The following is a 57,671-nucleotide window of genomic DNA, read 5'->3' as shown; positions in this document are numbered from 1 at the left end:
CGCGGGCGTCAGCTTAAATGGTGTTCATCGTTTACCTTTCGATGGTTATTTAGGTGAAAACATCGATACCACCGAATACTTAGATAAAGTGTTATCAGATTCAAGCAGTGGTATTGACTCTGTTGCCGGCGTTTTAGTTGAAACCGTGCAAGGTGAAGGTGGTGTTAACGCAGCAAGTGTTGACTGGCTTAAAAAGCTAGAAGCAGTATGTAGAAAGCACGATATCTTATTAATTGTTGATGATATTCAAGCTGGCTGTGGTCGTACTGGTGATTACTTTAGTTTCGAAAGCGCCGGATTATCGCCAGACATCGTTACCTTATCTAAGTCTCTTGGTGGTTACGGCTTACCTTTCGCTGTTGTATTAATGAAGCCTGAATTAGATCAGTGGAAGCCAGGTGAGCATAACGGTACGTTTAGAGGTAATAACTTAGCGTTCGTTACCGCTAAAGCAGCCTTAGAACATTACTGGGCAGACTCAACTTTTTCAAATGAAATTAAACGCAAAAGTGACTATATCACTAAGCGATTAAATAGCATTGTTGAAAATTACGGCGAAGGTAACTTCACCGCTAAAGGCCGAGGCATGTTCCAAGGGATTAATTGTGTTGATGGCGAAATCGCTGGACGCATCACTAAACTTGCCTTTCAAAAAGGCTTGTTAATTGAAACAAGTGGTGCTGAAGATCATGTTATTAAGTTATTTTGTCCTTTAATTATTAGCGATGAAAACTTAAAACAAGGTATTGATATCATCGAAGAGTCAGTCAAAGAAATCTGTTCAAAAGTCGATGACATGCCAGAAGCAATGTTGTATTTCGCTTAATAATACTTATTGAATAAAAATTATAGGAAAAATAATGATTGTACGTAATTTATCAAAAGCCAACGAATCAAATCGTCGTATCGTATCTCCAGATGGTAATTGGGAAAGTACGCGACTTCTTTTAAAAGAAGACAATATGGGTTTTTCTTTCCATATTACCACCATTTATGAAGGTTCAGATTTTCTATTGCATTACCAAAAGCACTTAGAGTCTGTGTACTGTATCTCTGGTGAAGGTGAGATTGAGTCATTGGAAGATGGCAGTAAACACTCAATAACACCTGGCACAATTTATATTCTAGATAAGCATGACAAACATATGCTTAGAGCTTTCAAAGAAATACAATTTGCTTGCGTATTTAACCCACCGTTAAACGGCAAAGAAGTTCATAACTCTGAAGGTTCATACGAATTAGAAGCTGAGACAATTTAGTTTAATATGATCAAATACTGAAACCCGAGGTGCGGTTAGTTGAATAATCGCATCGTTCAATATCAGCATTTCATAGCAAGAACGGAAGTCATCAAAACGTTAAATCATTCTCGATTTATTTTGCTTGAAATATTGATTGTTGAAACGGGTTTCTTCATTTGCTCAAAGAGAAATAAAACCTAGATCAATTGATGACTTGCTGATCAAGTTTTTATTTTTCAGCCTGAAACATGAATGTTTATTTTGTTTTATAAATTAGCACACTGAACTTAAACAACTTTCAGGCGAATTATATTAAGGCGACTCACCTAATAACGTTACTTAACATTAAACATTAACGTAATTGAGATTAACATGCATACAGTTGAAAAAATCGGCGGAACGTCGATGAGTGACTACAAGTCAGTAAGAGATAATATTTTCTTAAATCCAAATCTTTCAACACCTTATAATCGTATTTTTGTCGTATCTGCATACGCAGGTGTAACAAATAAGCTTTTAGAGCACAAAAAAAGTGCTCAGCCGGGCGTATATTCATTGTTTGCCGACAGTATGGTCGATTCAAACTGGCAAGAACACTTCAAGCAATTATCTGTCAGCCTTCAAAAGATTAATGAAAATTTATTTACTGATCCAGAGCAATTGATTAGCGCGAACAATTTTATTGAAGAACGCTTAGAAGACGCACGCAATTGCTTATTAAACTTACAAAAGCTTTGTCAACATGGGCACTTTTCATTAACGTCGCATTTAGAAACCGTTAAAGAAATGCTGGCAAGTATTGGTGAAGCACATAGTGCCTGGAACACTGCCTTACTACTTAAAAATAGTGGTATCAACGCCTGCTTTGTAGATTTAACCGGCTGGCGTTCTGCTTCACATATGTCTTTAGATGAACGTGTTAACCTTGCCTTTAAAGATCTCGACTTAGCGAGCTGCTTGCCCATTACTACCGGTTATGCACACAGTGAAACAGGCTTGATGTCAACGTTTGATAGAGGTTATAGCGAGATGACATTTAGTCGAATCGCAGTGCTTACTGATGCCACCGAAGCAATCATTCATAAAGAATTTCATTTAAGTAGCGCAGACCCAAATTTAGTTGGCGAAGAATCTGCCGTTCCTATTGGTAGAACTAATTATGATGTTGCCGACCAACTTGCTAATTTAGGTATGGAAGCAATACATCCAAAGGCAGCAAAAGGCTTACGTCAAAGTCAAATTCCATTACGCGTTAAAAACACCTTTGAGCCTAAACATTTGGGCACATTAATTACTGGCAGCTATGTGAGTAAATCACCGTGTGTAGAAATTATAGCTGGCTGCAAAGGTATTTATGCTCTAGAAGTATTTGATCAAGCAATGGCTGGAAATATACATAACTATGACCAAGTTATTTTAAAGACAGTGCAGCGCTTTAAAGGCTACATTGTATCAAAAGACGTCAATGCAAATACTATCACGCATTACTTGAAGGCAAGTTTAAAAACAATTAAGCGAATATGTGAAGCCATTCAAGATGACTTCCCTGAAGCTGAAATAAACCAGAAAAAAGTGGCTATTATTTCTGCCATCGGTAGTGATATGCAAATTCCAGGTTTATTATCAAAAGCGGTAAACGCTTTAGCAAAACAACAAATTAGTGTACTGTCAATTCATCAAGCCATGCGCCAAGTGGATATTCAATTCTTCATTGAAGAAGATGATTACGACGATGCAGTAAGAGCATTACATGCTGAATTAATTGAAGTACATGATCACGGTGATGCTATTTGTTTAGCCTCATAAGTGCAGTTTTTAAGGTAAAATAATGACATTATCATTTATTTGTTTTCTTACATTGTTTGCCTTAATAGGCCTATCTTCAGCCTTCCAAAGCAAAGGAAATAAATCAGATTACTATCTGGCAAGTGAATCTGTATCGCCTTGGTTGGTGGGCTTATCTGCCGTAGCAACCAATAACAGCGGTTATATGTTTATCGGTGTTATTGGTTATACCTATGTTACTGGCCTAGCCTCGATTTGGTTAATGGCCGGCTGGATACTTGGCGATTTTCTTGCCTCTCTTTATGTCCATAAACAATTAAAAGAAGCGACGGCTAAGACCAAAGAAGTCTCGTTTGCTGGGGTGTTAAGTAATTGGCATGGTAAATCTGGCAATGGGTTACAGCGAATAATAGGGTTAATTTCACTCGCATTTTTAATTACTTACGCGGCAGCTCAACTATTAGCCGGAAGTAAAGCCTTACACGTGCTGCTTGATTGGCCACTATGGTACGGTGCTGTGATTGGCGCGGTATTAGTCTGCTTATATTGCTTTTTTGGTGGTATTAGAGCATCTATCTGGACCGATGCAGCTCAATCAATCGTCATGATAGTAGCAATGTCAATTTTACTTGTTACTGCCGTAAACAGTGTAGGCGGCCTCGAACAAGCATATAGTAGTTTAGCTACTATCGACGGATACATGGACTGGACTCCTGAAAAGCTCTTACTACCTGGGGTATTTGGTCTTGCATTGTTTATTATTAGCTGGATATTCGCCGGCCTTTCGGTCATAGGTCAGCCCCACGTGATGGTGCGTTTTATGACCCTAAACAATGCTGATAATATGTTTAAAGCTAAGCTCTGGTACTATTTATGGTTTACAAGCTTTTATTGCATGGCTACAGCTGTTGGTATGTTATCTAGGCTCTTTATTGCTGATACGGGTAGTTTCGATGCTGAACTTGCATTACCCACTCTTGCACAACATTTGCTTCCTGAAGTATTAGTAGGGCTAATTCTAGCCGGTATTTTTGCCGCAACTATGTCAACAACAGACTCTTTAGTGTTAAGTTGTTCTTCGGCAGTAACACATGATATATCGTCTAAAAAAATCGAAAAAACATGGGTATTAAAAGCTACAACGACTGTAGTCACTTTTATAGCCTTGCTGTTAGCATTAACCAGTAAACAAAGTGTTTTTAATATGGTTATTATGGCGTGGTCAGGTTTAGCAAGCGCGTTTGCCCCGTTATTAATAACCCAAAGCCTAGGTGGAAGACCAAACCAACTGTTAAGTATAACCGCAATATTTGTTGGTTTTGCCGTCGCTTTATTATGGAGAATGGCAGGGTTGACCGAATTTATCTATGAAGGTTTACCCGGTATTATTATCGGTCTGCTGATATTTTATATTGGCCTTTCACATTTCAAACTTACGCTACCAGCGCAACAACAGAAAGTATAAGTACTGTGTTTTTTCTTGAAGACGAGCTAGCAGAGAAAATCGTAAACAAGTCCGCTGTTAATGTTGATAAAAACACATTATCAGCATTAAAAAAAGCGAGTTATGACGATTTAACTCGCTTAATCTATCAAACACCGCCATTACTTACGCTGGTAAATACTGCTAGTCAAGAGATCCAACAAGTAACATCAGCAAACAACGACACAAAAAGTGCTGTTAATACCCTTGGAAGACCCGCTCTCTTGAAATTAGCGCGATTTGCCTTAGCTAAATAATCATAGTTCATGTTAATCAATGACGTATTACCTAACGTTATTGATTAACAACGTTTGCAATATCCCCATTCTAGACAGATAATTATCTTTGAATTGTTTTTCGTTCATCATTGGTGGTTATTATTAACATTTTTGCAAAAATAAGCACTACACTACTTTTTCTATTGTCGTTTTCTGCGTCAACCTGTAATAACAAACCTATTTCTATTGCCGTAAACCTTGGGGCACCATGGGCTTATTATGATGAAGAAAAGGGAATTACAGGCATTGATGTGGAAATAATTGAACGCATTATGACTGATCTTGGATTTCAAACTGAATTTCATTTGTTGGCATACAACCGTCTAATGGAGCAGTTCAATCACGGCAAATATGATATGGCAAGTCCAGCAGCATTTAAGTTTAAAAACGGAACGCTTAGCGAAGAATATTTACCTTTTGAAGACGTGGCAGTTTCGTTAACTAAACAAAGTTTTAAAATCAACAAAATTGATGACCTAATAGGTAAAAGGGTTATTGCCTATCAACATGCTACATCTGTTTTAGGCAATAAATTTGCACAGATCGCAAGTCAGATAAGCTATGAAGAAATGGGACTTCGAGAGGTACAAGTAAAGCTTCTGGTAAATAATAGAGTAGACGTTGTCATTGGTGAGCGAAGAGTACTTCAATTTATCATCAACAAGCTTTTCCCTAACGAAGACATCACCATTCACCGGATATTTCCAGTAGTCAATTATGCGAATGTTTTTAGAGAACCCGAATTAGCAACACGATTTAATAAAGCGCTAAGAAAGCTCAAAAACTCAGGTGAATATGAAAAAATATTACAATCTTGGTAACGCCAAACGAGTGATCTAAAGTGCGTTAACCTTCGTTATTTTTCTCTTCCACATTAAGCTTGCCGGTGTTTTCTGTTTTGTTAATAACAGATGAAATAATTAAAATTCGCTAAATTGATTGAAATTGTTTTCAAACCGAACCGTTCTTTATTAATACATTTTTCAATATTCATTTAAAGAGTTACATGAAAACATTACTTACTGCTATTACATTTGTCTTTTTTAGCTTATCAGCCAATGCTGAAAAACAACCATTTACAGAAACGCTTTACCAACAATACCAAAATAATAACGAAACTTTTCTCATCGATGTGTTCGCAACTTGGTGCCCAACCTGTAAAAAGCAATCACAAATTCTTAATCAATACTTTAAAGAACACCCAGAAAGTAGCATTAAAGTGCTCGTAGTTGATTATGACGATCAAAAAGAGTGGGTTACTCATTTCAGGGCGCCAAGACAATCAACGTTATTGATTTACAAAGGCACAGAACAACTATGGTTCTCAGTCGCCGAAACGAATAAAGAAAAAATCTTCTCTGCGCTTAACCAAGCACAGGAATAGTAACAATGGAATTTACCGCAATACCGCTTGCTTTTTTGGCGGGCATTCTAAGCTTAGTTTCACCTTGTGTTCTGCCCATGATACCGGCGGTAGCAGCTTCTGCAATGCAGTCTTCCAAGTGGGGGCTTGTAACCTTAGCATTAGGTATAAGCCTAGCATTTGCATTAGCGGGCACTGTGCTAACTTTTATCCTGTTAAATTTGGGCATATCAACAGAATGGCTGCGTTACTTTTCAGTTGGCATGTTGCTTTTTATGGGGGCAACCCTCTTAATACCTCAACTTTCAGATAGATTAGCATTGATACTCTCTCGATTAACTAATAGAGCTGCGAGCGTTCAAATTCAAGGTAGTTCACCGTCAATGCAATTTGTGATTGGCGCATCATTAGGTCTCGTTTGGTTACCGTGTGTTGGCCCTACGCTAGGTACCGCTATTGCTCTTGCCTCAACAGGTCAAAGCATGCCAATGGCATTTATTGTAATGCTTTCGTTTGGTATTGGTACCGCTGTTCCGTTGGTGGCATTAGGCTACTTTTCGGGTAAAAAATTATCAGCAATTAAAACATCAGGAAAGTTTGGTAAATACTTTTTAGGTGTTACGTTAATTTTTCTAGCACTTATTATCCTTACAGGAGTAGATAGAATATTAGAGACATGGGCTTTAGATATTCTGCCTGACTGGGTCACCTCCATTTAATACTTATAGCAGGGCTTACCATAAAAATAAGCCCTGTTTAATTGGTTTATTGGGCTGCCAAAATTTCAACCATTTTTTGTGCAACAAGTGTTGATGATAAATGGTTTTGTCCCGTGACAATTCGGCCGTCAACTTCCACATGAGCTACATTCCTATCACTGTGAAAAAACGAACCTCCTCTCTCTTCTATGGTTTTTTGAATCAAAAAGGGGAACTCTTTAAAATACGCTTTACTTTGATTTTCAAACGATTCTGGATAACCACTTATTCTTCGCCCTTTTACTAAATACTCTCCATTTTCAGTCATCAAATTAACAATGCCCGCGGTACCATGACAGACTGACGATACGATACCATTATGTTTTTCATAAACCTCCATAGCAATCTTCTGTATTGCTTTATTCTCGGCTACTTGATACATAGCATTGCTTCCTCCTACATAGTGAACAGCTCGATAATCAGCAGCATTTACCTCGTTTGGCGATTTAGTGTGGCCAATGGCATACATAAAATCACGGTCGTACAAGTATTTTTTGTGTATTGGATCTGAGGTATTAATGTAAGACAGAGGAATGGCACCTCCTTTCGGGCTTAGGAAGTCAACGGTATAACCTGCTTGTTTAAACGTTTCAAATGCTTTGACGATTTCAGAAAAGCTTACTCCAGCAGGTAAACGAGAATCACCATGGAAATGAGCGTTAGAGACAATAAATAGTATTCTTTTTCCATGAAGTACTGTTTTCTCACTCACCGCCATTTTGCTGATTATTTTCCAGTCAGAATCAAGTTTTTTTAATAGGAACAGGTCAACATAGCGTTTAGATGTTTTAGGAATTAATATTTCTACTTTCGCCGTTGCGGCAACACCCACTAAATCAATTGATAATATTTCACCAATTCGCCCATTAAATTTTCCACTTTTGTTAAACCATGAAATATACTCGCTAGCGGGAACAGGCCATATCTCTTGATCTTGTTTTTCTAATAGTAGAGTTGCATCACGATAAAACGCTTGCTCAATTTTCTCTTTGTTATTAAAAGCAGTACCTTCAATATAATGTTTTAACGTTCGTTCTATTTGCTTTATGTCGTTTGAATCTTTCTGTAAAACGTTAGCGCTTGCAATATTACTCACTAATATAAGTAATATACTCAAAAAAAATAACCTAAATGAATTCATATCATCCTCCTCTTAATGGTCGCATCAACATTAAGAGAAAAAATCAATTCACACACTCATGTAATATAAAATCGAACTACGGAATTATAAATTAAGAGTTATTTAACATTGAATGGCGGTATTTCGCAGGCGTTAACTGTTCGAATTGCTTAAACGCACTGTAAAAGGTAGATTGTGCATTATATCCTGATAATTCAGCTATAACTTCCATGGTCATATTCGGCTCTGTAATAAGTAGCTGTTTTGCTTCTTTAATTCGCCACTCATTTATATAACTTGAAAACGACTTACCCATATTATCATTCAAAAATTGTGAAAGTTGTGGTACTGACACCTGCATTTTTCTCGCTAGTTGACCAAGCGTTAAATTAGCATTTTTATATAGTTTTTCTGTTTCCATCAATACATTTAATTGCGTTAAAAGCTCATTTGCAGCTAGCTCTTCAATTTTTTTATTTGCATATCGCACCTCTTTTTTATAATGAGTTTTTAACATCACTGTTGATACACTCATGTATAAAATAAAAGAGAATGTTAATGCTCCAACAATGTAAGATGTATACGAAGCTGTAAAATAGGCCAACCAAATAATACTAACCCCAAAGAACACATTAACACTGACGAGTTCACTTTTAGCTAATGCGCTCTTATTCGTGATTAAAAGTGATAGGGTAGGAAAAAGTAACATGCAAGATGCCACCAAATAAGCAAACCAACTCCAGTTAATAAACTTGTAGAAAACGCCCCATAAGTCGACATTACTTTGATAAGGGTATAGCGTACCTACGACAATAATAATGACAAAAAGTAAACTAATATGAGTTTTCCAATGCAGGGTAAGTCGTTCTAATTGCTTTGTTACACATGCAATGTAAAAGTACAAGAAAGGACCAATCAAAAAGCAAGCCGATAGCCCTATTTGCAAGAATTGCTTACCGATGGTTGGATCAAAATAAAACCAAATAGACTTCGAAATCCGTAAACTAATCGCCAGTAATAACGCGGCTAAAAACTTTTTTTCTGTGGTAAAGGGTTTAGAAAACCATAAATACAGTGCCAAAAATAAACCATTAAATGCACCAAGAGCGCTAAAAAAGAATAATAATTGACTTGAGAGTGCCATTGCCAAAACCTGCTAAAATCGACGCATTAAATGAAGACATTATTCATTTACCAAGAAATGCTAATTATAATCAATTGATAAAAACATAATACAGCTATCTTTCACACTAACAAAAAGAAAGCTTATTTCTTAACAAGGTTAAGTTATACCAATTCGCATAAAGATTAAGTCAGTTCAGAGCGATGTCAGAGGTGGGAGAATAAGCGAAACGTGTGCGGGTATAGTTGTTCTACATCAAACACGTTTTGCGCAATTATCGCGCCTCTAACACGCTCCCAAAGGGCGAGTTTAAGCGCTTCATAGCCTGTGTTGTTGATTTTGAAAAGGGAATAACCATTCTCTGCAATCAACGCCGTGCCTCTAAAGCGTTTAATTCTCGCTGAATGACCGAATATTTATACGAATTGGTATTAACCCTCGTTTTACAAATATTAGCATGCTCAACATGACTAAATGCTCAGTGCCAATTTCAATCATTCTGCACTTTTTGATAATTTTTCACTTTTGAGCCACAGCGATAATTAACGTACCGGTATTATTCAATTTGATTACGCGACATGAGGTGATGCAGCTTCAAAGATTGTAGGTTGTCTATCTCTAACATTTCTTGGCCGAATAGCTTCGATATTGAATTTAGGAAATGTAATTGACTAGGCTAACACTCTTAATCACAACTCTCCCTTTAGGGGCTTTGGTTAAAACAGTACAAGCTTTCCTAACCCCCTAACGTTAATTTTCTTGATACAAAATCACCTAACAATAGTAAAACCACTCATTTTTACATAGATCTACTGTTTACTTAAGAGATGTTATATCATAACATTTATTAAAGATGATGTTATATCATAACATTTACATAGGTAATATCACTCTATTGGAGATCTAATGTTCAAAATATCAAAGGTAGCCGTTCTTGTAGGCAGCTTATTGCCTGCTAGTTTGTTCGCACAAACGATTGAAGGAACTGTTATTAATAGTAAAGGTGAAAAGGTAGTTGGTGCCAAAATAGAAGTTGAAGGAACAGCAATTACAACAACAACTGATAAGAATGGCCGTTTTGTTGTCACAGACTTAACATCAGGTAAACGAGAATTACACATTACTGCTGCTGGATTTGCCCACCTAATTAAAGGCATAACAATTTCCGAAAATACCAGTAATCTTACGTTCACGTTAAATCGTTCACCTATTGAAGTCGTTGATGTTGTTGCATCACCTGTGCATATGTCTGTAATGGAATCTGCAACTCCCGTTACTGTATTAGCGGGTGAAACATTACGCCGCCAACAAGCTTCAACACTCGGAGACAGCTTAGAGAAAACAGTCGGTGTACACACTAACTTTCATGCGAATGTCGCCAGTACTCCTATCATCCGAGGTTTAAGTGGCCCACGTGTAATGATCAGTCAAAACGGGCTAGATGTTAGTGATGTTTCTCGAGTAGGGCCTGATCATGCGGTAGCAGCTGAAGCATCAACAGCCACACAAATTGAAGTATTACGCGGGCCTGCAACCTTATTCTACGGTAGCGGCGCCGTTGGTGGTGTAGTAAATGTTGTTGACGGTCGTGTGCCAACTGACAGCACAACAAGAGGCGAATGGTCACTTGAAACGAATTCTGCTGACAATAAAAAGCTCGCATCATTCAATGCGACAACAGGTACAGATTCCTTTGCTTTTTATGCCGATGGATACTGGCGAGAATCAAGTGATTATGAAGTACCCGTTGCTCCAGAAGCAGATCATGATGAGCACGGAGATAACTTCAAGGTAGAAAACAGTGCTGAAGAATCTGATGGTTTTACTATAGGTGCAAGTTACCTTTTTAACGACGGCTATTTGGGTATTTCTGTAGAAAAATTTAACCGTGAATATGGTATTCCAGGCCATAGCCATGGTGATGAAGGCGATACTGATGACCATGATCATGATCTCGAAGAGAGTCACAGTGAAAATGAGGATGTTTTTGCAGATTTAGAACAAACACGAGTGCAATTACAGGGTGAAATTAATTTTGATGGCCAATGGTTGCGCCAAGTTAACTTACGCTCTGGCTTTACTGATTATCAACATTCAGAAATTGAACATGGTGAAGTGGGTACTGTATTTGAAAACGACAGTCATGAGGTAAAAGTAGACTTGCTACATCACCCTCTCTCTGGCTGGAAAGGTGGACTGAGTTTACACTATAAAAACAGTGAAGTTGCTGCTCAAGGGGCCGAAGCGTTTACACCTCCATCAGACAGCGAGACTTTTGCGTTAGCTGTAATGGAAGAAAGACACCTTAATGACGATTTGCTACTTCAAGTAGGTGCCCGTGTTGAACAAGTAACATTGAAAGCCAATGAAGTATTATTACCAGAGCTAGCCGCACACTCTCACGATGATGATCATGAACATGATGAACACGATGAACATGATACAGATCACATTCGTGTTTTCGATGTAGATCACGAATTTACACCTGTTACGCTTTCTACTGGTTTAGTTTGGAATTTTACACCAGGCTATAATATTGGTATTTCACTTTCTCGTTCAGAACGTGCCCCTTCGGCTACAGAGTTGCTTTCTTTTGGTCCACATATTGGCACCGGAAGTTATGAAATAGGTGCATTATTTGCGTTACACCAAGAAAATGATCACCGTGATATTGGCTTAACTGACGAAGCCATTGATCTAGAAACTGCTAATAATATTGATCTCACTTTCCGCAAAACTCAAGGTGAAGTCGCTTATATATTTAATGCCTTTTATAACAAAATTGATAACTACTATTATCAGATAAATACTGGGCTATTTGCAGAGAGTGGTCACGATCATAGTGATGATTCACATGATCATGATGAACATACAGATGAACTTCCTGTTTATATCTTTCAAACTGATGACGTTATTCTCAAAGGGTTTGAAGCACAAATAGCTTGGCAAGCAACAGACGAAATTAAAGCCACGGTTTTTTCTGATTATGTCAGAGTTAAATTGCAAGATGGTGGCGATCTACCTCGAACACCTCCACTAAGGTTTGGTACTAACTTAAGTTATATCAATGAAAATATTAGTGCACATTTAGATATTACCCGTTATCAATCGCAAGATAAAATAACGGCCTTCGAAACTGAAACTGATGGCTACACGTTAGTTGACGCTAGTGTTTCATATGATTTACCAATGCTAAATCACGATATTTCTCTCTATGTAAAAGGCAGCAATTTAACTGATACAGAAGCTAGGGTACATAGCTCGTTTCTTAAAGATATTGCACCACGCCCAGGACGAAGTTTTTCTGTTGGCATTCGAGGCTACTTCTAACTTTTCTATTAAATAATAATTTTCAAGGAATTACGCATGACAAATTTATTCAAACTTAATGTGCTTGCCGGGTTGATCGGCAGCTTAATACTAACGGGTTGTGGCGATGCCGAAACCACAATTGTTGAACAAGACCCCATCGTAGTAGATGATGGCCACGACCATGGTGATGATCATGACCATGATGATGGTTATACAATAGAGTCTCTAGGTCGTTTGGCAGTACTTTCTGCAGAGACTGCCGAAGCAGCAATTTTTGATCTAGATGATAATGAGCTACTTGATACCTTCTCATTAACCTATGATTCAAACTCATTAACCACTTCACCAGGCTTTCGTTATGCTGCAATAGTAAATCGAAGTGATGACAATATCAGCTTTATTGATAGTGGCTTATGGCGAGAAGACCATGGCGAACATCTACATGACTATGAACAATCGCCTGCGTTAAGTGATTATACGTTAATGGGAAGCCGTCCTACTCATGTCATCAATCATGATGGCCAAATGGCGGTCTTTTATGATGGAGATGCCAATACTGGCACCAGTGCATCTGTTCAAGTGCTTACAGATAGTGATATTAGTAGCGAAACTTCGGAATTAGCAGGGATTGAATATTCAGTGAACATGCACGGTGTTGCTAAACCTAGAGGCGAACACCTACTCTCAACCCTGCGCCGCGACGATGCAGACAGCACGTCAAACGCTAAAGTTCTCCCAGATCAAGTAGGTGTTTATCATTTTCACGATGGCGAATATGAACTTGAACAGACGTTAGATATTACTTGTCCTGACTTGCATGGCGCAGCACAAAACCATGAGTTTGTTGCATTCGGCTGTGGAGATGGCGTTTTAATTGCCCACCAACATAATGACGAATACGAAGCAGAGAAAGTCGCTAACATCAGTGAACTAAATGGCTTACGTATTGGAACTATTTACGGTCATGAAGGTAGTGAATCTTTCATTGGTATAGCCTCTGGACACGGCGGTGGTCAAGCGATACTCGTTACGCTTAATCCAGAAGAAAATGAAATGGAAACTATTGACTGGCAACCCATGGCTGATGCATCCCCTGTTTCTTATGCATTTGCGTTTGGAGGTGAGCACTTCTTAATTTTAGATAATCAAGGCTACCTTACTGTATTAAGCCAACATTCACATGATGGTCACATGGAGTGGGAATTTGAAGGGCGTATTGATATCTCAGAAGAAGATGTATCAACCATGCCGGATAATATGTCTTTTACGCTAACAGTCGCTCAAAATGATCATTTTGCCTATGTTGGTGACCCTATAGCTAAGCATATTCTTCAAGTGCATATTGAAGACATGGAGATTGAAGGAGATATCGAATTAAACTTTGCACCTGCCAATATATCTTGGTTAGGCATTGTTGAAGAAGGCGAAGAACACGATCACGACCATTAATCGAGTCTTAAGTCAGGTGCCATTGATTTCAGTGACACCTGACTTGTTAACGGCAAAATAGTGTTATCACAGGTACTTAAATAAAAAAGCTGTTTTGTGACATAACAATAACCCAGAAAAATCAGCAGGCTCTATTAATTCATTATGACCCAATGCACCTTTGCTCATAAAGTAAAAACCTCAGAAGAGCAACTGAGGATAGCTGAAGCTCACTGTGAACGGCACGGAAGTAAACTTACACCGATAAGACAACAAGTGCTATCACTTCTACTTAATACAGAAAGAGCACAATCAGCCTACGAATTAATTGAATTATTTGAAAATACATACAGTGAAAAAATGGCGCCGATGTCTATTTATCGAACATTAGATTATCTGGTAAAAGTCCACTTAGTACATAAAATAAACGTTGCGAATAAGTTTGTTGCCTGTGCTTTTATAAATAATCAAAAAGAACATGATGTAACACAACTTTTATTTTGTCAGCAGTGCCAACAAGTACAAGAGTTGCCAATTAATCATGCTATAGAAGAATGCCTCACAGACGAGGTAACAAGATTCGGTTATCAATTATGTTCCCATCAAATAGAATTAACCTGCATATGCGCTAAATGCATAACCACCTGATTAATTAATAAAATAAGCCCATCGTTAGTGATATTCACTTTATAAAATATTGTGGCCTTCCTCTGGATCTCTTGAATTTACCGCTTGCTCTCTAATATCGTCATGATCACTGCTAGTATCATCATCGTGATAATTATTTTGCGAATTATTAGCGGTAGAAAGGTTCGGCGCTTCTTGCTTAATTTGAGATGTAGTGCCACTGTTTTCTGGAGCTAACATAATTCTTTCTCTTGCATCATCAGGCATAGAAATACCTTCTTGCATAAAGACTTCAACAACACTTTTCATTAATACTGAAGCTACTTTCTGTTTGCTGTTAACTTCGCTATTTATCCAAAAGTACAGTCGTAAATTACACGTTGATGAACCCAAAGAGTTTACAAGTACTTGAGGTACAGGCTCGTTCAAAACAGCTTGTTGTTTTCGCATAATCTTAGCCACTAAAGATTGTGCATAATCAACATTTGCATCATATCCTATACCAACATCAACAGTGCAGCGTATATTTGGATTTGCAGTAAGGTTACGTATCGCATTCTTATAAATAGTCGAATTTGGTAGTTGAATATGGTCACCGTTAAGGTCAACTAGCGTGGTAGCCCGAGAAGTCATTTTATTAACAACTCCTAAATATCCTTCAACTTCTATAATATCGCCTAGCTTAAAGGGGCGTTGAACACTTAAAAGCAAACTTGATAAAAAGTTTTCAGCAATATCTTTAAAGGCAAAACCAATAATGAGTCCAAGCACACCTGTACCACTTAGTATTGCAACTGCAAACTGTGTTAACCCGACTAAATGTAAAAATATATACAACCCAACCAGAACAATTAAAATACTGGTTGTTCTTCGGATCACTAATTGTACTAATTGACTGATGTTTGGCTTAATAAATGGTTTAGTGATAAAACCAGCAATAGGCTTTGATAACAGCCAAAATATAAGAAATATTAAAATTCCTGCAAAAAAAGCAGGCAACTTATCAACCACAACTTGAACAAACTGCGCTAAATTATCTAATACAAATTGGGTTTGCATGTTATCGACCTTTTATTTTTTTGAAGATATTTCTTTAGTTCTTTACATAAGACTTTAGTAACAAAGCAAATCTAACGCCACAAAGTTAATCAGATTGGAAACGTTAGGAGGTTAATCCGAAATTATTTAATCGCTCTAACTTATTACCGCCCCTTAAACAAAAACGAATCTTTTAAATGTTTACAATAATATCAATAAAAACAATAGCTAAATTATTTTAAAGCCGTTTTTTTCCACCAAAATTCTCATTTTTTAATCATTGAATACACAATCAAGAGATTAAAAGTAGGTGCGATCACTTTACTACGCTAAAGATCTCAATCGCTGATGCGAACTTAAAGACTTGTCGCAAAATGAAAACCTGACACATTTGTCTATAATAATTACACAATTAACACAGAGAGTTTTTACAGAAATAATTTTTATCATTAAAAATCAACAAACTAAATAATGGCATGACACTTGATAGCCTAACAAAGTGAATGTTGTTCAGCTTCAAGGTGAAGTTAAACACAGAATATGAAATAGCGACATTTTATAAAGGTTTACCATCGCATAAATTAATAAATATCCGTTGGACATAACAAAGACACATAACTAAGGATCTTAAAATGAAACCAAATAAAATATTTAAAAAAATACAATCAATATTACTACTCACTATCTTTGCAATTACAGTAAGTGCATGTGCAACGATAGAAGGGGCTGGAAAAGATATAGAATCCGCTGGTGAAGCCGTTCAAGATGCGGCAGATAATTAGGCTTATTCAGCAACATTATTAGGGTTCGTAGAGGTTATCAATTATAAACTCTACGAACCCACGAACAAAACCATTTCACCTAATATGTGTTTGCTTTTTCTACTAAAACGCCAATCATGTCCGCGTCAAACGAGTAAATGTGTTCAAAAAGCGCGCTTTTATTAAAGACTTATACTGGTTCGATATTCAAACGTTTTGAGTTTAAATAAAACAAGGCCCCCTGTATGACATCAGAACACTCGGTTACACATCCACAAAGTTTTTCAGTTAAAAGTTGGTGGTATATAACTAAGCGGGTTTTCCGCAAAGTGCAACGAGACAATATGCCCCTTATTGCTGCAGGAGTTGCTTTTTACTTTTTGTTAGCAGTATTTCCCCTTCTTGCAGCACTCGTATCGATGTATGGCCTTTTTGTTGACCAAGTCACACTCTCTCAGCATATCAATATGCTGGTAGGTGTTATTCCTGAGCAAAGCAGATCCATTTTAGAAGGACACGTTGAGCGCTTAGTGACAACAGATGATCGTACATTGAATCTGAGTTTTTTGATTAGCTTTATATTGGCCCTTTGGAGTGGTGGTAAAGGCTCTGTAGCCTTAATAACAGCTTGCAATATCACTTACCAAGAGAATAAAAGCCGTTCATTTTTTAAAAAGATAATAGCTCGTGTATTACTGACGCTAGCAACTGTATTAATTATGCTTCTGATGCTGGTACTGTTAGTCGGCATTCCATTAGTATTTAGTGATGTAAATGAATCAATTCAAAAAATATTAACCCTTATGACATGGCCATTATTGTTAACAATATTTTATTTATCGCTCGCTAACCTATACAAATATGCACCACATCGAGCTTCAGCTAAATGGCGCTGGGTTACACCTGGCGCGCTAATGGCTACCTTGCTTTGGCTAGCAGGTTCTTACCTTTTTAACCTTTATATTACAAAATTCGCTGGCTACAACGAAACATATGGCTCAATGGGAGGAGTCATAATTCTGTTAATGTGGTTTTATGTTACCACTTACACTATTTTACTCGGTGCTGAGATAAATGCAGCAGCAGAACTACAAACACTTAAAGACACTACTACCGGAGAAGATAAACCCCGAGGTGAGAGAGGAGCATACGTGGCTAATAATGGCCCTGAGGACAATAACCTTTCAGATAAATAAAATAGGAAAAATCTAAATAAAGCGTGTAGATGCGCGCTTTCGTTTATCTTACAACGTGATCACTACATCTACACACTAACACTTATGCCGAATTTAAATAAACATCAAACAGGGCAAAAAGATTTATAAGCAGTATTTATTATCATAAACTGACAAATACACTACTACTGTTGCATTTCTTTAAGGTACTTATCTGCTAACTCATTCTTTTGGTTATCATTTAATACCTTATTTGCATGCTCAAAAAAATCTTTTTCTTCTTCGTCTAAGTGATGAAGCACTCGCTCTTGTAGTGTTTTCATGGTCTGTAACCAAGCAGGGGAGCTCATGTCTGTTTCTGCTATTTTATCAACTAATTCTTCAATTTCATGATGCTCAGCAATGCCGTGCCTAGCATCATCGATAGTTTTATCAGACTTTATCAGGGGGGCATAAAAATACCGCTCTTCTGCAACTGCGTGCTGATCCAGTTGCTCCTTTAATTCTTCAAACGTTTTTTTACGGTGCTCTGAATCACCAGATGTTTCAATCAGACTTTCCATCAAAGCGCGCTGTTTTTCGTGATCTTTTCGAATAGCTTGGAAGATCTCCATACATACTCCATTGGTCAAATTTACACTAAAAGACTAAGTTAAAAGCACATGTTGTATCGTACTCATTATTCGTCAAAAATTTACATGAATAATACTATCAGCGTACAAATAAATAGTACTTTATGTTGATATCATCATCACCTTCTCACTTTCTAATGCAGTAGATTCGCATTAACCGTGTTACAAGAGCAATCTATATGCCAGCAATAGAAACTTAACTAAATCTTTAAATATTAATAAGTTAAACCAACAAAAAAGACTCAGGATTTATTTTGTATAAATTACTATGTAAATAATTCCTACTCATTTGCAAAAGCTCGCCATTACACGTATTTTGAAATGATCAAACAACATTTTAACAATTGCATATACAGATTTCGTAACGCTTATAAAATGAACATTACCATTTGGTGTAAATATTGCTTTTCCCTAATTAACATATTTTAGCACCTGTTTGACGGTTAAAAATCTGCCCTGATCTATGATGACTGCTTCGGTTTTAAATTAAATAAAGAGGATATATGAGGATTGTTCACTATTACATTGCTGGCGCTTGCCTCACATTTTTAGCTGGTTTTTACAGTGTAAATCACTTTTATAGCCTGTTATGGTATTGGACCAGTCTCTCATTAGCTGCAGTTTCAACTGCGTATATTTTTAAACGCCCAAGCATCTTCAGAAAAAAAGAAGACGGTTCTATTCCTTATTATATTCGTTGGTTATTCATACCTTTTTTACTTGGAGCACAATTATACAATGTGTGGGCTCGTAAGAATGACTCTGTGCCTGCGATACAGAAAATAGACAATAATGTATTTCTTGCTTGTCGGTTATTTCATTCTGACATGATAGAACTTAAAGCTAATGGCATACGAGCAATATTAGACGTAACGGCTGAATTTGACGGGTTAGATTGGTCAGCCAACGATGAAAACCTAGATTATTTAAACCTGCCAGTATTAGATCATCAAAGCCCAACTAATGAACAATTAATACAAGCAATTAATTGGATTAATAAACACATTGAGCAACACAGTGTAGTAGTGCATTGCGCTTTAGGTCGTGGGCGTTCGGTTTTTATTGTCGCTGCTTATTTATTAAGTAAAAATACAGACTCCTCAATTACACAAGCACTTGAAGCAATTCAAGGTGTTAGAAAAACCGCAGGGTTAAACCGTCATCAACTTAAAGCACTAAAAAAAGCCCATGAATCTGGAGTACTAAACATAAATAACGCGTAGCCATAAATGCTAAACGGTTGCTGTATAAAGAAAATGTAAATTTATACAACGTTTATAACCGCTAATAAACACATGAAAATCATAGGTAGTAAATAAGGAAACTAATGTTTAAAAAAATTACCGTATTAATTATGCAGGGGCTTTTAGCGTTACTCCCTATATCATTAACCTTTTACTTTCTCGTTTGGCTTGTAACGGCTATTGAATCAAGTTTGACACCCTTTATTCCAGAAGAATTTTATTATCCAGGTTTAGGGCTTTTCTTGGGTCTGATCATCCTATTATTCGTTGGCTTAGCCGTAAACGCTTATATAGTAAAATCATTTATTCGATTGGGCGGCGAGTTATTAGAAAAGATCCCCGTTGTAAAAACTATTTATGGTGCAATACAAGATGCTGTGAATTTAATAAATATCAACAAACAACAAAAAATGAAAAGCGTTGTATCTGTAAAAATTAATGACAGCATACATTTAATTGGCTTTGTTACGAGTCACGAAAGCGCTAAAGAACTATTTAACAACGATAATAAATTAGGTGTATACATCCCTTTGAGTTATCAAATAGGAGGCTATACTTTGTATATTGATAAAAGCCAACTAACGCCTCTGGATATAAGTGTTGAAACAGCGATGAGAATAGCGCTTACTGGTGGTAGTGTTTCAACATCGCATAAAAAAGATAGTTAGCTTTTTAAGGGCAACTATAAATCATCATTGAAATACCGCATCGGTTTTCTAAGTGTATTTCTTCTTTTCTTTTGTTATTTAATTCTATTAATTTCCACGTGTAACTATTACTGAGTATTACGTAATAGTTACACGCCATTCTTATTTTCATTCTAAAAAATCAATTTAAAGTCTTTATTTTTCAACAGGTTAATATTGGCACTAAAATAGCAATATTGATATAGACTTAACAGGAGAAAAGTTATGAAAAAATCAACTATTTCAATTATTGTTGCAGCCGTTATTAGTACCACTTCTTTAAATGTAAGTGCAGAAAACACTTGGAAAGATGGCGCTAAAGACGCATGGATTGATGGCAAAGCCGAATCAACATTGCTTTTTAATGGGAATTTGAATTCTTTCGATATAAATACTGATGTAAAAAACGGAACAGTTATTTTAACGGGTAAGGTTAATAATTCTGTCGATAAAGCGTTAGCAGAAGAACTTGTAGCTTCGCTTGAAGGTGTTGAGAAAGTAGACAACAAACTAACCGTTATTGATAGTAAGTCAGAGAAAGACACTAAAATGATGCAAAGTCTGAAAGACTCTAAAATAGAAACCGTGGTCAAAACCAGATTATTGTTTGAATCACAAGTAAGCGGATTAGATATTGAAGTAGAAGTTAAAAACGGAGAAGTAACACTGTCAGGTAAAGTAGAGTCAGACTCAGAACGAGATCTTGCTGTTGCAATTGCTAAGAATACTGATGATGTAACAAATGTTGTTGATAAACTTAAATCATAAGACTTAGTAACCAGTAATTCATTACTTTTTACGTTCCTCCGCGCCAAATTAGGCGCGGTTTTTTCTCAGTTTTTGAAGATAGGATCATAATCTACATGAAAGGTTTTAATTTTAAACTTTCAAGACTTTTACGCACTAAAAAATTTGCTAATAAAAATAGGCCTGTTGTTCGTCAATTTAACTGGTTTACTCGTAGTAACGAGCCTAACAATTTAAATGAAAATCAACGATATTCTAGCGCTAGGGCTTCAAGATAACGCTTTACTTTCTTACAGGATGAGAATAAAAAGATGCTACACACCTCGAGTTTATTAAAGGCCGCAGATACAACACCTTTGGGTGAGCACTTAAACGATTTACAACAAACTATTCTCGTTGTAGGAGTAAATCAATCATTTCGACATTTATCGGTAACCTTTGGCAAAACTTACCATGTCATTAATGTCGATTATCAGCAGGAAATAGATGAGTCAGTTAGGAAAAAAGGGATAGACCTAATAATTTTGCACGCTGATGATGATAAAGAACTATGGATAAAATCTCTTCGTAATATTCGTTCTAGTCCGTTCCTAAGTTTTATTCCTATTATCATCATAAGCAACAAAAACTCGGTAAATGAACAGCTTACTGCTTTAGAGTTTGGTGCCTTAGATTGCATGGTTCAACCGTTTAACCCTTTTATTCTGACCGCTAAAGTTTCTAATTATATGAAATTAATGGAGAACGTACGAAAACTTGAATTAGCTTCGAGTATCGACGGTTTAACCGGTTTAGCGAACAGAATGGCATTAGATTCGACTTTATTTACTGAATGGCACCGAATGAAAAGAAGCAAACAGCCACTTTCAGCTTTAATGATTGATGTTGATCATTTTAAATTATTCAATGACAAGTATGGCCACTTAGAGGGCGATAGATGTTTGAAAATCATTGCCGATGCATTAACTAATGTCACCGGACGAAATTCTGATTTTGCCGCTCGATTTGGCGGAGAAGAGTTTGCCGTTTTACTTCCAGGCACCGATAGCTTTGGCGCAGAAAAAGTTGCTCAATTAATTCTTGAGAAAATAGCAGACTTATCCTTACCTAGCGCCAGTGAAAGTACTAACTTTTTAACTGTTAGCATTGGAATTGGTAGCTGCTTGCCTAGTGACCTTGATGTTCAAGAAATAAAACCAAGCTGGCTTTTGCAAGAAGCTGATAAACATTTATACATGGCTAAAAATAATGGACGCAACCAGTACAGTATGTAAAACCTATGAATAAAAGCCAAAACAAAGAGATTGATAAACATTATTAATATTCATGAAATAGTCTTCAAACTTGGCTAATAACACCGACTACAGCTACTATTATTTTATCTATTCTGTAGTAAAAAAATAAAGGCTTGAACAGAAACATAATACACAGTAATTAATTCGCAAAATGCGCTGTTAACGACAAAAAGGAGAGGGAAATGACATCACCGAATCAACATTTATCGACATTGACAGTGCGAGGTAAAAATTATCATTACTTCGACCTAACTAAATTACCGTTTGATACTAAACGGTTGCCGCTTACCGCCAAAATTTTATTAGAAAACTTGTTACGTCACAGCGATAAGCAGTATGTTCAGCCAGAAGATATTCAAACCTTAGCCAAGTGGGATACAACAACGTTTGCTGACACTGAAATAGCATTTGTTCCCTCCAGAGTACTATTACAAGATTTCACCGGCGTGCCTGCCGTCGTCGATTTAGCGGCTATGCGCGATGCAATGTTAGCTTTAGGCGGCGATCCTAATAAAATTAACCCTCTCAAACCAGTCGATCTAGTCATTGATCATTCAATAATGGTCGACGAATTCGGTAATACAGATTCATTTGCTCGTAACACTGAAATTGAGGTTGCGCGAAATAAAGAACGCTATCAGTTTTTAAAATGGGGACAAAGCGCATTTAATAACTTCAAAGTAGTACCGCCAGGAAAAGGCATTGTTCACCAAATAAATTTGGAATATTTAGCGAGCGTGACTTTTGTTGAAGAGCAGCAAGATACACCACTACTTTACCCAGATACGTTAGTTGGTACTGACTCTCATACAACCATGATAAATGGCTTAGGTGTGCTTGGTTGGGGCGTAGGTGGCATAGAAGCAGAAGCCGCCATGTTAGGTCAACCGGTTACTATGCTTATACCCGAAGTTGTGGGTGTAGAACTAACAGGTCAATTACCTCCTGGAACAACAGCTACCGATTTGGTATTAGCCTTAACACAACAGTTACGTGCCTTTGGTGTTGTTGGTAAATATGTGGAATTTTTTGGTACTGGTGTACAACATTTAACCGTAGCCGATCGTGCAACACTTGCCAATATGGCACCTGAATATGGTGCAACATGTGGTTTGTTTCCAATTGATGAGCAAACCACAAATTACCTTGCATTAACGGGCCGAAGTGAACAGCAAATAGACATTATTAAAGCGTACTCTAAAGCTCAGGGAATGTGGGGGAGTGAAGCTCAAGAACATGCTGAATATCACGCAACATTGCAGTTAGATTTACACTCTATTGTTCCTGCCATTGCTGGACCAAAACGTCCTCAAGATCGAGTTGATTTGGATCAAGCCAAAGTCGCATTTAACGATTGGCTCTCAGAGCAAAAAGAACTAACTATTGTTTCTGACGATAGACAAAAAGCACGCTTTGACAGTGAAGGTGGTGTTGAACATATTGGGACAAAAACATTCGTTTCATACAGTCACAACGAGCAAAATATTGATTTACACGAAGGCGCAGTAGTAATCGCAGCTATAACTAGTTGTACTAACACCTCAAATCCATCGGTGTTAGTTGCAGCAGCACTTTTAGCACAAAAAGCCAACGAATTAGGATTAACCGTTAAGCCTTGGGTTAAAACAAGCTTTGCTCCTGGTTCTCAAGTTGTCACTGAATACCTTAATAAAGCAGGTTTATCTGAAGCTCTTGATACTATGGGGTTCAACCTAGTCGGCTATGGGTGTACAACGTGTATTGGTAATTCTGGCCCATTGCCGAAAGCTATTTCAGAAGCCATCAAAGAAGGCGACTTAACGGTAGCGTCTGTTCTATCAGGTAACCGTAATTTTGAAGGAAGAATACATCCTGATATTAAAGCAAATTACTTGGCATCACCGCCACTAGTCGTAGCGTATGCATTAGCGGGTAATATGAAAGTAGATATTACTAAAGAGCCTCTTGGTATTAGTAATACTGGCAAACCCGTATTTTTGAAAGACTTATGGCCAAGCCAACAAGATATTCAAGAAGTCATCACTCGTGTCGTTAACAAGTCGATGTTTTCAGAAAAGTATGGCTCGGTTTATGATGGCGGAGAAATTTGGAATAACTTAAAAACAGTTAACGCTGAAATTTATAATTGGCCAGAAAGTACCTATGTAAAAAAACCCAGTTTTTTTGAAAATATGCCTAGACAGCCTGAGCCAATTAAAGCGATTAAAAATGCACGTTGTTTGCTAAAACTATCGGACAGTGTCACCACGGATCACATCTCTCCAGCCGGTTCTATTGGCAATAATACTCCTGCAGCTGACTACTTACGTGACAATAACGTAAAACTAGAAGACTTCAACTCTTACGGCTCTAGACGTGGTAATCATGAAATTATGATGCGCGGTACTTTTGCTAACGTTCGATTGAGAAATCAGCTTGCCCCCGGTACTGAGGGTGGTTTTACACGTAAGCAACCTACTGGTGAATCAATGACAGTATTCGAGGCTGCACAACAATATATCGCTAACGATATACCCACCATAGTTATAGCTGGCAAAGAATATGGTACAGGCAGTTCACGTGACTGGGCTGCTAAAGGACCATTATTGTTAGGCGTTAAAGCGGTTATTGCTGAATCGTATGAGCGAATTCATCGTTCTAATCTCATTGGAATGGGGATTTTACCTTTGCAATTTAAGCAAGAAGAAGGGGCACATACCTATCATTTAGATGGTACAGAACAGTTTTCAATTCAAGCGATTGAAGCAGGCCAAAAACAAGTGAAAGTAAACGTTTTAAGGCAAGATCAGGATAGTTTAAGTTTTGAAGCTGATATTCGTATCGATACGCCAAATGAATTTGAATACTTTCGCCATGGCGGCATTCTTCAATATGTGCTCAGAAGCTTAGTGTAAGCAACAAACGTTGCTTCACATACTTGAACAGCTCTAAGCGCACTATGAAGAGATTGGTATATTCTTTACAAAAGGTTAAGGCTAAAATCACGGATGAAAGTGTTTGTTAAATGATTAAACGACATAATTTTTCCTTTATTTAAGTCACGCAACCTTTTGTATAGTTATTAAACAAAGTTTCGCTGCCCTTTGGGTTCAACTAAACGCTATTGCACTCAGTCATTAAATAAAAAGGAAGTGCCATGTCTGCTCATGATTTCCATATTTGCTCTACTTCCGACGTATTATTATTATCCTTTGATGAAGACTGGGCAGTTGATGGCTACAAAAATCGATTTGGCGAGTCTTTGCTGGAACATGCAAAAGAATTTAACGATAAAAAATGGGCGGTAATCGATGATATAAGCAATTGGCCCATCAAAATACCTGAAGAAATGGAAATGTGTAACGAACTAGCCACTCGTTTTGTAGAGAAAGGATTTCGTCATTGTGCTGTGTGTGGTCAGGAATATGCGATTTCAAAATGGATGATGAATAAAGTCATCCCAAATAAAGTTGAAATCGCTTATTTTGACAGTCTAAGTGAAGCTAAAAACTGGCTGAGTTCCCTTGGTTACAATACTAATTTCCAATAAAAACATTATGACTTACCCCGCCTGTTAGCTTGGCGCTATAAATCTCAATTGATGAGTATTTCCAATGTACTAATTTAATACCAATTGATGTGAGCTAACCTTAGCCCTATCATTATTAACATAACAACATTAGCGGCTAACCCAATTAAGAAGAAGTAACTTCGCAGACTCGGATTTTTTTCCGTTGCAATACCATAATATAAAGCCATATGCACAATACGCGCTGCAAGGTAAACCCACACACAAATTGCAAAGATAGAGCTTTGATAGTTAAGTGAGAAGGCGAAAAGAACCGTACCAACAAAAAGGGCACTGTTTTCTAAGGTGTTATGAAAAGTACGATGTGCCCTAAACACAAAACTATTATGAGACAACTCACTGTTAATTTTACCTGGAATGGCATTGGGTTGTTTGGCCTTTGTAAAGGTTGCTACCATCCATTGAATGAGTAGCATCACTAAATACAAATAAAACGCCAAGTAAGCAGAGTACGCAACTTCGTTCATGATCACTTCCTTTATTATAAATTTTGAATGCTTTATAGCTTCAAAGTAGCCATTATTATACCTAAGGTAACATTTTGATATTTTATGGAACATTACCATCAAGTAGCTAAGCTACATAATTTATAGACGCTAATGCTGAATAATCATAGTAAATGACTGAATTTTAGTATGTAAAAGCTTCACAACCGTTGTAAACCGTTCATATTAATTAAACATTTAAATAATCTTGATAAACAATTCACGTAGGCAGTCAAACGAAATACATTAATTTGATATCACTTAATTATGGCTACGCAGTCGTATTTTGTTGATGCTATGTTATTAAATTGCCAATAAAAACTAACAACATTGCGCTGGCTTATTATTTGCTAATCAATCTACACACATGATTATTTAATCCAATATGAGCGAATGCAAATTTGTTAATTTCATTGCTCGTTAATTAACGGAACTCGCAAAATGACAAGCTATAAACCTACACGTTATAACGCATTACTACGCACAAATGCTCTCTCTTCGTTTTTGCTGTTAATTGCTATATTAACAGTGAGCATGAAAACTACGGCAACTCAACTCCCCGACAGAAACAAACAAGCCTTCAGTGTTGAATACATGACAGGGGCAAGCGATATGCATGGCATGCGATTAGCTTACCGGCCAGATTTTAACTATGATTTGAACATTCCTTTAATTGGCAATACTCGTTTATCATGGGAAACAAGCCTCAATCTATTTGATTTACATGGCAGCGCTAAAAATGAAGCAACATATGGTGTCTCTCTTTCGCCTGTTTTTTCAAAAGCCTTACCTAACCTCTCTAAACATTATCCACTTACGTTAGAATTCGGTATTGGTGTAGCTTACGTACATAATGAAAAATTTGGCGGTGTTGATATTGGCAGTTACTACCAGTTTGAAGATCGTTTGGGCTTGCTAATTGGTTTGGATAAAAACCAAAACTCTGAAATTGCCATTCGTTATATTCATTACTCAAATGGTGGGTTCAATACTAAGAACCCAGGATTAGATTTCTTGAGTGTAGCTTATATCTATCGTTTTTAAACAAACACAAATAATCAACAGCCCCTAAATTTATCGTTGCGAGTTGTCGAAAAATGACAGAATGATAGTAACAGTGAACAGCTCGCTTCTATTACGTTGATGCTCATATTACAAGGTGTCTGAACTATGAGTTAAAACGTTCCACAAAGTCTGTAATTTTTTCATAGTGCATTATAAAAATCTCATGAAATGCTGTGAATCGCCTACTTATCAAACAAAAACATAGCATTTTATTGCTTTTAGGGTTGGCACGACGCTTGAATATAATGAGTTATCTGAATAACAGCATTCAGTGTAAATAATGACAAACAACAATGGAGAATGTAATGAAAAAATCAATATTGTTAGGATCACTTATTACCGCTGGTTTATTAAGTACTAACGTTCAAGCTCAAACATATAATGACGAAACTGATGCCGAAGGCGTTTATATTGGAGCGGGCTATGGTTATTTACGAGCAGACGGCGACGATAATTTTGATGATAACAAAGATGCATATCAAGCATTCTTAGGCTATGGGTTTAATAAACACTTTGCAATTGAAGGTGGTTTTATTGATTTTGGTAACTACGGTAATGATTTAACTAATGCTGATACTGATGGGTATACCTTAGGCATCAAATTAGGGTTGCCAGTATCAGACAATGTGAGCGTTTATGTTCGCGGTGGACAACTGTGGTACGAAACCGATTATTCGGTGTTTGGCGTCAAAAACGATTATGACGATGAAGGTTTGTTTGCTGGTCTTGGTGTGAGTTACCATATTAATGAAGACTGGAGCGTTAAAATTGATTATACCCTATATGACAATGACTTAGATGTAGATAGCGCAACAGACGATATTGATGATGCAAATTTTTCAACGGATTTAAAACATGCATCATTAGGATTTGAATATAGGTTTTAATTATTGATTTTAAATGTGTTACCCCTGCATGCCCAGGTTAATCATTACCGCAAAAGGATTAGTATCTTGATAGAAACCTGTAACTAAGCACCTTTTATTAATAATTACCTTTTACGTAAAGCCTGATGCTTAAGATGCATCGGGCTTTATACTGTTTCACCTTATAAATTTTAACGGCAATATATTCACATTGGATATCAACAGCTTTATTTTTAGATAAAAATGATTTTAAGCTAGTTAATTGTTTCGTAATAAGAATAAAGTTTGTAATTAGCAATTAAAACGCTTGAAATAACCCACCAATCACCACACATATAAGGTACACTTATAAACACAAGAGTAAAGACTCAATTGTTGCAACCATGTAACAAGAGATATTTTAAGAACCCAAGGGATTAAAGTGTTAAAAATATTATTAGTCGATGATGACGCTGAATTTACCGAAGTTGCTTGCCATATTATTGAGTTTTTAGGTCATGATATTTGTACTGCCGGCTCTTTAAAAGAAGCATATGAGTGGTTAGAAAATACTACCTTTGATCATATTTTTCTAGATTTTATGCTCCCAGACGGTAGTGGCTTACATTTAATAGATCACCTCAAAAATTCTAACCATGAGTCCTACATCACATTAATTACAGGTCACCCGTTAGTTAAAGGTATACTGGCCGGTTTATGTGGCCCTAAAGTTAATTATATCGCCAAACCCTTGCAGCGTGAAGATTTAGAGCAAGCATTATCACGACAAGAAAAGCCAATTAATGCTCCACATAAAAATAAGACAAACAGCAGGTTGCCTCAAAAGCATTTTGATTGTCTGATTGGTGAGTCTGAAGCAATGCAAGAATTATATACGATAATATCTCGTATTGCGCTAACCAAAGCTAACGTGATGTTATTAGGTGAAAGTGGTGTAGGTAAAGAACTCGTCGCTCAAGCCATACACAACGCAACCAATGTTGCGGCAAATGGCGAAGCTGAAATGGTTGCAACTAACTGTGGGGCGTTAGCCAAAGATTTAATTGCCAGCGAACTATTTGGCCATGAAAAGGGTGCCTTTACCGGTGCCATTGGTAAAAAAGATGGCGTATTTTTACGCGCCAGCAGCGGCACATTATTTCTAGATGAAATAACAGAAATGCCAATCGATATGCAACCAAATTTATTACGTGTGCTAGAAAGTAATAAAGTAACCCCTCTTGGTGGCACAAAAGAAATAGACGTAAACTGTCGAGTAATCTCAGCAACTAATCGCTCTGTAGAAGAAATAGCGGAAAGCAAAGTATTAAGAGAAGATATTTATTTTAGACTTGCTGTGTTTCCCGTTAGCATTCCACCCTTACGAAAACGAAAAGAAGACATTCCGTTATTAGCAGCTGCATTTCTTGAAGAATTAAATAAAGAATATAATCGCACATATCAATGGCGCGCAGAGCAAATACAACGCCTGACCGATTACGACTGGCCAGGTAATATAAGAGAGTTACGCCATGCGATTCATCGAGCTTTCATTATGTCTGATGTTGACGCAACAAACTTAACTTTACCAAAAGACTTCCGTTCACCTTTCTCTTCTGTCTCAGAGAATCAACATAGTTTAAGTGCTGGTCGCACGATTGAAGATGTAGAGAAAGAATTAATTCGCGTTACCCTTGACGATGTAGATGGCAATAAATCATTAGCTGCAAAAATGTTAGGTATCAGTACTAAAACGTTATACAACCGCCTACATTCCTACGGAGAATTAGAAGATTAACAACAATTAATAACCAATGCATGGAGAAATCAACATGAATGATCATCAAACTAATGAGCAGTCAGAAGAGCGTGACTTAAACCAACTGATTCATGATGCTCGTGGTCCTCTCAATCGAATATCTATGCAAGCAGAACTTATTAAACTAGTACTCGAAAATGATATGCCCACTGATAAAGCGCTTGACGCTGTAAACAAAATATTAGTGTCATGCCAAACATGTAGCCACACACTTGAGCAATTATCAAAATCAGCTAAAAGCTAAGGTAACCAACTGATAATGTTATATATAAAAAGGTTATTAGATAATAAAAAGATATCATGGGCCATCATTTTTATTATTGTGATAAGTGTCATTTCTATTAATGTACTCTTGGCGGTAAAAACCATTGATGACTTATCCGTTGTACAAAGAAAAATGACTAATACTGGCGAAATTATTCTTAATTTAGACGAACTTCACAATTTAGTATTATCAGCGGAAACGGGTCAACGTGGTTATTTACTCACTGAAGAAGAAATATATTTAAAACCTTACAAAGACGCCATAGCGCAAGTTTTTAAACAAATAGAATTAGTACGATTGTTAGAATCGGACATCAAAAACCAAACGAAGAAAATAGTTGAACTATCTGACTTAGTTGAAATAAAAATAATAGAGCTGAGCACAACCGTTGAACTTGCCTTGGATAATAAAGAAAAGCGCGCTATTGCGATGTTGTTGACTGGACGAGGAAGAAACTTATACAAAGAAATGGAAACAATCTTTAATGAGATAAAAGATAGTGAAGTTGATTACCGTAATAGCTTGTATGAAAAATTAGCACTAACCAAAAAAGAAGCAAAATTCACCTTTAGTATTTCTGCATTCACAAGTTTATTACTCCTTGTGGGCCTTGGTGTACTTGTTCGACTCAATAATCGAAATGAATTACTGTACCGCCAGTCTTTAGAAGATAAAAATAAAGAATTAATTGAAAAGGTAAACTTACGTACCAAAGAATTAACCATTTATTCTGAAGAGTTAACAAGAAGTAACCGTGAGTTAGAAGACTTCGCCTTTGTTGCTTCACATGACTTACAAGAACCCTTACGTAAAATAAGAGCGTTTGGTGACAGACTCGCAACAAATTATAGCGATGTAATAGATGAACGAGGTGTAGATTTCATCAGCCGTATGAATAATGCCGCTTCGCGTATGTCTAACTTAATCAATGATCTATTAGAATATTCACGAATTAATACCCGCGGAAAAGAATTAGTAACCGTATCACTTGAACAAGTACTCTCCGATGTTATTGAAGATTTAGAAATCGCCATTCAAGAAAGTTCAGCAACTATCAAATATCAAAACTTACCTGAGATTAACGGGGATATCACTCAACTTAATCAGCTATTTTTAAATTTACTTAGTAATGCAATTAAGTTTAGACATAAAGATATTGCACCTCAAATTAGTATTAGCCATCATCAAGAAACAGTAATTGATCCCATTTTACGTAACGAAACGATATGGCATGAAATCACGGTAAGCGATAATGGCATTGGCTTTGAACAAGAATTTGAAGATAAAGTGTTTATTCCTTTTCAACGTCTGCATGCTAGAACGACTTATAAAGGAACAGGCATAGGTTTGGCGGTTTGTCGACGAATTATAGAGCGACATGGCGGTACAATTACGGTAAAAAGCCAAATTAATAAAGGTAGCGAATTTACAATACGAGTACCACATAACTATATTGCACCAACAACTGACGCCTAATTAAAGGTAAAAGGAATCTATTACATGAGAAAAAGCACACCAATTGTAATTTTAATGGCGGATGACGACGAAGATGATCGTTTACTTGCTCAAGATGCGCTAATTGAGAGCAAAGTATTAAACGAACTTCATTTTGTTGAAGACGGCGTTGAGCTCATCGAATATTTAACGCATGAGGGTAAATTTCAAGATTCAGAAAACGCACCTAGACCAGGCTTAATATTGCTTGATTTAAATATGCCCCGTAAAGACGGACGGGAAGCCTTAAAGGAAATAAAAGCAAATCCGGCACTTAGAAGTATACCCGTGGTTATTTTAACGACGTCAAAACAAGAAGAAGACATGGTTAAAGGTTATGACCTTGGCGCGGCATCGTATATCACTAAACCCGTAAATTTTGAAGGGTTAGTAGAGTTAATGAAAACGTTAGGTAAATATTGGGTGGAGTTTGTTGAGCTTCCTCCATCTGATAATGCTTAACAAGCAAAGCCATCAAAAGCCTTACAACACATAAGTAAATAAAATTAAACTATGTCTAAGCAAATTACACGTATACTTTTAGTTGAAGATGACGAAGATGATTACATTCTCACGTGTGACTATCTCGAACAGATGAAAAATCATCACTTCGACATCGACTGGGTTGATAATTCTAGTGAGGCTTTAGCGCTGCTGAAAAAAAATAATCACGATATTTGCTTATTAGACTATCAACTCGGTGGGTTAAATGGGTTATCTGTGCTTAAACAGTCCAACGAAGAAGGCTGCACAGTACCCATTATTATGCTTACTGGGCAAGTAGATACTGAATTAGACAATAATGCATTGGATGCTGGCGCAGTTGACTACCTTGTAAAGTCAGATCTCAATAGAGCAAGGTTTAACCGTGCAATACGCTATGCTTTAGCTAGAAAAGACATTGAAAATGAACGTCTTGAACGTATAAAAGCTGAAACTAAGAACCGCTCAAAAGATAGATTTTTAGCGCATCTAAGCCATGAACTTCGCACTCCATTGACCTCAATACTTGGTTATACAGAGTTACTGCTAAATGATGAAAACAATAAAGTAATACAGCCAGAATTAGCCACTATATTGAATAATGGTAAACATTTGCTCGGACTATTAAATAATGTGCTCGACCTGTCAAAAATTGCTGCAGGTAAGTTTGAGTTAAACCGGTCTCCTATTTCCTTTGATAGCTTTATCGCTGATGTATATACGCTAATGTCAATGTCAGCAAAAGATAAAGGGATAGATTTAGACATATCAACTAAGTCGGTGTTACCTGTAGAAATTAATACAGACTCACTTAGGTTACGTCAGATACTGATCAATATTATTCATAACGCCATCAAATTTACTAACCAGGGTTCGGTAAAAATTGATATATGGCTAGAGGAAGCCCGCGAAAATACTCGTTTATATTTTTCAGTTACCGATACTGGTGTTGGCATCCCTGAAAATTTATTATCAACAATTTTTAAACCGTTTGAACAAGTGCAAGATATAGTGTCACGCAACGAAGAAGGTACTGGGCTTGGCTTGTCTATTTGCAGTGAAATATTAAAGTACATGAACGGAAATATTTCAGTAGAATCAACATTGGCAGTTGGAAGCAAATTTACCTTTTATATCGATCCTGGAATTAATACAACTTCTGTACGAAAAAAATTATCCTTTAAGCGTAGTGACTATCAATCAAATACTAAATCACTAAGCAAACTGTCAGGCAATATTTTAATAGTTGATGACATTAATGACGTTAGACGATTAATCGGCTATGCCTGCCAATCTTTTGATCTTAATGTAGATTATGCTAATAATGGTCAGCAAGCTATTACAAAAATAGTTTCAGCACAAAATATTAAAAGCCCCTATGATTTAGTGCTTATGGATATTCATATGCCGGTTTTGGACGGTAAGCGAGCAATAGCACAACTAAGAGAGATGGGTATAAACACTCCAATTGTTGCGATAACCGCAGCAACCATGAGAGGAGTACGTAAAGAACTCTACGACTTAGGATTTAATGACGTCATTCCCAAACCTATTGATAAATACGAGTTACACCAAAAAATTAAACAGCAGCTAAGTTCTCTTACTCAGAAGCCAAAAACAAACAAGATTACGAACACAACAACAGAACATAACGATATCGATGATGAAAATACGAATCAACGAGTTTTGCTTATCGAAGATGATGCTGACTCTGCTGAAATTACGGCGTTATTACTTGGTAGAATGGGTAATCAAGTTAAAATTGCATACAACATCAAACAAGCAAACGAGATACTAAAAACAGATATTAATTGGCAATATATACTAATAGATATGAATTTACCCGATGGTAACGGTTTAAAATTAAGTTCAACGTTAAAAACACAAGTCCCTAACGCAATTATAACCATCGTAAGTGGGAATGATATTTCACAACAAGAACTCAGCCAATATGGTGCTGACAATGCACTTCTTAAACCCGTTAACTTAGCTATGCTGCAACAACATTTTAATGAAAGTTGATCACACTCACGTTTAGCATCATCTAATCTTTTTAATCCCTTTACTGTGCAAGTACTACACTATTCCTCTGTAATTTTTACCTTTCGTTTATTCTTTTATTTCTAATTTTAAAAATAAATACTTAAATAACAACAACATAATTTTGGCATAACTATCGCTTACGTATAGGTAGTGTAATCATTAAAATAAAGGAGAAATTTCATGTTAAATTGGGCACTTACTTTTTTAGTTATCGCCATTATTGCTGCAATTCTTGGGTTTGGTGGTATTGCAGGTACAGCTGCAGGTATTGCAAAAATAATATTTTTTATCTTCGTCGCTTTATTGGTTATCTCATTAGTCGCTAATGCAGTACGGGGCAAAGGTCCAAAAGTTTAGCGGTTTTAATTTTGAGTTTAACTAAACACTAGAATGTCTATGAATGAATAACTCTATGCCAGTATAACACTTGGATGGAAGTAACTTTAGGGTCATACCACTAATGAGTTTTATTTCCATATTGTATAAGGAAAATACTGGCATAGAGCCCATGTTCTAACCTCATCCGATAGTTGCAAATCGCGATAAAAACACTCACACCCTAGACTTCTAATTTTAGAACTATCAATCGAAGTTGAGGTTTTATACTTCAACTATATTAGAATATTTAACGTAAAAATCTTTCAATTTTTGTTGTCGCAATTACATCTTTAGGACATCAAGTTAACAAGAGACTATGGCGTCAATAGTTAATTACCCAGCTATTTTGGCTTTTAAATGTTTGACCCGTGTACGTCCGACAGGTATTTGTTCTCCACTGTATAGTTGGGCATAATATTGACTGCCTTCTGTGCTGACAATTGATCGAACATTAGCTAATGAAACAGCAAATGAACGGTGTATCCTTACAAAATCTTCAGGCAGTAAAGTTAACAGTTTATCTAGGTTTTTCTCATGTAAAATACTGTTGCCTAATCTACGCTTATTTACTTGAGTCATGACAACACTGTAATGACCATCAGCCTTGATGTATAAAATGTTTTCTATTGGTAACAGCTCTATTTTTCCTAGTTGCTTGTAGGTTAAATACTTACAAGTTCCCTGAGATTTATGTTGTAAACGATTAACCGCCTTTTGAATTCTTTCTTGGGTAAAAGGCTTGGCCACAAAATCAAGCACACCAATATCAAATGCTTCTATTGCCTTATCGCTATTAGCTGAAACAATAATAGTATGAAAACTTTCACATAACTTATGTTTCAATAAATCAAAGCCATTCTGGCCTTGTAGGTTTAAATCCAAAAATAAAACATCAATAATATGGTCGACTAAATAATCATGGGCATCGTAAAGATTATTACAGATATGCAGTTCAATTTTTTGTTCATTAAACGCATTTTCAATAAAGCGTTTCAACCTTTTAGCAACCATGAATTCATCTTCAACCATTAATATTTTTTTCATTAGGTATCCTTAGTAATAGCATGGCTAGTCAGGTGGCTATCATTGATAGCAAAAGGAATTATAATTATTGTAATCCAGTGATTGTTCTCAAAGTATTCTTTCATACTCCATTTATTGATAAAACTTTCATCAAGCCTAGCTGCTATATATTTATTGCCAATACCAGCACCAATGTTGTTAGATGCATTAACGGTAATAGAACACTGTTTTTCGCTTCCATTGGCAGGAGCCATGAAAGTTAAGCACTGTGTTGTATTCGTTATTTTTTGTTCAAGAATAAACGTTGTTTGACCTTGTTGATAATGGTTATGTGAAATTGCATTTTCGATTAGAGTTAGAATAATTCCTGGGGGAATTAAAGCATTCACGTTGCTTATTTGATTAGATAACATATATTCAATATTTGAACGATATCCCATTACCCTTAGATGCGACTGGCACAAGCTTATTTCATCTCGTACATTGATGGTTTTTTTTGCTGATAATTGAGCCATAAACCTAAACTCATCAGCTAATGCATGTATAAACTTCACGGCTGTTGTCGGTGAATCCTCAATCCATTCTTCCACTGCAGTTAATGTATTTAAAATAAAATGAGGCTGTAGGTTTCGCTTTACTAATTCCAGCTCTAGTCGACTAGCATTCACTTTACTTTTCTCTAACAACTTTGTATTCACCCCCATAGTTTGAGCAAGTGTGTAAAGCATTAATAATATCAACCCAGCAAAAGAGAGAAAGAAATACTGATCCATGTACGAATAACTATTGATAAAAATCGGCGCGATGAACAACCCCAAACCAATTAACATCAATTTTGCGTTAGCCTGATGAGTTAAAATTGCCTGCACGCAAATCCCCACAGCACCAATAATTCCAACTAAAAAGGTGTATAAGCTTCTATTGTCATATCCTGAAATTGTAATTAATAACATACCCTGCGAGGAAATAACTAAAACAAGCCACGCTATACGATATTTTTGAGGTAGCTTGAAAAACCAAGCAAAAAAGCATGTAAAAAGTAGCGAAGTTAATAACGAGAGAGCTAATACGATTTGTAAACGTGGGATTTGCCAGTCGTAAGAATACGAAATAATTCCCCGCCAAGATTCAGCAAAAATAAGTAACAATATACTTAAACAAAGCATACTAAATAATAAATAACTCAGCTCACGGTAGCTGGTAATAAAAATGAAAAGTGAATATAAGGCAATTAAAAATAAAGCGCTTGTCATGATCAATGGCAAACTTGATTGTTTGAAAGGTAATTGGATCAAGTGATCATATTGGGCAATAACCGCAGAAAACGACACGTGAGTAAGATCATTCGGACTATGTTGATTTGACATTCGTAAACTTAAGGTATGCACACCTTTACCACTAAGTTCACTAGGTATGAGCATTGTTTTATCAATACTACCGGCAACTTCGGAATCTAAAGAATCGCCAACACGACCATTTTGGCCAATTAAAACGCCATCCCAATAAGCTTCAAAAGAACCTAAAATACTAACATACACACCTAAAGGATCTTGAAACTGTTTTTCAAGGTCAAAGTCAATTTGTACCCAGCGAATTTTTTTTGAACTCTTTATTCCATTAAAAGTCTTTTTTTGCCATGCTACGCGATTTTTAACAGGTAAAGAATAGTTAACATTATCATCATCTATTAAGTAGTAATGTTTACTTATAATAAAATCAGCTTTGCCTGCACAAACTGAATAACTAGCAAGTATCAATATCAATATAAGCAGATTTTTTGACAAAATATCACCCCTTAGATATCCCGTTATCTTACCAATAAAATACACCTGCGTTCGAGATGTTCAGGAATTATTCGAGCAGTTGATGCATTTATAGCGAATTGAAACCATTAGGTACGCCAAAATACACTAAATTCACACAATGGATACTCTAAATAGCTATGAATCAATTTATTAATGTTACCTTTAAGCTCTTTATGGCATTAAGTTGCATAGTTGCATCAACTTGTCTGGCTAGTGATGTAGAAAAAGAACCTTCATTTGTAAACGATAACTATGCCAAAAAGTTAACACATTTTACCTCTTTTCAAGACAAGCAACTTAGTTACGAACAATTTATCGATAACTACAAAATTCCAGGGCTTAGCTTTACTGTTGTTAATCAATACAAAATTATTTACACAAAGGTTGCTGGCGTTAAAGATTCAGACAGCAAAGAAAAAATAGATAAAAACACCGCGTTTTCTACAGCGTCAATAGCTAAACCAGTAACAGCAACAATTGCAGCGATGCTTGCAGAACAAGGTAAATTAAGTTTGGATTTACCAATAAGCCATTACTTAACACGATGGAAATTACCTAATTCTGCTTTTTCATCATCAAATTCAATCTCAATCAGGCAACTATTAGCGCATACTTCAGGAATGAGCCAGGGCGGTTATGCAGACTTTCACTTAGGAGATGATATTCCTACAATACTTGAAGTACTTGATGGTCAAAAATTGCCACGTTATAAAAGCCCTATCACCATGTTATTTCCGCCCGATGCTGACTGGCAATATAGTGGCGGTGGTTACGTTATAGTACAAGTAGCTATAGAAGATATAACAGGGAAATCCTTACAAGCACTGGCTCAAGAAATGATCTTTAAGCCTTTAAACATGAATAATACAACAATGTATCAAAACGGTGACAAACATTTTTTAACGAACATCGCTAAGGTACACGATCGAGAGCAAAAAGTAATTCGTGATGGCATACCTATATGCCCACAAATAGCACCTTCAGGTTTATGGAGCACATCTGAAGACATGGCTAAGTTTACTATTGAATACCAAAAAGCACTTGCAGGTAAAAAAACGCAGGTTATCTCAAACTTTGTCGCGCGTACTACAACAGCGACCTATACACTGAAAAAAACTGGCGGATGGGCACCAGGTTGGATGCGATTTGAAGGTAAAGGTAATCTGAAGTGGTTCTCACACGGTGGGTCTAACACAGGTACTGGCGGGCATATAATGTCAACGATGCAGGGCGGTAAAGGGATAATGATCTTTATGAACGCAACGACAGAACATAGAGCTCCAGCAATTGATGCTCTAGTCAACGCAACGATAGAAAAAATGAACTGGTCGAAACCTTTAAAAGCAACAGCCCTTGCGTCAAGCGAACAATTAAACAAAATTTCAGGCCGATATTTATCACCGTTTGACCAAATTGTGGAAATCAAATTAACATCATCCGACAACAGTTATGAGTTAATGTATTCTGACAAGGCTCAAGGAAATACAAACGCTAAAATGTACTATCAAGGAAACGGTCAATTTGCTTTATTTAATAACCCCAACTTAATCAGTGTTGAACGACACCCAACATCTCAGCAACCTTATTTAGTGTTAAATAATTTAGAAAGTGGCTTGAAAGAATATGCTATGCGCAAGCTTGATAAAAATGAATTACTTCCGTTTGAAGTCGCCTCAAACGCAGACTATATCAAAACATTGAATACATATAAAAAATGGAAAAAAAACTATCCTGATTCAAGGTTTTTGTCCGCTAATACATTGAACAATGCAGGATATAATGCCTTAGGTAATAAGAACTATGACGTAGCACTAAATTTCTTTAAAGTTTATAGCCATTTTTACCCTAATGACGCTAACGCATTTGATAGTTTAGCTGAAGCCTATCTGTTAATGGGCGATAATAAGGAAGCCCTTGCAAACTACCAACACTCCTTACAACTAAATCCAGATAATTTAAATGCAAAAAAGATGATCAAAAAATTAAAATGATTATAGATGTTTAAATTAAGACGATGAGGTTACACTACGGTAAGAGTGTACCTCCATTGCTTTAATTTGGTTAAGTTATCAGGAAATCTACATAAGGATGCTAAGTTTTCATATTATTCTGATTGCAATTGGTATTATCCAATCAATTGTTTTAACTATTGCGATGTTTGGTAAAAAAAATGACGTCAACAGCACTCACAAATGGTTAATAGCACTTTGTATATTACTTACAATCAGTCTAGTTGAAGGTGTTATTGAGATCACCGAACTAGATACAAAGTTCCCTCATTTGTCACTCATTATCCTTCCTATAAATGGATTGTTTCTCCCCTTATATTACGCGTATATTTCAGATATGGTTGGAGGTAAACGCAAAGGGTCTTTACTTGTACATTTTACGCCTTCGCTGCTATTATTTTTGATGATATCACCCATGATATTATTAGATAGCAACTTTTTACTTGAGCTTTTAAATGGTGATGCACAAGACACATATTTTGATATGTTATTCTTTCTCACATTGCTCTTATTCTTTACAGTAGTGATTGTTCAAGGGAGTTATTATATCCCTGCCTGTTTTAGGCTGTTAGCAGATTACAAAACACTTATCTTCGAACAGCTATCATTTAATGAAAAGATATCATTAACATGGCTAAAAGCGATAACAAGTGGCATTGCTATAATTTGGTGCCTGTTAATTATCACCTTATTAACAGGAGAGCTATTTTCAGATAAATTACCCATTGCATTACATGTCATTAGTGCTCTACTGGTTATTAGTTTAAATATTTTTGGGTTACAGCAAATAAATATATTTAAAAAACTAAGAATAGATATACATGATCTAGTCGATAATAAAGCAACTAATGTTAAGAACAAAAAGTATCAACGATCTTCTCTAAACTCGGAATTAGCAGAAACGTTATGCCAGTCTACTTTGAAATTTATGGAAAGAGAAAAGCCTTATTTGAATAATGAACTGTCTTTATCTAGCTTAGCAGAGGCTTTAGACTTATCTCCTCACAACCTCTCCCAGATAATCAATCAAGAAACAAATAAAAACTTCTTTGAGTTTATTAATAGTTATCGCGTGCAGTTTGCCAAACAGCTTTTACTTAACTGCAATGACACCGTATTAAAAATTGCCATGGATTCTGGATTCAATTCTAAAACAACTTTTTATAACGCCTTCAAAAAAGACACTTCAATGTCGCCATCTGAATATAGGCAACGCAATAAAAAGAGTTAACTCCCTACAATAATTGAATTTATACCTTCCCATCCTATAGGAACGGAAGACAACTTGATTGTTTCGTCTAAAAATGTCGTTTTTACAAACACTGAGACAAAAAATGGGTAATTCAAAATCGTTAACACTAATATGTTTTATTTTTTTATTAACACTAATGACAGCATGTGGAGGTGAAAGTGAAAAAATCACTCTTTTTCTAGACGGAATAGCAAAAGATAAACTTAGCGATGTTTATCTAGATGCATCGGCCGACCCTAATATTATCAACTTAGCCATAAGTGTCGAAAGCCCGAAACAACACTTCTCATGGCATAAAGCAGGAGGAGTTGCATACCCTAATACGGGTGAAGAAATGACCATAAAAACACCTTTTCGTATAGCTAGTATTAGTAAAACATTGACAGCCACGTTAATAATGCAAATGGTTGAAGCAGGTAATCTTACACTTTCAACACCCATCAGCAATATTCTTACAGACAGTGATATGCCAGATCATTTTACAATAAATGAAATACATCAAATAAACGGCGTATCACATGGAGAGTCCTTAACAATTAAACAATTATTAAATCATACGAGTGGGCTGCGTGATTACATTGCTGAAGCACCGAATAACAGCGCAGAATCTTATTCTATGGCGGCTTTACAGATTCTAGATTTAACGGGGATCCAACCTTCTGGCATCTCCAAGCAATTTTGGAATAGTGAGAGTCTTTTAAAATATTTCTTTTCCAGTGGTATGAATCAACACGCCATAAATACTCCAGGTGAAAATTATCATTATTCTGATACTAACTATTTATTACTAGGAATCATTATAGAAAAGTTATCAGGCATGAGTTTAGCAGATAACTATCAAGCTGATATTTATTCTCGCTCACAAATGAACGCCTCTTACTTAGAATGGTATGAAACGAATACAAATAAGGGGCCTGCGCATCACTACTCAAATTTAGCACCTTATGGTATTAATGAAAATATAGATGTCATTGCAAGCGGCTTAAATACGTCTTTTGATTGGGCAGGTGGCGGAATAGTCTCTAGTATTGAGGAATTAAATTTCTACGTAAATAACTTATTTAATAATAAGTTATTTCAAGACATTGATACCCTTAAAAAAATGCAACAAACAGTCAATGTTAAAGATGATAACTTTTCTTACGGATTTGGCCTTAAGAGAAAAGAATATCAACTAGCACATAAAACTGTTGTTGTTTATGGCCATGATGGGGCTTGGGGAAGTGGTATGTATTATATACCCGCAACAGGCACGAGTATTGTCTTTACGTTAAATCAAACGGCCCCCCAAAAGAAAGATTGGTTACTAGAGATTCTACGAGGGTTAGATAAAGCGCTTTTATTTACTGCTATTAACTAGATCTTTGGCTTATGACGTATTTGTTCTTTTGGTTCAGCAGCATACATTAAGTTTTAAAACATTGTGTGGTAATCATGCCAACGTTCAAATACGTATCGCCTAAAGCATTCCGCTTGTAGACGTTAACACAACTCTGCACTGTCAATAAAATATTGGATTGTAAACTGATGATAGATTCAAAGAAGTTTTGGGATAAAAGCGCTAAAAAATATGCTAAAAGTACGATTAAAGATGAAGTGACTTATCAAAAAAAATTAACAATCACACAACAGTACTTAAATAAAAACAGTAACGTTTTAGAGTTTGGATGTGGTAGTGGATGCACAGCTATCATTCATGCGCCCTATGTAAGAAAAATAGTTGCAATTGATATCTCTGAAAAAATGATTGAAATAGCTGAAAAAAAAGCAGATAAAGAAAAAGTTAAAAACATTATTTTTCAACAAAATACCCTTGAGGACCTTGACTTAAATAAGGAAAAATATGATGTGATTTTAGGATTAAATATTCTTCACCTTTTAGAAGATGTTGATTACTCAATACATCATGTTTACACACTATTAAATAGTGATGGCGTTTTTATTTCAAGTACCTCATTAATAGGCGAGGTAAATATAATGCTTAAATGTTTAATTCCAATAATGCAATTTGTTGGCTTAGCACCTTATGTTACTTACTTAACCCAAAAGCAACTTATCAATAAATTGACAAAAGCAGGGTTCTCTATTGAACTAGCGTGGAGAACAAGCCATGAATCGATTTTTATTGTCGCAAAAAAAACCATATTATAAATTCAGGGAATAATTACACAAAAAAATCGTCTTATCTATGTTCATAAATCAAGCATAGACAAGACGGTTTCAGTATGCACTTTATTACTCTTGTCATCGCTTAACTAAGTTGGAAAGTGACCACTGATCACTTTCCTTTAAAAATCAGCTTAGGTTTTTCGCGTGTGTTCAATCAAAGTTGGAAAGTAGAATATAGCAAACCTAACTTGATGGCAGATTGTGATTTAAACAAAGATGGAAAGTAAAATAGTAAATAACTTTCGATGCTCACAATAATGAAATCAGTATTGACGAGAGATATTATCTTGGAAACATGTTCTCACCTGGAAATAAAACCTCTGTGTTATCCGGAGGGACAAAATAAGTTGCAGCAGCTCTCGCTGTGACTAATTTATCAATTCCATTGTACTGATTATTTGGATCACCTCCGAATGAAAGGTTTCCAAGCCAATCAGGCTGCGTAAGAATAAACAGAACTCGATCTGGATCATCCTGAAAACTAATAAAATTAAGACCTACGCGATAATCACCTGTATTACCAACCGATTCAACAAACTCAAACCCTTGGCGATAGATTCTTCTAGAGTCAGGCTTGAATACAGGTGATCTGTGATGGTTTGCTCGTTGAACATGGCTTAACTTTATTTCGTCACTAACCACAGCAGATGGCTCCCTAAATTGCTCATTTCCTTCTTCCGTGATTTCTCGTGTACCAGACACAGGGCATCGAGGATCTGGGACCGGAGTTCCATCAGGGGCTATTCGAATTATCGGACAACCTGACTTTTTTGTTCGGCCTACAAGTATTTCCTGTTCATTGTATGGTACTTCACTCCAAACCTTTAGATTAACTGGTAACCTCATAAAAACCATGTATGTACCATTATGAGTCCAATCTTGCCCACCGGAATTGTCAGGTTTAATAGCTACAACTTGTTTCCTTTCTTCTCCTTTTCTCAGGTTTGAAATTCCGTCGTGAAAATCAATCCAGCTCCTATGATCTTCTCTACCAAAACCATCAAATGCTTCCTTGATTTTTATACGCCCTGTTTCCAAGGGATTCTCTTCATCCATAGCGTTTAGCAGCTTTAATATTTCAACATGTCCTCTATTAACTGATAGCTGAGAGTTTGCGGTTAATTGTATAACCAACTCTGCATCAGCAACATTTTCTTGAATATCTTCGTCATAAATTATTCCTGAACCAGGGATAACTTGCTTTGACTCAATATTATTTGGTTGAGGAAATCGGTTGGTTAAGAGCATTCCTTCGGGTGTAGGAACTATAAGATCTTCTCTTTCAAAGAACTTGTGTCCATAACCTATTAATACTTCTAGTTCTTTTGGATCCACTGGATAATCAGAACCCAATGAAGGCACAACGCCACTCTTTAACGACTGAAGCACCTGCCAAATACTTTTTAACCCTAAACGTAAATCTTTTGAACTAGTATTTTCAGTTGTCTCAAGTATCAATAGCTTTAAGTGGCTTTTGGGTTTAGCTCCAATGTCCCAATTGGTTCCTTCTTGGATACGGTTATCCATATTTCCTCCATATCCTACTATATGCCGCCCCGGCTACCGCCGGAAATAACTATGTTTGAGGACAAATAATCATCTTTCAGCTGTTTCATTCTCGAACACACACCAGCTTGACTACAGTTAATAGCGGAAGGACTTGGGGGTACAAACTTAACATCTGAAGGGTTTACAATACTAGGATCTCCAACAACAACTAAGGGACCAACCTCAAGAATTTCAGCTATTTGATATCCGCCAATAATACGCTCTTTTGCTGCTCCTTTTTTTAAATAAATGTCATCTAGGTAAGCGTTGTCTGCGTCACTCGGGCCAATTACCAACCTTTGATACATTCCTTCATTTCCTCTGGAATACTTTATCCAAGCGTCAGGAATGGAATTGCCGTTATATTCGAAAATTTCTTTGTTTAACGGACGAAGATACATTCCTAAATTTTTCGCGAACGCCACTTCTCTTCCTTCTGAAACTACATCAAATGGACCAGCCGCAGCAGCTGGGTCAGCATTGCGGCAAGCTAAATGCTCCACTCCAAATGCTCGAAATATTTCTTGTAATAGGGCTTTTCTTTCGCCTGAACTATCGTTAACTTTATATGGGGTAGCACCAAACATTACTACATAAATCAAATCATCTAGGCCATTAATCGGGTGTGTAAGAAATAATATATTATCTCTATTTAGTGGACCTTGGGGTTGTGAAGGAACATTGGCATCAATCAGGTCACGATGATTTCCATTACCGGCTACCATAATACTGAACCGAACTCTTAACTCATCTTCATTCAATAATGATGGATCATCGTGATCGTAAAGTTCTCGCCATGTTGGTTTACGACCTATTATATTTTCAACTGCATTTTGTAGCCCCTGAGGGTTTTTCATTGCAAGTACAACCCAATACTCTCTAAGTTCAGAGGTAAACTCAACTCGCTTAGGACGCACTCGCCCTTGAGCATCAACAGCTGTTACGACGCGATACTCGCAATATTCATTGTGTGTTTCATGGCGTCCACGAATATTCCAATCAGATAATTTTTGAGCCCAATCCCTATTTAAACAAAACCTTGGCTCGGCCGGAGCTCCACTCCATCTAACTGAAGCAATTTCCTGTCCGTTGGCAATATCATCTGGATTTGACTTGAAAAAACGGCTTGCAGATTGCCGTTCAATGTTTTTCATGATCATGTCATTCCAAACCCTCAATGATTCATGGTCTAGTTCTTCAAGACCCCCTGGTGATTTAAACATTTAATGCTCCCTATAAAAGATTCACTTTTAGATATAAATTTAATTAGGAGCGTCTAGAGATACTAATGGCTGGATGCACTCAATAAAGCTCCATTTAATCAACTGCACAATAAATATAGCTCTGTTTTTAAAATTTGCCGCAGAATATTATTTAGCTCTCTCATTATTTATGAATCATCAAACTTGTTTTGAGTACGTAACCAGAAATCGAAGGGCATACCTGTGATGAGCTCTAGCCTCTTAGCGAAGCCTAAATCAACACTCACTTTCTCATTCAAAAAATCGTCAAAATGTTCATCAGATATATCTAGACTATCTATTACCTCTTGAATACTAAATCCCTTTGCTGCGGCCTTAGACAAATACAATCCCTCAAAATACCGTGCAGGGTGCAATGCTTCTTTGTTTTGAGGAACATTGACAAAAAGGAACATTGACAAAACCGCGACTCGTTTGCACATCAATAATTGCAGAGGTCGTAACTAATGCTTCAAGATCTAGCCGTTTTGATTTATCTCCAAGCTCAACACCAGCGTTCTTTAATGGCGCTGTTTTAAAAGAGTTATCACTTGGAGTTTTTTGATGTTTCATATTTAACCTACAATGAATTTAGCGCTCGCTAATGAAAGCTACGTCAATCAAACCTTATCTAAAAAGGCTTTATATTGCTGAAAATAAACGGCAGTAACTGTACGGTGTTCCTAGCATCATCAAGAGCTCGGTGGCGACTACCGTTATATTCACACTGACATAATTCCAATGCTCGAGCTAAGCCAACAGGCTTTTTCAATTTGTTAACTTTTTTAAATGTCTTTTTTAGATTCAACACAGCGTCGGGCGAAAAATGTTGTAGATTGTGGAATGCACAGTCAATATTTATTTGAACTAGATCGTAGCTTCCCCAAGTTGCAAATAGCACTTTTGAGGTCTTTGGGTACCAATGCAAAAAATCTGAAAAAACAGTTTTAAAATCGTCTGAATTATCTAATTCTGATTGAGTAATCCCCGTTATTTGAGTACAAAAGTCACTAACTAGGGGGTGCCGTTGTGGCCGAATTAACGCGCAGTACTCATCAATGATTTCTAAAGATTTCATATCGACAACGACTGCGCCAATCTCGATGATTTCTCGCTCATCAGGCGGTATAGAGCCATCATGGCTGCAAGTGTGCTCTATGTCTACAATCATCATGATATCATATGATTGCCGCATAACATCTAACGTCATATCGTTACATTCAATACCCATGGCATCCCCTATAAAATTTTCGTTTATGCATGTACTCCCTACAACCAAGTTGCTTGGGGAAAGATTTTCGCTATTAATACTCGCGTATTATCGATTAATTCTTGTTCGCTAGCAGCCTGACGGCTTAATGCAATGCTCACTCGACCTTTACCACCATGACCAACCAAGGCGTCACCGAATCCGCTTTCATATAGCTTGTCGTCAATTTCATCCATTGATAGTGCCGGTTCGCCAACACTGAATCTTAATTCAACTTCGTATACATCCACGTTAAACACCTCATTACAAAACACATTCAATAAACTCTCTTGCTTGAGCAGTAATACGCTCATCACTTAAACCTGACTCGCGAAAAAGTCTCCAAATTGGAGGTGTTTGTGGGCTATATTTCGATAGAGTTCGAGTTAGCCGACGAATTTGGTAATCCGTCGTGTCTTCGGCATATCGCTCCAGGAATGCGGCAGTTAATGGTAATTTGGCTAACTTTTTCTCGACTGTGGCCGAGTGTTCTAGTTGGTGAATAAACCACAATGCTGAACGTCTAGGACAATCTAAGTCAGCCTCTGAATCATACAGAATCCGATACATTGCACGAACGATACGCCAATCCCTTGCCCGCCAGTCGACCCGGTTATTTTCATACTGAATTGGCCGTTGATAATGGCTATTAGTCTTAAGTAACCATTTATTGTGGTAACGGTACAACCAAGTGTAAATAGCGCCGCCACCTTTTATTCTGGCCAATTTAGTACCATAGCGTTTGACCAGGTTTAACCATTTAGATTTGTTAATATGAACGGCTGAATCATCCAAAGGACTCATGTAGATATGTGTACTGTTTGGAATCTCCTCAGTTGAAGGCACTTGCTTCAAAATTGAGTCCATCGACCAAGCCCCCTCATAAATGGCATCAAGCAGTACAATGTGCTCAAGAAATGAAAATGATTTTCTATGTTTACGAATAATGGAATGAAGCCAGCTCGATTGCTTGTTGAACGGCCAGAGACACTCTTTTTTAAGCCAGTTTATAGGCCACCTTGATACCACCTGTTCCATAACTTTATCAAAGCAAACGTATTGTCCTTTGCCATAGCCTTTTTCATGTAAAACACTTTGATAAAAATTGGACCATTGATTAAATGATGGACTCGTCGCCGGTGCTAAGTTAAGAAGTACTGAAACATGCTTCTCTATAAGAGCTTGCACTTCAACATGAACAGAAGTCGCCTCGCTAATACTCAATTCTTCTTGAGTTCTTAACGTTTGAAACGCATGCCTGTGTATCTTTTGAACTCGCTTATTTACGTTCGATAACGAGCTTTGATGTTTAATACAGATATGAATGCTCGGTATTTGATGAATACGAAGCCAGTATGCTTCTCCATGCTCATCAATTTGCTCCTTTGCTGAAGTTGTTCTAAAATATCAGGGTCTTCAAAGTCATCCGTTGACTCTGAAAGTGTGTGTGGTTCGATGTAAGTACCTCCTTGTTCGTCTAGTGACGTTATTAATGGATTGTTTGCCCGTTCAGCACGCAATGCCTCAGCTCGATTGTTTTCAATTCCGCGTTTACGCTCGGCTTTTGACATACCGATAGGGGTTGAGTTTTTCTTGGCATCTCGTTGCGTTTTATTCGTTTCATCAAACAGACGTTGAAGATTGCTAAGCGATTGATCTTCTGCGTCCTTAGTATCTTCATCTGTTATAGCGCGAACAGACTTACGAAGTTTTATCTCATGCAACGACTGCCCTCTCCACGATTCGGACTTCTCTGATAATTCAGCGACTAAGGGCTTGTCGTTATGCTCAGAAATTACGATATAGATTCGATCCATACAGCGCGGGTCGTAAGCAACAGTGAGCTTATTGGGGCGCTTGCTGGTCCCGATCCCCTTACGGTGGAACCAACCTAATTCTTCAAACGCTTCGCAACGATAAAAAAGGCCATAAATATTCAAACCATAATTGGATAGAGTAGCTTCTTTTTTAGGTAACAAAGCCACCTTCAGCTCAACTTCATCAATTTGCTGCATATATCCAGTACAGTTTTCTTGGCCCCATTGCCAAATGTTCAACGGTTTTAGTGGAACCTCATCAGGATATGTTGCGGGTAAATCTGTACGCTTTAAATCTCCAAACTGATTATGATGAACAATAAGGGCGATTAAAATACGTTCAAAGGCAGCCAAACTCATATTGGCATTATCAATGTAATCAAGGTCACCCCGCTTTTTAACGTTGCTACCAACTACAACCCCATCGAGTTGGCCTTTAAAGCCTCCCTGTGCAACCCCAAAGTATCTTTCTCCAATAGATCGAAAAACCGCTTTGTAAGGGCCTGGAGTTTCAAGTGATATTCCACGCTGCACTTGTAAGTATTCCATTTGATCCGCCATCAACTCACCCCGGTCGGCAGCAATTGCCTCACAGAGCCCAATCGTTGGCCAAATGTCAGCTGTTACCCAATCTAAACCTAAATCATGGGCTCGCTTAATTTTGCTATCACTCATCGCCGATATCAGCGCCTGCATAGCAGCATGATAACTCGGGTCTTCTAAGCCAATATAGTAGCCAGCAATCATGCGAGAATATGTGCATACAACCAAGTAAAGTGTAGGACGACCCAAAACTCGGGAAGGGTCATATTCAGATGTCAAATAAATATCAACGATGGTCGCGTCAAATTCGTATCGAGAGCCTGGCCCATTCACATTTGCTATGGCTGTTGATGTGATTGGCTGCGCGTCATTATTCTGGACTTTTTTAGAAAGTCGGCCGAGCTGTGAATTCGTATCAGAATAATGCTTTTTAATGAAATTACGAATCTGTGCCCTACTGGGAATGCGACTACCAGGAAAACAATGAGGAGGGTCAAACAGTATGGTCCGTATATGCTTGTATACCTGAGGAATTGTCTTCGAATTATCTAAATAATGAGCCTTGATAACAGACCTAACGATTTCCTCCACCTCATCTTGAATGATTGCTTCAGAATGTCGAATTCCTTTGCCTGGACGGCCAGTCTTGTCTTTGTATCTTCGCTCTGCAACACCGCAAGCTTCATAGTCGCCTAACAAGGCATTCTTAACACAGCCTCGCTCAAAATAACGTCGAAACCACTTGTAGATAAACTTTTCACCTCGCCCAAACTCATTTTTAGCTTCAGCAACTAATTTACCTCTTATATCAGGGTCATAAAAACGGTCATGCATAACAAGTGCACGAATAACCTGAAATCGCGCATCCCGTTTTATTTCGGCCTTACTTCCTGGTTCTACAGGGTTTAATGCGAGATGTGCAAATGGATCATCTACTTGGGTGATAATCTCTTCGTTTAACAAATCAATGAAGGTGTCCTTACAATACAAGTTAGGCAACGACTTTTCAGGGTCATCAATATTAAATAACACCAGACGAGCAGAAAGAACGGATACGACCCGCTGGCGAGCGCCTTCGACTTCATACACTGCATTTTTACGTAAAATCATACCGCCTCCTTAAGCTCAAGAATGCGATGATCCGGAAAAATGTCATGGCCACGTAAGTAAGCAATCTTCTTTCGCAAATCAAACCGAAGATACTGCTTCGCGATGAGTTCTCGAATTTCTGTGAAGCATGTAGCTGGAGCACTATAGCGAGGATCATTTTCTGCTAAAAGTCTGTTCAGACGAGACGCTGTATGCCCAATGAAATCATTTGGGTAACGCTTAAACGCTTCTGCGTAGTATTTTGCACGCTCTAGAAGTCTTTCATGAGGAGTTGTCCGCCAGAGTGGAGTCAACATCCAATTTAAGTTCTTTCTCACATCCCTAGGAAACATTTGATCATGGAAAATATAAAACGGGACGTTTTTTGAATCCCAATACGCTTTCTCGATTATTAGCTTTCGCCTAGTGGGTTCATGTTGCTCGGCCTTCTCGAATGGCTTTGCTTGAGTAACGATACGAGGGACATGCCAACCAGCAAAGTCAACGAGTAAATCACTGGTCATCACCATATCACCATCTTGCGACAGCGGATGTGGAAAGTTTTTTTGATTGGCAATAGCCCGTGTTTGCTCTGGATCTAATGGATATTGCTCACGCATATCAGTTACGTAAGGGTGATGTTCAGCTAAGAGCGCCGGGAAAAACTCATTGAGTGAAAATAGTTGTAGAATACGCCCTGCCTTTAAGCTGGGCATACGAACAGATAAGCCGTGCGATGGTACTTCACGCACATGCAGCCATGGCTTGTAATCTTCATTACGGCCTTGCCCACGACCTTCTTTATCCCACTTTTGGTACTTCCTTGTATTTTGAACATAGTTCGCCATCCGCTTTACCTCCAAATTGAAACGGAAACTGTAAAACCAGATTCAATCCTTGAATCATTAGCAGTTTTTACGTGATCAAATTATAGCAAAATAAGGATCTAAATGGACCTATAAAAAGTCGTTAACTGTTTGAATTACAAAACATAATCATTGTTTTTATTAAAAACTCAGTATGTTAGAAGGTTAAAAAATTTTCAAATCATGATGAAATAACAACATTTATGTTGTTGAGGTGCTAAAAACTCAGCTATTCGCGATCATAAAATAACCGCTAGTTAGATCCTCTGATGATAGTCTTTGCATATTGTTGCTAAATTAGCTAATTTAGCTAAATGATAAAAATGAAGTCCTGATCATGTCTGAACAAATAATTTTTGAGCAAATAAAATTGGCACTCGCTGATGCACCACGCAATCAGTATACGGCTGAGTTGCACCTGCAAATGATCAAATACGCGGATGAATTAAAGCACATCACCTCAAAAGAGTTCTGTGAAGGTGTTGGGCTTAAACAAAGTTTAGGAACTGAGTTCAGCAAAATGCGTAACTTAACCACCAGGCTTAAAGCTGCGGGGTTGGATACCAACAGAATTTAGCTTAAACGCGCAAATTGTCCCCCCAAGTTAGAATTTTTCATACGTGTCGAGTGACACGTATTAGTATCAGTTTAATAGGAATTATAAATGACAAGTTTACAACAACGTGCCGAACTTCAACGCCAAATATGGGCGATTGCCAACGATGTGCGAGGCTCAGTGGATGGTTGGGATTTTAAGCAATATGTACTGGGTACGCTGTTCTACCGTTTTATCAGTGAAAACTTTGTCAACTACATCACAGGCGGAGATGAGAGCGTTAATTATGCTGCCATGTCTGACGATGACGAAAACATCAAGTTTGCCAAAGAAGATGCCATTAAAACCAAAGGCTATTTTCTTTACCCTAGCCAGTTGTTTAGCAATGTGGCGGCTAATGCACACAAAAACGAAAATTTAAATACGGATTTGGCAGCAATTTTTGCTGCAATCGAAAACTCAGCCAATGGCTATGATTCAGAAAAAGACATCAAAGGCTTGTTTGCGGATTTTGATACCACCAGTAATCGTCTGGGTAATACGGTAGAGGCAAAAAACAAACGCTTGGCAGCTGTGTTAAAAGGCGTGGCAGGTTTAACCTTCGGTAATTTTGAAGACAACCAAATTGATTTATTCGGTGATGCCTACGAGTTCCTGATTTCAAACTATGCCGCGAATGCGGGTAAATCCGGTGGTGAATTTTTCACCCCTCAGCACGTTTCAAAACTCATCGCGCAGCTGGCCATGCACGGCCAAACCAGTGTCAATAAAATCTATGACCCTGCGGCGGGCTCCGGCTCGTTGCTGTTACAAGCTAAAAAGCACTTTGATGCGCATATCATTGAAGATGGTTTTTTTGGTCAAGAACTTAACCACACCACCTATAACTTGGCGCGTATGAATATGTTTTTGCACAATATTAACTACGACAAGTTTAATATTCAGTTGGGTGATACATTAACCGAACCGCACTTTTTAGATGACAAACCCTTTGATGCTATTGTCTCTAACCCGCCTTATTCAGTGAAATGGATTGGTAGCGACGACCCAACCCTAATCAACGACGACCGCTTTGCGCCCGCAGGTGTACTTGCGCCCAAATCAAAAGCCGACTTTGCTTTTGTGCTGCATGCCCTCAGTTACCTATCAGGCAAAGGACGTGCAGCCATTGTTTGCTTCCCCGGTATTTTTTACCGTGGCGGGGCTGAGCAAAAAATTCGCCAGTACCTAGTAGATAACAACTACGTTGAAACCGTGATTTCATTAGCTCCTAATCTGTTCTTTGGCACCACCATTGCGGTAAATATTTTGGTGCTGTCTAAACACAAAACTGACACTACCACCCAGTTTATTGATGCCAGCGGTTTGTTTAAAAAAGAAACCAATAACAACGTTTTAACGGACAACGACGACGAAAAAAATCCGGGTCATATTCAGCAAATTATGAAAGTGTTTGCCAGCAAAGAGAATGTGGAGCATTTTGCCAAATCGGTTGATTTGGATGTTATCGCAGGCAACAGCTACAACCTATCGGTGAGCAGTTATGTGGAAGCGAAAGACAACCGCGAGCTAGTGGACATTACAGAGCTTAATGCCGAACTTAAAACCACCGTTGCTAAAATTGATGCACTTCGCAGTGATATTGACGCCATTGTGGCGGAAATTGAAGGTGGGGAGGTTGACGCATGAGTCAGTTGAACTATTTAGAGAAACTGCTGGATGGGGTTGAGGTTGAATGGACGACGCTAGGGAATGAACACGCGGTTGAAATAGCCAATAGTGGTCGAAAGCCCGTAAAAGCAGCGCTGCGTGTAGCAGGAGAAACGCCGTATTATGGCGCAAACAACATTCAAGATTATGTTGACGGCTACACTCATGATGGTGAGTTCGTGCTTATTGCTGAAGATGGTTCAGCAAGTCTTGAGAACTACTCTATTCAATACGCAACGGGTAGGTTCTGGGCAAACAACCATGTTCATGTTGTGAGAGGTAAAGAAGTTCTCAATACACGCTACCTATATCACTACCTTTGTATTGTTAACTTTGTTCCGTTTTTATCTGGTGGTGGTCGTGCCAAGCTGACCAAAGGAAAGCTGGTTGATATACCGCTCCCCATCCCATGTCCAGATAACCCAGAAAAATCGCTGGCAATACAAGCTGAAATAGTGCGCATTCTGGACGCATTTACCGCCATGACCGCCGAGCTGACCGCCGAGCTTAACATGCGTAAAAAACAATACAACTACTACCGCGACCAGTTGCTAAGTTTTGAAGACGGTGACGTTGAGTGGGTAAAATTAAGTACAGTTGCCAATATCAAAAATGGCAAAGACTGGAAGAAGTTGGGAGCGGGCAATATCCCCGTTTATGGCTCTGGCGGAATCATGCGGTATGTGGATACTTTTGCTTACGACAAACCGACTGTATTAATACCAAGAAAAGGCTCGATAACTAATATTTTTTATGTAGATGAGCCATTCTGGAATGTTGATACGATTTACTATACAGAATTAGACCTCAATAAAATCATTCCAAAATTCTTTTTTTATTTCATGACAACTATTGACATGATGCAATTAGATACCGGGTCAGGTAGACCAAGTCTTACTCAGGCAATTTTGAATGAGATTAAGATTCCTTTACCTGCACTTGAGGAGCAAGCTCGTATTATCAGTCTTTTGGATAAATTCGACACGTTAACAAGTTCCATCACCGAAGGCCTTCCTCGCGAAATCGAGCTTCGCCAAAAACAATACGAGTATTATCGTGACCTGTTGTTGAGCTTCCCGAAATCTCATTCAGATGAGGCAGCTTAATGAGTAAAACGCTAACGGAAATAGCAGAGTTGTTGCACGCGTCCGATAAAAAGGTGCAGTTAATCTATGCCTTTAATGGTACAGGTAAAACACGTTTGTCGCGTGAATTTAAAGAGATTATCGCGCCAAAAGACGATGGATTTGATGATCTTGATGGTGCAGAGCAAGCGCTACTGTCGCGCCACAAGATTTTGTATTACAACGCGTTTACGGAAGACTTGTTTTACTGGGATAACGATTTAGAAAAGGATATAGATCCAAAATTAAGAATACAGCCAAACACATTCACTGACTGGATTCTACGTGAGCGAGGCGATACCGACATTATAAAAAACTTCCAGCGCTACACTAACGATAAATTAATGCCGTTATTCCATGAGAAAGATGTCATTATTGCAGGCAAGAAAACAGGTGAAAAAACTTACCCTGAAGTGACATTCTCTTATGAAACGGGCTCTGAAAGCTCGGGAAATTTGAAAATATCTAAGGGTGAAGAAAGTAACTTTATTTGGAGTATTTTTTATTCATTGCTTGAACAAGTGATTAGCATCTTAAATGTACCTGAAGATGCTAGCCGCGAAACTGACCAGTTTAACCAATTACAATATGTGTTTATTGATGACCCAGTGAGCTCGTTAGATGACAACCATCTAATAGAGTTGGCTGTTGATTTAGCTCGTTTAATTAAGTCGAGTGATTTCGCTATTTCTGGTCTTAAGTTCATCATCACCACGCATAATCCGCTTTTTTACAATGTATTGCATAACGAGTTTAATCGAGCACCCAAGTTCGTTTTGCGCAAGCTCGATGATGGCAAACATGACCTGATTGAGCAAGAAAATGACTCGCCCTTCTCGTATCACCTGCATTTAAAGAATGAATTAATGAAAGCGGCAGACTCAGGCGATATCCACAAATACCACTTTAATTTTTTGCGAAATGTACTCGAAAAAACCTCAACGTTTTTGGGGTACGAAGAGTGGGGTGAGCTGTTGCCCGGTGTCAAAGGTAATAGGGCCAAGGGGCAAGTAAACCCCTATGCACGGGTGATTAATTTATATAACCATGCAAAACACGCAGGCCATGAAGTGGCCGAAGTCGAAGAAGATCATAAGCGCGTCTTTAAGTTTCTAGTGAAAGAGATAGACAATATTTATAAAGGCATTCGCACTCAACAAGGGATACAGGCTTAGGAATAGATATGGCAGAATACAAAGCAATCGCAGAGTCTAAAAATTACATTGTTTTAGATAAATACACACGCCAAGACCAAATTGCTGAGGGCTACCAGAGCGAAGGTGATTTAGAGCGTGAACTGATTCAAGACCTAAGCAACCAGGGCTATGAGTATTTACCTGATCTGACGACACCCGATGCCATGATGGTGAATGTGCGCAATCAGCTACAAGCCCTTAATAAGGTCGAGTTTACCGATGCCGAGTGGGCTCGCTTTTGCGAGCAATACCTGAACACAGCCAGCGACAATATTCTCGACAAAACTCGCAAGGTGCACAGTGACTATATCTTCGATTTTGTCTTCGATGATGGTCATATCGAAAACATCTACCTGTTCGACAAGAAGACTATTGCTCGTAATAAGGTTCAGGTCATTAAGCAGTTTGAACAAACGGGCAGCTATGCCAACCGTTATGATGTGACGATTTTGGTCAATGGTTTGCCTTTGGTGCAAATCGAACTGAAAAAGCGTGGTGTGGCGATCCGTGAGGCGTTTAACCAAATACATCGCTACAGTAAAGAAAGCTTTAATGCAGAGAACTCCTTGTACAAGTTCTTGCAGCTATTTGTGATCTCTAATGGCACCGACACGCGCTATTTTGCCAATACCACCAAGCGCGACAAAAACAGCTTCGATTTTACGATGAACTGGGCAAAATCTGACAATACGCTGATCAAGGATTTAAAAGACTTTACCGCCACTTTTTTCCAGAAAGAGACCTTGCTTGAAGTGATCTTGCGTTACTCGGTGTTTGACGTCAGCAATACCTTACTTGTAATGCGCCCCTACCAGATTGCCGCTACAGAGCGTATTTTATGGAAGATTAAGAGCGCGTTTAACGCTAAGAATTGGAGCAACACCGAGAGCGGCGGGTACATTTGGCACACTACTGGTTCAGGCAAAACACTCACCAGCTTTAAAGCGGCACGTTTGGCCACCGATTTAGACTGTATTGATAAAGTTTTTTTTGTGGTGGACAGAAAAGACCTCGACTATCAGACCATGAAAGAGTATCAGCGGTTTTCGCCTGATAGTGTGAACGGTTCAGACAGTACCGCAGGGCTTAAGAGTAACCTGGATAAAGACGATAACAAGATTGTCGTCACCACAATCCAAAAGCTCAATAACTTAATCAAAAGTGAAAGCGATTTAGCTATCTATAACAAGCAAGTTGTCTTTATTTTTGATGAGTGTCATCGAAGCCAGTTCGGTGAAGCGCAGAAAAACCTGAAGAAGAAATTCAAAAAGTACTACCAGTTTGGCTTTACCGGTACGCCAATTTTCCCTGAAAACGCCTTGGGTGCTGAAACCACGGGCAGCGTGTTTGGCCAGCAGTTGCACACTTATGTGATCACTGATGCCATTTGTGATGAAAAAGTACTCAAGTTCAAAGTGGACTATAACGATGTTCGTCCGCAATTTAAGAGCATTGAGACTGAGCAGGATGATAAGAAGCTTAGTGCGGCGGAGAACAAGAAAGCGTTTTTACATCCAATGCGCATTCGTGAAATCTCGCAGTATATTCTGAACCATTTTAACCAGAAAACGCATCGAGCCTATTCTGGCGCCAAAGGGTTTAACGCCATGTTTGCGGTAAGTAGTGTTGATGCAGCGAAAGCGTACTATGAAACCTTCAAAACATTGCAGGCCGAGGCCGACAATGGCCCCACAAGTAAGCCTCTGCGCATTGCGACTATCTTCTCATTTGCTGCCAATGAAGAGCAGGACGCCATTGGTGATATTTTAGATGAGAGTTTTGAAGTCAGTGTCATGAACAGCAGCGCAAAAGAATTTTTGAGCGCCGCGATTAACGATTACAACGCCATGTTTAAATCTAACTATGGCGTGGACAGTAATGGCTTTCAGAATTATTACCGTGACCTTGCCCAGCGCGTGAAGAATCAAGAAAT

The 57,671-nt window shown here is 37.6% G+C and carries 51 protein-coding genes and 1 pseudogene (2 of these 52 cut by a window edge); 36 read left to right on the top strand and 16 right to left on the bottom strand.

Going from position 1 to position 57,671, the window contains the following annotated elements:
• From ectB to Q4489_RS11805, 8 genes are all read left to right on the top strand, one after another.
• Positions 1 to 826, top strand: the 3' portion of a protein-coding gene (gene ectB / locus Q4489_RS11840; RefSeq protein WP_303480619.1) for a diaminobutyrate--2-oxoglutarate transaminase. 464 nt of this gene lie to the left of the window's left edge; only the last 826 of its 1,290 coding nucleotides appear in the window; its start codon lies beyond the left edge, outside the window; it ends in the stop codon at positions 824 to 826.
• 34 nt (positions 827 to 860) lie between these two features.
• Positions 861 to 1,259 carry an ectoine synthase gene (locus Q4489_RS11835; protein ID WP_074499201.1) on the top strand — a complete coding sequence of 133 codons (399 nt, stop codon included), beginning with the start codon at positions 861 to 863 and terminating at the stop codon, positions 1,257 to 1,259.
• 354 nt (positions 1,260 to 1,613) lie between these two features.
• Positions 1,614 to 3,047, top strand: coding sequence for an aspartate kinase (locus Q4489_RS11830; protein WP_303480616.1), 1,434 nt, complete (start codon positions 1,614 to 1,616; stop codon positions 3,045 to 3,047).
• A 22-nt stretch (positions 3,048 to 3,069) separates the two neighbouring features.
• Positions 3,070 to 4,491, top strand: coding sequence for a sodium/proline symporter (locus Q4489_RS11825; protein ID WP_303480614.1), 1,422 nt, complete (start codon positions 3,070 to 3,072; stop codon positions 4,489 to 4,491).
• A gap of 5 nt (positions 4,492 to 4,496) precedes the next feature.
• Positions 4,497 to 4,766: a hypothetical protein gene (locus tag Q4489_RS11820; protein ID WP_303480612.1), complete on the top strand. Its 270-nt coding sequence runs from the start codon at positions 4,497 to 4,499 to the stop codon at positions 4,764 to 4,766.
• A gap of 113 nt (positions 4,767 to 4,879) precedes the next feature.
• Positions 4,880 to 5,608, top strand: a complete 729-nt coding sequence (locus Q4489_RS11815) for an ABC transporter substrate-binding protein (RefSeq protein ID WP_303480610.1) — start codon at positions 4,880 to 4,882, stop codon at positions 5,606 to 5,608.
• Between the two features lie 185 nt (positions 5,609 to 5,793).
• Positions 5,794 to 6,171: a thioredoxin family protein gene (locus tag Q4489_RS11810; RefSeq protein ID WP_303480608.1), complete on the top strand. Its 378-nt coding sequence runs from the start codon at positions 5,794 to 5,796 to the stop codon at positions 6,169 to 6,171.
• Between the two features lie 5 nt (positions 6,172 to 6,176).
• A complete protein-coding gene (locus Q4489_RS11805; RefSeq protein WP_303480607.1) occupies positions 6,177 to 6,869 on the top strand; it encodes a cytochrome c biogenesis CcdA family protein in 693 nt (230 codons plus the stop codon).
• A gap of 46 nt (positions 6,870 to 6,915) precedes the next feature.
• Here Q4489_RS11805 and Q4489_RS11800 read toward each other — a convergent pair whose 3' ends face one another.
• Positions 6,916 to 8,049 (bottom strand): nuclear transport factor 2 family protein, encoded by a 1,134-nt coding sequence (locus Q4489_RS11800; RefSeq protein WP_303480605.1) that lies wholly within the window; start codon positions 8,047 to 8,049, stop codon positions 6,916 to 6,918.
• Between the two features lie 91 nt (positions 8,050 to 8,140).
• On the bottom strand, positions 8,141 to 9,172 hold the full coding sequence (locus Q4489_RS11795; protein ID WP_303480603.1) for a helix-turn-helix domain-containing protein: 1,032 nt from the start codon (positions 9,170 to 9,172) through the stop codon (positions 8,141 to 8,143).
• Positions 9,173 to 10,057: 885 nt separating this feature from the next.
• On the opposite strand from Q4489_RS11795, the gene Q4489_RS11790 reads away from it, so the two are divergent.
• The 3 genes from Q4489_RS11790 (at position 10,058) to Q4489_RS11780 (ending at position 14,539) form a co-directional block, all read left to right on the top strand.
• Positions 10,058 to 12,481, top strand: a complete 2,424-nt coding sequence (locus Q4489_RS11790; protein ID WP_303480601.1) for a TonB-dependent receptor — start codon at positions 10,058 to 10,060, stop codon at positions 12,479 to 12,481.
• 36 nt (positions 12,482 to 12,517) lie between these two features.
• Positions 12,518 to 13,912 (top strand): 5-methyltetrahydrofolate--homocysteine methyltransferase, encoded by a 1,395-nt coding sequence (locus tag Q4489_RS11785; RefSeq protein WP_303480598.1) that lies wholly within the window; start codon positions 12,518 to 12,520, stop codon positions 13,910 to 13,912.
• Positions 13,913 to 14,056: 144 nt separating this feature from the next.
• Positions 14,057 to 14,539 carry a Fur family transcriptional regulator gene (locus Q4489_RS11780; RefSeq protein ID WP_303480596.1) on the top strand — a complete coding sequence of 161 codons (483 nt, stop codon included), beginning with the start codon at positions 14,057 to 14,059 and terminating at the stop codon, positions 14,537 to 14,539.
• A 39-nt stretch (positions 14,540 to 14,578) separates the two neighbouring features.
• Here the strand turns inward: Q4489_RS11780 and Q4489_RS11775 are convergent, their stop codons facing one another.
• Positions 14,579 to 15,577, bottom strand: a complete 999-nt coding sequence (locus tag Q4489_RS11775) for a mechanosensitive ion channel family protein (protein ID WP_303480594.1) — start codon at positions 15,575 to 15,577, stop codon at positions 14,579 to 14,581.
• A gap of 611 nt (positions 15,578 to 16,188) precedes the next feature.
• Here Q4489_RS11775 and Q4489_RS11770 point away from each other — a divergent pair.
• Together Q4489_RS11770 and Q4489_RS11765 are read left to right on the top strand one after the other, a co-directional pair.
• Positions 16,189 to 16,338 carry an entericidin A/B family lipoprotein gene (locus Q4489_RS11770; protein WP_303480592.1) on the top strand — a complete coding sequence of 50 codons (150 nt, stop codon included), beginning with the start codon at positions 16,189 to 16,191 and terminating at the stop codon, positions 16,336 to 16,338.
• A 224-nt stretch (positions 16,339 to 16,562) separates the two neighbouring features.
• A complete protein-coding gene (locus Q4489_RS11765; RefSeq protein ID WP_303480591.1) occupies positions 16,563 to 17,513 on the top strand; it encodes a YihY/virulence factor BrkB family protein in 951 nt (316 codons plus the stop codon).
• A gap of 164 nt (positions 17,514 to 17,677) precedes the next feature.
• Here the strand turns inward: Q4489_RS11765 and Q4489_RS11760 are convergent, their stop codons facing one another.
• Positions 17,678 to 18,106, bottom strand: a complete 429-nt coding sequence (locus Q4489_RS11760) for a hemerythrin domain-containing protein (RefSeq protein WP_303480589.1) — start codon at positions 18,104 to 18,106, stop codon at positions 17,678 to 17,680.
• A gap of 521 nt (positions 18,107 to 18,627) precedes the next feature.
• On the opposite strand from Q4489_RS11760, the pseudogene Q4489_RS11755 reads away from it, so the two are divergent.
• The 6 genes and pseudogenes from Q4489_RS11755 to Q4489_RS11730 form a co-directional block, all read left to right on the top strand.
• A pseudogene (locus Q4489_RS11755) lies at positions 18,628 to 19,341 on the top strand (dual specificity protein phosphatase family protein); the annotation flags it as partial.
• Between the two features lie 110 nt (positions 19,342 to 19,451).
• Positions 19,452 to 20,036: a DUF502 domain-containing protein gene (locus Q4489_RS11750; protein WP_303480587.1), complete on the top strand. Its 585-nt coding sequence runs from the start codon at positions 19,452 to 19,454 to the stop codon at positions 20,034 to 20,036.
• A gap of 243 nt (positions 20,037 to 20,279) precedes the next feature.
• Positions 20,280 to 20,822, top strand: a complete 543-nt coding sequence (locus tag Q4489_RS11745) for a BON domain-containing protein (RefSeq protein ID WP_303480584.1) — start codon at positions 20,280 to 20,282, stop codon at positions 20,820 to 20,822.
• 290 nt (positions 20,823 to 21,112) lie between these two features.
• Positions 21,113 to 22,075: a diguanylate cyclase gene (locus Q4489_RS11740; RefSeq protein ID WP_303480583.1), complete on the top strand. Its 963-nt coding sequence runs from the start codon at positions 21,113 to 21,115 to the stop codon at positions 22,073 to 22,075.
• 203 nt (positions 22,076 to 22,278) lie between these two features.
• Positions 22,279 to 24,990 carry an aconitate hydratase AcnA gene (gene acnA, locus Q4489_RS11735; protein ID WP_303480581.1) on the top strand — a complete coding sequence of 904 codons (2,712 nt, stop codon included), beginning with the start codon at positions 22,279 to 22,281 and terminating at the stop codon, positions 24,988 to 24,990.
• A 242-nt stretch (positions 24,991 to 25,232) separates the two neighbouring features.
• Positions 25,233 to 25,625, top strand: coding sequence for a hypothetical protein (locus Q4489_RS11730; protein WP_303480578.1), 393 nt, complete (start codon positions 25,233 to 25,235; stop codon positions 25,623 to 25,625).
• 74 nt (positions 25,626 to 25,699) lie between these two features.
• Here the strand turns inward: Q4489_RS11730 and Q4489_RS11725 are convergent, their stop codons facing one another.
• Entirely contained in the window at positions 25,700 to 26,131 is a 432-nt protein-coding gene (locus Q4489_RS11725; RefSeq protein ID WP_303480575.1) for an MAPEG family protein, read from the bottom strand.
• A 459-nt stretch (positions 26,132 to 26,590) separates the two neighbouring features.
• Here Q4489_RS11725 and Q4489_RS11720 point away from each other — a divergent pair, with 459 nt between their 5' ends.
• From Q4489_RS11720 to Q4489_RS11685, 8 genes are all read left to right on the top strand, one after another.
• Complete coding sequence (locus Q4489_RS11720) at positions 26,591 to 27,193, top strand: acyloxyacyl hydrolase (RefSeq protein WP_303480573.1); 603 nt, start codon at positions 26,591 to 26,593, stop codon at positions 27,191 to 27,193.
• Between the two features lie 326 nt (positions 27,194 to 27,519).
• Positions 27,520 to 28,101, top strand: coding sequence for a porin family protein (locus Q4489_RS11715; RefSeq protein ID WP_303480570.1), 582 nt, complete (start codon positions 27,520 to 27,522; stop codon positions 28,099 to 28,101).
• Positions 28,102 to 28,501: 400 nt separating this feature from the next.
• Entirely contained in the window at positions 28,502 to 29,857 is a 1,356-nt protein-coding gene (locus tag Q4489_RS11710) for a sigma-54 dependent transcriptional regulator (RefSeq protein ID WP_303480567.1), read from the top strand.
• A gap of 34 nt (positions 29,858 to 29,891) precedes the next feature.
• Positions 29,892 to 30,122 (top strand): histidine kinase, encoded by a 231-nt coding sequence (locus Q4489_RS11705; RefSeq protein ID WP_074499180.1) that lies wholly within the window; start codon positions 29,892 to 29,894, stop codon positions 30,120 to 30,122.
• Positions 30,123 to 30,137: 15 nt separating this feature from the next.
• Positions 30,138 to 31,619, top strand: a complete 1,482-nt coding sequence (locus Q4489_RS11700; RefSeq protein WP_303480565.1) for an ATP-binding protein — start codon at positions 30,138 to 30,140, stop codon at positions 31,617 to 31,619.
• 24 nt (positions 31,620 to 31,643) lie between these two features.
• On the top strand, positions 31,644 to 32,099 hold the full coding sequence (locus Q4489_RS11695) for a response regulator (RefSeq protein ID WP_303480562.1): 456 nt from the start codon (positions 31,644 to 31,646) through the stop codon (positions 32,097 to 32,099).
• Positions 32,100 to 32,150: 51 nt separating this feature from the next.
• Positions 32,151 to 34,142, top strand: a complete 1,992-nt coding sequence (locus Q4489_RS11690) for a response regulator (RefSeq protein WP_303480560.1) — start codon at positions 32,151 to 32,153, stop codon at positions 34,140 to 34,142.
• A gap of 201 nt (positions 34,143 to 34,343) precedes the next feature.
• The gene (locus Q4489_RS11685) at positions 34,344 to 34,520 is read left to right on the top strand and encodes a DUF1328 domain-containing protein (protein ID WP_303480557.1); all 177 of its coding nucleotides are present in this window, start codon (positions 34,344 to 34,346) and stop codon (positions 34,518 to 34,520) included.
• Positions 34,521 to 34,874: 354 nt separating this feature from the next.
• Here Q4489_RS11685 and Q4489_RS11680 read toward each other — a convergent pair whose 3' ends face one another.
• Both Q4489_RS11680 and Q4489_RS11675 read right to left on the bottom strand, forming a co-directional pair.
• A complete protein-coding gene (locus Q4489_RS11680) occupies positions 34,875 to 35,585 on the bottom strand; it encodes a LytTR family DNA-binding domain-containing protein (RefSeq protein WP_303480554.1) in 711 nt (236 codons plus the stop codon).
• Positions 35,585 to 37,393 carry a histidine kinase gene (locus tag Q4489_RS11675; protein WP_303480551.1) on the bottom strand — a complete coding sequence of 603 codons (1,809 nt, stop codon included), beginning with the start codon at positions 37,391 to 37,393 and terminating at the stop codon, positions 35,585 to 35,587. The genes Q4489_RS11680 and Q4489_RS11675 overlap by 1 nt, the downstream gene beginning before the upstream one ends.
• A gap of 113 nt (positions 37,394 to 37,506) precedes the next feature.
• Between Q4489_RS11675 and Q4489_RS11670 the strand changes: the two genes are divergently transcribed.
• From Q4489_RS11670 to Q4489_RS11655, 4 genes are all read left to right on the top strand, one after another.
• Positions 37,507 to 39,360: a serine hydrolase gene (locus Q4489_RS11670; protein WP_303480549.1), complete on the top strand. Its 1,854-nt coding sequence runs from the start codon at positions 37,507 to 37,509 to the stop codon at positions 39,358 to 39,360.
• 97 nt (positions 39,361 to 39,457) lie between these two features.
• Positions 39,458 to 40,609 (top strand): AraC family transcriptional regulator, encoded by a 1,152-nt coding sequence (locus Q4489_RS11665; RefSeq protein WP_303480546.1) that lies wholly within the window; start codon positions 39,458 to 39,460, stop codon positions 40,607 to 40,609.
• Positions 40,610 to 40,712: 103 nt separating this feature from the next.
• Positions 40,713 to 41,990: a serine hydrolase gene (locus tag Q4489_RS11660; RefSeq protein ID WP_303480544.1), complete on the top strand. Its 1,278-nt coding sequence runs from the start codon at positions 40,713 to 40,715 to the stop codon at positions 41,988 to 41,990.
• A gap of 152 nt (positions 41,991 to 42,142) precedes the next feature.
• A complete protein-coding gene (locus tag Q4489_RS11655; RefSeq protein ID WP_303480542.1) occupies positions 42,143 to 42,781 on the top strand; it encodes a bifunctional 2-polyprenyl-6-hydroxyphenol methylase/3-demethylubiquinol 3-O-methyltransferase UbiG in 639 nt (212 codons plus the stop codon).
• 300 nt (positions 42,782 to 43,081) lie between these two features.
• Here the strand turns inward: Q4489_RS11655 and Q4489_RS11650 are convergent, their stop codons facing one another.
• The 9 genes from Q4489_RS11650 to Q4489_RS11610 all read right to left on the bottom strand — a co-directional run bounded on the left by Q4489_RS11650 (position 43,082) and on the right by Q4489_RS11610 (position 51,134).
• Complete coding sequence (locus tag Q4489_RS11650; protein ID WP_303480541.1) at positions 43,082 to 44,326, bottom strand: Dyp-type peroxidase domain-containing protein; 1,245 nt, start codon at positions 44,324 to 44,326, stop codon at positions 43,082 to 43,084.
• Between the two features lie 17 nt (positions 44,327 to 44,343).
• Complete coding sequence (locus Q4489_RS11645; protein WP_303480539.1) at positions 44,344 to 45,525, bottom strand: hypothetical protein; 1,182 nt, start codon at positions 45,523 to 45,525, stop codon at positions 44,344 to 44,346.
• Between the two features lie 212 nt (positions 45,526 to 45,737).
• The gene (locus Q4489_RS11640) at positions 45,738 to 45,932 is read right to left on the bottom strand and encodes a hypothetical protein (protein ID WP_303480537.1); all 195 of its coding nucleotides are present in this window, start codon (positions 45,930 to 45,932) and stop codon (positions 45,738 to 45,740) included.
• Between the two features lie 10 nt (positions 45,933 to 45,942).
• Complete coding sequence (locus tag Q4489_RS11635) at positions 45,943 to 46,161, bottom strand: hypothetical protein (RefSeq protein WP_303480535.1); 219 nt, start codon at positions 46,159 to 46,161, stop codon at positions 45,943 to 45,945.
• 58 nt (positions 46,162 to 46,219) lie between these two features.
• On the bottom strand, positions 46,220 to 46,819 hold the full coding sequence (locus Q4489_RS11630; RefSeq protein ID WP_303480533.1) for a 3'-5' exonuclease: 600 nt from the start codon (positions 46,817 to 46,819) through the stop codon (positions 46,220 to 46,222).
• A 38-nt stretch (positions 46,820 to 46,857) separates the two neighbouring features.
• Positions 46,858 to 47,088, bottom strand: coding sequence for a hypothetical protein (locus tag Q4489_RS11625; protein ID WP_303480531.1), 231 nt, complete (start codon positions 47,086 to 47,088; stop codon positions 46,858 to 46,860).
• A gap of 13 nt (positions 47,089 to 47,101) precedes the next feature.
• Positions 47,102 to 48,061, bottom strand: coding sequence for a TnsD family Tn7-like transposition protein (locus Q4489_RS11620; protein ID WP_303480528.1), 960 nt, complete (start codon positions 48,059 to 48,061; stop codon positions 47,102 to 47,104).
• 59 nt (positions 48,062 to 48,120) lie between these two features.
• Entirely contained in the window at positions 48,121 to 50,307 is a 2,187-nt protein-coding gene (locus Q4489_RS11615) for a Mu transposase C-terminal domain-containing protein (RefSeq protein WP_303480526.1), read from the bottom strand.
• Positions 50,304 to 51,134 (bottom strand): TnsA endonuclease N-terminal domain-containing protein, encoded by an 831-nt coding sequence (locus tag Q4489_RS11610; RefSeq protein WP_303480524.1) that lies wholly within the window; start codon positions 51,132 to 51,134, stop codon positions 50,304 to 50,306. Before Q4489_RS11610 ends, Q4489_RS11615 begins: the two co-directional genes overlap by 4 nt.
• Positions 51,135 to 51,489: 355 nt before the next feature.
• Here Q4489_RS11610 and Q4489_RS11605 point away from each other — a divergent pair, with 355 nt between their 5' ends.
• From Q4489_RS11605 to Q4489_RS11585, 5 genes are all read left to right on the top strand, one after another.
• Positions 51,490 to 51,729: a transcription factor gene (locus tag Q4489_RS11605; RefSeq protein ID WP_303480523.1), complete on the top strand. Its 240-nt coding sequence runs from the start codon at positions 51,490 to 51,492 to the stop codon at positions 51,727 to 51,729.
• 87 nt (positions 51,730 to 51,816) lie between these two features.
• Complete coding sequence (locus Q4489_RS11600; RefSeq protein ID WP_303480522.1) at positions 51,817 to 53,397, top strand: type I restriction-modification system subunit M; 1,581 nt, start codon at positions 51,817 to 51,819, stop codon at positions 53,395 to 53,397.
• Positions 53,394 to 54,524 carry a restriction endonuclease subunit S gene (locus tag Q4489_RS11595; protein WP_303480520.1) on the top strand — a complete coding sequence of 377 codons (1,131 nt, stop codon included), beginning with the start codon at positions 53,394 to 53,396 and terminating at the stop codon, positions 54,522 to 54,524. Before Q4489_RS11600 ends, Q4489_RS11595 begins: the two co-directional genes overlap by 4 nt.
• Complete coding sequence (locus tag Q4489_RS11590) at positions 54,524 to 55,717, top strand: AAA family ATPase (RefSeq protein ID WP_303480518.1); 1,194 nt, start codon at positions 54,524 to 54,526, stop codon at positions 55,715 to 55,717. The genes Q4489_RS11595 and Q4489_RS11590 overlap by 1 nt, the downstream gene beginning before the upstream one ends.
• Positions 55,718 to 55,725: 8 nt before the next feature.
• On the top strand, positions 55,726 to 57,671 hold the 5' portion of the coding sequence (locus Q4489_RS11585) for an HsdR family type I site-specific deoxyribonuclease (protein WP_303480516.1). It continues 1,168 nt past the right edge of the window; 1,946 of the gene's 3,114 nt are visible here — the first part of the coding sequence; it begins with the start codon at positions 55,726 to 55,728; its stop codon lies off the right edge, out of view.

The sequence above is a fragment of the Thalassotalea sp. 1_MG-2023 genome (assembly GCF_030546745.1).
GTDB lineage: Bacteria > Pseudomonadota > Gammaproteobacteria > Enterobacterales > Alteromonadaceae > Thalassotalea_C.
This window is presented reverse-complemented; position numbering and strand designations above follow the sequence as displayed.

Bases quoted from the DNA above. Each gene is read 5' to 3' on its own strand.
- Q4489_RS11615 (WP_303480526.1), bottom strand. From the start codon at position 50,307: ATGATTTTACGTAAAAATGCAGTGTATGAAGTCGAAGGCGCTCGCCAG.
- Q4489_RS11715 (WP_303480570.1), top strand. From the start codon at position 27,520: ATGAAAAAATCAATATTGTTAGGATCACTTATTACCGCTGGTTTATTA.
- Q4489_RS11760 (WP_303480589.1), bottom strand. From the start codon at position 18,106: ATGGAGATCTTCCAAGCTATTCGAAAAGATCACGAAAAACAGCGCGCT.
- Q4489_RS11765 (WP_303480591.1), top strand. From the start codon at position 16,563: ATGACATCAGAACACTCGGTTACACATCCACAAAGTTTTTCAGTTAAA.
- Q4489_RS11705 (WP_074499180.1), top strand. From the start codon at position 29,892: ATGAATGATCATCAAACTAATGAGCAGTCAGAAGAGCGTGACTTAAAC.
- Q4489_RS11795 (WP_303480603.1), bottom strand. From the start codon at position 9,172: ATGGCACTCTCAAGTCAATTATTATTCTTTTTTAGCGCTCTTGGTGCA.
- Q4489_RS11610 (WP_303480524.1), bottom strand. From the start codon at position 51,134: ATGGCGAACTATGTTCAAAATACAAGGAAGTACCAAAAGTGGGATAAA.
- Q4489_RS11785 (WP_303480598.1), top strand. From the start codon at position 12,518: ATGACAAATTTATTCAAACTTAATGTGCTTGCCGGGTTGATCGGCAGC.
- Q4489_RS11750 (WP_303480587.1), top strand. From the start codon at position 19,452: ATGTTTAAAAAAATTACCGTATTAATTATGCAGGGGCTTTTAGCGTTA.
- Q4489_RS11775 (WP_303480594.1), bottom strand. From the start codon at position 15,577: ATGCAAACCCAATTTGTATTAGATAATTTAGCGCAGTTTGTTCAAGTT.
- Q4489_RS11790 (WP_303480601.1), top strand. From the start codon at position 10,058: ATGTTCAAAATATCAAAGGTAGCCGTTCTTGTAGGCAGCTTATTGCCT.
- Q4489_RS11725 (WP_303480575.1), bottom strand. From the start codon at position 26,131: ATGAACGAAGTTGCGTACTCTGCTTACTTGGCGTTTTATTTGTATTTA.
- Q4489_RS11630 (WP_303480533.1), bottom strand. From the start codon at position 46,819: ATGGGTATTGAATGTAACGATATGACGTTAGATGTTATGCGGCAATCA.
- Q4489_RS11740 (WP_303480583.1), top strand. From the start codon at position 21,113: ATGCTACACACCTCGAGTTTATTAAAGGCCGCAGATACAACACCTTTG.
- acnA (WP_303480581.1), top strand. From the start codon at position 22,279: ATGACATCACCGAATCAACATTTATCGACATTGACAGTGCGAGGTAAA.
- Q4489_RS11680 (WP_303480554.1), bottom strand. From the start codon at position 35,585: ATGAAAAAAATATTAATGGTTGAAGATGAATTCATGGTTGCTAAAAGG.
- Q4489_RS11700 (WP_303480565.1), top strand. From the start codon at position 30,138: ATGTTATATATAAAAAGGTTATTAGATAATAAAAAGATATCATGGGCC.
- Q4489_RS11805 (WP_303480607.1), top strand. From the start codon at position 6,177: ATGGAATTTACCGCAATACCGCTTGCTTTTTTGGCGGGCATTCTAAGC.
- Q4489_RS11590 (WP_303480518.1), top strand. From the start codon at position 54,524: ATGAGTAAAACGCTAACGGAAATAGCAGAGTTGTTGCACGCGTCCGAT.
- Q4489_RS11825 (WP_303480614.1), top strand. From the start codon at position 3,070: ATGACATTATCATTTATTTGTTTTCTTACATTGTTTGCCTTAATAGGC.
- Q4489_RS11830 (WP_303480616.1), top strand. From the start codon at position 1,614: ATGCATACAGTTGAAAAAATCGGCGGAACGTCGATGAGTGACTACAAG.
- Q4489_RS11650 (WP_303480541.1), bottom strand. From the start codon at position 44,326: ATGGATAACCGTATCCAAGAAGGAACCAATTGGGACATTGGAGCTAAA.
- Q4489_RS11685 (WP_303480557.1), top strand. From the start codon at position 34,344: ATGTTAAATTGGGCACTTACTTTTTTAGTTATCGCCATTATTGCTGCA.
- Q4489_RS11810 (WP_303480608.1), top strand. From the start codon at position 5,794: ATGAAAACATTACTTACTGCTATTACATTTGTCTTTTTTAGCTTATCA.
- Q4489_RS11800 (WP_303480605.1), bottom strand. From the start codon at position 8,049: ATGAATTCATTTAGGTTATTTTTTTTGAGTATATTACTTATATTAGTG.
- Q4489_RS11835 (WP_074499201.1), top strand. From the start codon at position 861: ATGATTGTACGTAATTTATCAAAAGCCAACGAATCAAATCGTCGTATC.
- Q4489_RS11690 (WP_303480560.1), top strand. From the start codon at position 32,151: ATGTCTAAGCAAATTACACGTATACTTTTAGTTGAAGATGACGAAGAT.
- Q4489_RS11745 (WP_303480584.1), top strand. From the start codon at position 20,280: ATGAAAAAATCAACTATTTCAATTATTGTTGCAGCCGTTATTAGTACC.
- Q4489_RS11695 (WP_303480562.1), top strand. From the start codon at position 31,644: ATGAGAAAAAGCACACCAATTGTAATTTTAATGGCGGATGACGACGAA.
- Q4489_RS11770 (WP_303480592.1), top strand. From the start codon at position 16,189: ATGAAACCAAATAAAATATTTAAAAAAATACAATCAATATTACTACTC.
- Q4489_RS11595 (WP_303480520.1), top strand. From the start codon at position 53,394: ATGAGTCAGTTGAACTATTTAGAGAAACTGCTGGATGGGGTTGAGGTT.
- Q4489_RS11635 (WP_303480535.1), bottom strand. From the start codon at position 46,161: ATGAAACATCAAAAAACTCCAAGTGATAACTCTTTTAAAACAGCGCCA.
- Q4489_RS11730 (WP_303480578.1), top strand. From the start codon at position 25,233: ATGTCTGCTCATGATTTCCATATTTGCTCTACTTCCGACGTATTATTA.
- Q4489_RS11600 (WP_303480522.1), top strand. From the start codon at position 51,817: ATGACAAGTTTACAACAACGTGCCGAACTTCAACGCCAAATATGGGCG.
- Q4489_RS11780 (WP_303480596.1), top strand. From the start codon at position 14,057: ATGACCCAATGCACCTTTGCTCATAAAGTAAAAACCTCAGAAGAGCAA.
- Q4489_RS11660 (WP_303480544.1), top strand. From the start codon at position 40,713: ATGGGTAATTCAAAATCGTTAACACTAATATGTTTTATTTTTTTATTA.
- Q4489_RS11665 (WP_303480546.1), top strand. From the start codon at position 39,458: ATGCTAAGTTTTCATATTATTCTGATTGCAATTGGTATTATCCAATCA.
- Q4489_RS11670 (WP_303480549.1), top strand. From the start codon at position 37,507: ATGAATCAATTTATTAATGTTACCTTTAAGCTCTTTATGGCATTAAGT.
- Q4489_RS11720 (WP_303480573.1), top strand. From the start codon at position 26,591: ATGACAAGCTATAAACCTACACGTTATAACGCATTACTACGCACAAAT.
- Q4489_RS11605 (WP_303480523.1), top strand. From the start codon at position 51,490: ATGTCTGAACAAATAATTTTTGAGCAAATAAAATTGGCACTCGCTGAT.